Origin of the sequence: Shewanella colwelliana, assembly GCF_001735525.1 — a bacterium.
Taxonomy (GTDB): Bacteria; Pseudomonadota; Gammaproteobacteria; order Enterobacterales; family Shewanellaceae; genus Shewanella; species Shewanella colwelliana.
Map to the genome: position 1 here is coordinate 173,015 of NZ_MCBT01000013.1, position 57,671 is coordinate 230,685.

Consider the following 57,671-nt stretch of genomic DNA (forward strand, 5'->3'; position numbering starts at 1 on the left):
GTCGGGTAATAGCTGCCCTTTTCGACATCTATCAGCCCTTGAGCTTGGTGCTCTTTGGCTTCGAGTAACTTAAGTGCCGGATGATGCGACAAGGTAAGCTGATTAAGCTGACCAAGAGATGGTGTACTGTTGACAATAAACAGAGGCGAAGCGGTATTAATGTCTGACTCGTGCAGCATGCGTGCTAGCGCAATTTTACTCATCTCCAATTGACGGCGAGCACTGGCATAATCAACCTTGGCATTCTCTAACGCCACCTGCGCATTGAGTCGTTCAACCTTAGCGATCTGTCCTTGCTCTTCAAGTTTCATCGCATGCTGAGCGTGTTCTTTGAGCGCTTCAACCAACTGAGCTCGGGTGTTCATTAGTGCGTCGCTGACGGCTACCGCATAGTAGCGGTCAACGAGTTGGACAAACAGATCTCGCGTCGACAGTTGATGTTGCTGCTCCTTTTCTGCCACGTGCGCTTCATGGATCCCTTGTGCAGCGGTGATACGGCCGCCGGTATAGATAGGCCACATCGCCTGTAAACTAGAGCGAAAAATATCTTGTTCAGTAAAAGGCGTTACAAACAGCGAACCCGGAATCGCCCCAATGGCACCACCGAGTGCGGGAGGTAAAGTTGCGGGGTCCAGACTTGCCAGCGGATTAAGATCGCGCAGGTCCAGCTCAATCGGTTTCTCTAACCGCGTATAACTGCCATTAATTGAAATAGAAGGTAGGTTTAGATCGTCTCCAGCCTGCTTTTCTGCCTGCGCACGATTGACCTCTTGCATACTCGCTTGCAGCTTATCGCTAACGTTAAGTAGCTGTTGCCATGCATCGCTAAAAGCAATCTCTTTTGCTTCTGCTGTGCTGATGTTTACCGCTAATAGCGATAGCAAAATGATTTGTAAATATTTCATTAACACCTCTAGAGCGAATACTCTACTTCCTTGGCGAATGTTAACACCCATTAGTGGAGATGAGAAGTTGGACCTTCAATTGTGGGGGTTAGATCGCTGCAATGAACACTATCATCACCACAGAGATCTAGATGCTAAGTACCTGACAAAGTTAATCCTTTATCAAGTTAAGCCGTACCACCCACAGTCAACCTGTCCAACTTCAAGCTAGGCTGCCCAACACCAACAGGGACACTTTGGCCATCTTTACCACAGACACCGACACCCTTATCTAATGCCAAATCGTTACCAACCATAGAAATTTGGCCCATGGCCTCAGGCCCATTACCAATCAAAGTCGCCCCTTTGATTGCTTGGGTAACTTCACCTTTTTCAATTAGGTAGGCCTCTGACGCTGAGAATACAAACTTACCCGATGTGATATCAACCTGTCCGCCACCAAAGTTAGGCGCGTAGATCCCTTTCTCGACTGACTTAATAATCTCTGCAGGCGTCGATTCGCCAGCTTCCATATAAGTGTTGGTCATACGCGGCATCGGCAGATGTGCGTATGATTCGCGGCGGCCATTACCGGTAGAATGTGTGCCCATCAAGCCAGCATTAAGCTTGTCTTGCATGTAGCCCTTAAGAATGCCGTTTTCAATCAAGACAGTTTTTTGGGTCGCAACGCCTTCATCATCAATACTCAACGAACCACGACGATTGGTAATAGTGCCATCATCAACGACTGTGACTAAGCTCGACGCCACTTGCTGACCCACTAGGCCACTGAACGCGCTACTGCCCTTACGGTTAAAGTCGCCTTCCAGTCCATGACCTACAGCCTCATGCAGCAATACACCCGGCCAGCCAGCACCGAGTACCACTGGCATTTCACCTGCTGGGGCATCAATAGCGGTCAGATTGACCGATGCCTGACGCACCGCTTCACGGGCAAAGTCAAAGCACATAGGTAAGCCTGCATCATCCGTCTCAAAGAAAGCTTGATAGTCATGACGACCACCGCCACCACTGGCGCCGCGCTCACGTTTACCTGCTTGCTCCAAAATCACGCTGCAGTTAAACCGCACTAAAGGGCGGATATCGGCAGCTAAAGTGCCGTCACTAGCTGCCACTAAGATCTCTTCGTGTACGCCTGATAGACTAATCACAACTTGAATAATGCGGCTGTCTAAACTGCGGATATAGGCATCAGCTTGCTTAAGCAGCTCAATCTTTTTCACCTCTTCCATTGCCGCAATGGGATCGGCACTTTGATAAAGAGGATTGATTTTTTGCGTTTTCCAAGCTTGCACGCTTGCGCTGCTGCCCACAGCAGAAATTCCGCGTGCCGCTTCTACCGCGGCGCTTAAAGCCGCTGGCGTTATCTCATCGGCGTAGGCAAAACCCGTTTTCTCACCGGATATAGCCCTAACACCAACACCGCGTTCAATATGAAAGCTGCCCTCTTTAACGATGCCATCTTCCAGCACCCAGGATTCATGACGACTGCCTTGAAAATAGAGATCTGAAAATTCGACCTGGTGCTGATGGATACTCTTTAGGTAACCTTGCAGCTGATCCAATGACAAACCGTCCTGTAATAAGCTGTGCTCGACTTGCGTTAAAAATGGCATTAAAACTCTCTCTTTGGCTCGTATTATCGAGTGATTTTATTATTTATTGCTGACGCTCAATCGCACTTAGCGATTAACTGCGGCAGACTAAAGCGATTATGTTGCGCTACAGGCATTTTTGCCCTAATCGCCTCAACAGCTTTGGCATCAACCTTAGCACTCACCCACCCTACTTGTTCTGCTTTCTCGGCAATCACCTCGCCCCAAGGGCCAACAATGCAGCTATGCCCCCATGTTTCGCGACTGCCTTGGTTATGTTGGCCCCATTGTGCAGCCGCTAACACAAAACACTGATTCTCTATCGCTCTTGCTTGCAACAATGGCATCCAGTGAGCGACACCGGTTACCTTAGTAAAGGCCGCGGGTAACACAATAATTTCGGCACCTGCGGCTCGCATCGCTCTGAATAGTTCAGGAAAGCGAAGATCATAACATATCGACATACCGATACGTCCGAAAGGCGTATCGATAACTGTGATACGCTCACCGGGGCAAAAGGTATCACTTTCTCGATATTGGCCTGTACCATCGGCGACATCAACATCAAACAGGTGCAGCTTATCATAATGACCTAATGTATCGCCTTGGTCATCAAACAAGTAACTGCGACTGTAAACACGGCCGTCATCAGCCAAAATCGGAATAGTCCCTGCCACGAGGTAGACCCCATAAGTGCGCGCTAAGTTGGCCAATGCCCCCTTTAACACGCTTGATTTATCGCTGCCTGCATGGGCTAATTGCTGACTTTCATGGCCACCAAATAGTAAACAGCATTCGGGTAACACCACCAGATGGGGAGCATCGTCTGCTTTGGATAACTGTTTAAGCTGCTCGCTGATAAAACTCAGGTTTTGACTGACATCGCGACTGCTTTGACATTGTAATAAGCTTACCTGCATCAACTTGCTCCTTTTGCTCGCCTTGGTTGCCTGTCCCTTCTGGTTGTGAGGGCTCTGGCTTTTGCTCCTCAAGCTCGTTGAACACGGGGGGCGTTTCTAACTGGGGTGCAGGAATCTCAACCCCGGCATCGTTAACATTACTGCTTGGTTCCACAATGCCATCAGTTGGAATAGCTGTTCGTGGCAATACTGATTCAGGGATCTCAATCTCTTTGCTTTTACGCTCTAGCTCTTCAAGTTTGGGCTCTGACATGGTGCCAGTGAGCCTAAAGCGAATCTCTGAGATCACTTCAATGACGGGTTCTAACACCTTAGTCAAGGCAAATGCCCCTAGACCTAACGTCCACCCCCCCGTGCTGAGTAAAACCACTGTTGGTACACTTGAGGCCAGTTGTGGCACAAAGCGGATATCATAATTTAAACTCTCCGTGGTCAGATCGGTATAACCACGTACACGCATATTTCCAGCAACAGCATCCATTTCTGAGTCAGTAGTTTTCACAACACCATTGTCTAAATTAAGTGTGCCAGTAAACGAATTAAAATAAAGCCCCTTACCGAACACATCGGAGAAGTCTAAAGATAGCTTACGCAGCAATGAATCTAGACTAAACAACGAGAAGATCCGCGCCCCTTTATCGCTCACCTCAGACAGATGCCCTTTACCCAGTTTATAGCTAATTTGGCCATTGAGCGTGTCTATTGAAAACGCATAAGGCGCCCCGGTCCAAGCCACTTCAGCTTGCATATCAAGCGGCGCATTTTTAAGACCAGGATCGATACCTAAACGCTCAGAAAACTCATCAAACTTTGTCGCTTGCAGATCTAACTGAAATTCCGTGCGATTCTCCTGCTTGCTATTTAACCAGGCCCCTTTGCCACGCAACGTAATTCCCGGCGTCTTGATGGAAACGGTTTGAATTTTATAATCACCACCTATCGGAGTAGCCTGTAATACTAGGTGACCCAACTGGCGGCCATAGGCACTAAACTCATCGACATCGACCGCGAGCGGAGGCAGATTGCTCAGTATGGTATCGTGAGAAAATTCAGCCTCAGTAGGGGCTTTGACTGCTGGCGCAAAATCGAAATGCTTTGCCACCACTTTTAACCCTTGTGATGACCAGTCTGGGTAGAAATCCACACGCCCGTCGAATTGATCCGCTGCCCCTTCGAAACGCCAGCCATGTTCACTCGGCTGCGCTGTTAATGTTAGATCTGAAAAAGGCTGGCCAAATAAATTTAACTGCTTAATTGAGCCGCTGATAAAGGTCAGCGGAGGGAAAAATGCTTCAGTATCACCACTAGACATGACAGCACTATCCTGCGCTAGTGGCGTCGCTATGCCCTTGTCAGCTTCTTGGGTGTTGACGACGATATCATCAGTGAAGCCTTTAATGATTGGCAACCAAGGTGAAAACTCGGTTGCTGGAAGATCGAGCAACAGATGACCTTCTTGCCGACGCAACTCATCACCTGGTTTAAACAGTCGCCCAAGCAGTAGATCGAAATGAGCCAGTTTATCACCAGAAAGCTCATCGAACCCGCCCCAAAACTCCAACTGATCACCCAGCTTAGCGCCAAGTGAAGACTGCTTATTATCGCCAATCAACTCTATCGAAAGTCGTCTTTTGCTGTCACTCGTTTTGGCAAATGTACCGGGCAAGCTTAACTCCACCCCGTCTAAATCACTGCTGACTTGCGCTTGAATACGATAGCCAATTTGATCGAAAACCAGGGTCATTGCCCCCTGCCAAGCTAAGTTACCTTGATAATAATTCTGAAGTGGATTATCGAGTAGTGCCGGTAATTGATCTAATTGCCATAAGCCGTTCATGTCGAGGTTCAAGCCGTAATTTTTATTGATATTACCTGTGTCAAAACTAAACGAAACAGGTTGCTCAAACAGCTTGGCCGTTATCCCTTCGCCAGTCACAACCTCATTCACAAAATAGACTTGGCCGTTAACGGCATCGAGTTGTACGCCCGGTTCACTAATATAAACTGGCGTATCTTTAAATAGCACTGTGCCGCGGATCGCTTCTTGACCGCCCTCATACAGAGGGATGGCTAAGTCGAGCTTACCCTCTACATCCCCTTGCACCTGAACGACCTTTAGGGTGGCACCGACACTGTCAGCCAGTGGCGAGCGCAGCAGCACAGTCTTAGCGGCATCACCATTGGTATGAAGGTCTGCCCGTACCGTCAACAAACTGGTATCACTCATTTCTGGAATCGCAACATGGGTACCGTCGGCAGCCACATCCAATAGTTGGCCCTTATCGACCCAAATATCCATTGCCGCATTTTCAAACAGCGCGACTAGGCTTAAATCTGTCACTTCAGGCCAGTCAGGTTGAAACTCATATTGTGCTTGGCTTAACGAAAAACCAGCCTGAAAAACACCTGAATTATCTTGATAGGGAAAGTCACTTAAGGCACCGTGCCAAACCACTTTAGCGTCGTCACTCTGCCCCGCTTTAATCGCGCCCTCTAAATAACTAATTAGCGATGTGCTCATGCCATGTTTGGGGAAATAATATTTGGCATTGGCGGCATTTTTCACGTCGACATCGGCGGCGAGACTTAAAAATACCTTGTCGTTAAATTGCATCTTAAGCGCGGCATCGATATTCAAGTCTTGATTATCAAATTGTAATTTGGGCGCAACCAATTCGCCGCTATCGAGGGCGTACTTTAGCGAAAATGGTTGACCTTTTAATGCAATCGGGGCTTCGAAGCCATCGTCGAAATCAATAAGGTAATTCTGGGCATCCGCCCATAGGTAGAGATCATTGCCTTTAAAGCCCATTTTAAGGTCAATAGGTTGGCTGCCGGGAATGCCATTGAAAGGATTCCAGGTGATCTGCTGAGCCGATAGCGTAAGCTGCAACGGCGCATTTGTACCATAATCGAGACGAAGATCATTTAGCTTTCCTTGGGGGGACATTGCTTGCCAGGCATATAGCCCCTCAAGGTCGATGCCCGGCACTAAGGGTAATAACGGCAATAAGACTCGGGTATCAATCTGATTCACTAGCACACTGAAATGTTGCTCAGTATTACTGACCAGCAGCCTTGGCTCAGGCCAAGGCTTATCATTGGTGACAAACGCCAGATTTGAACTCGAAAGTTGCCAACCGTCTGTGCTCGGCAACCAGTTGATTTGACCCGCTTGGATTTCAAATCGTTGACGCTTATCTTTCAGCTTCCACTGTAGCCAGCTTGGTTCAAAGGCGATTGTGGCTGAAGCCAGTTGTCGATTAGCAAGCGTAAACCACGCCTCTAAGTTCACCACGCCCTCTAGAGGCAACTTAGTTTTTTTGTTGTAAGGGTTCACTTGACGCGATGCCCACTCGCCCAAATCGAGTGACTTTGCCGCGAGGTAAACTTGCCCCGTCAACTCATCAGGACGATATCCGCTCCCCGTAATGTCGACACTTAATGACAAGCGTTCAACTTCAGAGGCGTCTTGGTCTAAAAATAGCTGGCCTTGGGCGCGATGGGAGCTACCGAGATTTCGCCAGCGCAGGTTTTCAATATGGATAGGACGATATTCATGGCGTTTACTGAGCAGTTGTACCGTGACATCTGTGATCGCAAAACGCTCAAGTTGCTCCAGCATCAACTGATAAGCCCAATCAGTACTACTTTCTTCGTTCGCACTCACAGACTTTGCATCGCCACTGCTGAGTTTGTCGATATCCAAGGCGACATGCACCCCTTCAAAAATCACATTCTCGATTTGTGGTGACGCTGTGATTAAGGTTTCCCAAAAATCGAGCTTCACTTGCACCTTTTTCACTATCAAGGTGACTGGCAGGTTTTCTTGAGGCGGTAATACCAGATTATTGACCGTCACAGCAGGGCCAAATGCTTGCCACTCTGCTGACAGCTCAGACAATTGCACCGTTACTTGATACTGTGTCTCGACGTAGTTAATTAACTCATTTCTAACATCATCAAGCTTAGGCAGTAGCCCCCGAAACAGGCTAACAGCTAGGGCAAAGACCACCATAATAATAGCGACAACTTGCCAACAAATGCGGCCGAGGGTTCGAGGACAAAATGGGCGTGGCACTACATTATCACCACATCGAATTTGTTTTGGGCGTACATTGGCTCGTTTTGCAAACGCACTCGCTTACCGATATAGGCACCAAGCTCTGCCAATAAGTGACTCTCTTCACCCGTTAAACTGCCGTATACGGCTGGTGAACAATAGACTAAAAACTCATCGGCATCATAGCCACGGTTTAAACGAATAATCTCACGGAAAATCTCATAGGAGACAGTTTCGACCGTCTTTAAACTGCCTGTACCTAAGCAAGCAGGGCACTCACCACACAGCACATGCTCTAGACTTTCACGGGTACGCTTACGGGTCATCTCAACCAAACCTAGGCCAGAAAATCCGCTGACATTGGTCTTAACTCTGTCATTAGCTAAGGCCGCTTCCAGTGTCGCTAACACTCGCTTCTTATGGTCTTCATTGAGCATATCAATAAAGTCGATAATGATAATGCCGCCTAAATTACGTAGACGTAATTGACGAGCGATAGCATGAGTCGCTTCAAGGTTAGTATTAAAGATGGTTTCTTCAAGATTGCGGTGGCCAACAAATGCACCAGTGTTGATATCAACCGTGGTCATGGCTTCTGTTTGATCGATAATCAGATAGCCCCCCGATTTCAACTCCACCTTGCGCCCCAACGCACGCTGAACCTCGTTCTCTACATCGTAGAGATCAAAAATGGGCACGCGGCCAGAATAATGTTCAATCTTGTCGGCGATTTCAGGCATAAACTCTTGAGTAAACTGCAGCAGCTCTTCGAAAGTCTGCCCCGAGTCTACCTGAATTTGATCCAGCTCAGTGCCAACAAAATCGCGCACTATACGGACAGGCAATGCTAAGTCTTGATAGAGAATGGCCACACCTGGACGTTTCCGACGCTCACTGACCTTAGCCCAAACTCGGCGTAAAAACGCCGCATCTTGCACCAACTCTTGCTCACCCGCATTTTCTGCCGCGGTACGAATAATAAAGCCACCATCTTCATCGACAAAGGGTTGAGTCAGACCTTTAAGGCGCGCCCTCACCTCTTCAGACTCAATGCGTTGTGAAACACCGATATGGCTTGAGCCGGGCATAAAAACTAAATAACGCGACGGTAAGGTGATGTCAGTGGTTAAACGCGCCCCTTTGGTCCCCAATGGATCTTTTACCACCTGCACCATAATGTCTTGGCCTTGGCGAACTAACTCACCAATATCACGCACCACAAAATTACCTTTTTCAACATCGGCGACACATTCGGTATGCGGCACGATATCTGAGGCGTGTAGAAAAGCGGCTTTATCTAAACCAATATCCACAAATGCTGCCTGCATCCCAGGAAGTACACGACTGACCTTACCCTTATAGATATTTCCCACTAAGCCACGCTTCATCCGGCGCTCAATATGCACCTCTTGCAAGATGCCATATTCAACCAAGGCGACGCGTGCCTCAGTTGGTGTCACATTGATCAATAATTCAGATCCAATCTTGCGCTGTACTCTGTTTTTGACGGTGTGACTCATAGCTGCTCACTTAATTTGTTTGAGGGCGTTAGCTGAAAAAAAGGGTCAATGCTAATGTTAATAAATTATAGAATCTGCATCTCGCGCAGCAAAGCCTTGGTTTCAACCAATGGCAAGCCCACGACTGCTGAATAGCTACCTTCAATCCCTTGAACAAAACTACCGCCTAACCCCTGAATACCGTAAGCTCCGGCCTTATCCATCGGCTCTTTGGTGGCGATGTACGCTAATATATCGTCTTCTGTTAGGCTACAAAACTGCACTTTAGTTTCAACTAAGCAGGAAACAGTTCTGATACCATCGGTCACGGCTACAGCGGTCATCACACTATGGCAATGCCCTGATAAGGTCTGCAGCATACGCTGAGCATCGGCTTCATTTTGTGGTTTACCTAAAATTTCACCTTGGTGCACCACTATCGTATCTGAGCCTAAGGCGGTTGCGGCTTCAGTACCTGACCACAATTGTAATCCGGCGAGCGCTTTTTCCTTAGCCAAGCGCACCACAAAATCGGTGGCGGCTTCACCCGCCTGGTGAGTTTCATCAATATCCGCAGACAATATCTCAAAGCTGAAATCGCGGTTTCCCATGCCTAACTGCGCCAGTAACTCTTTACGGCGTGGCGAGCCTGATGCTAATACGAGTCTCATCTTTACCTCACTTTATAAATGCGTCGGACACGTCTGAGCATCCAAAAGACCCAAGGCCAAATGATTAAACTCGAAATGGCCGGTAAAAATAGGCTGACATCAAATGAGCCAACGTCCACGACAAACTGAATCCAGAAAATCACTAAATGATATAAACAGACCAAGCTAGCAATCATTAAGGCTTGTTGCCACATAGGAAAGTTTCTGAGGCGCTGGAAATGCAGCACCACCACATAGATAACCAGCGACATGGCGAGCGCACGAATACCTAAATGGGCACCGAGCAAAATATCCAGCAATACGCCGAGCACCCAAGCTGACAAAATATTGTATCGATGCGGTAATGCCATCGCCCAGTAGATCATCACTAACAGTAACCAATCAGGACGCCACCCCTCAACTAAGCTAGGTAGCGGCATAATTTGAAACAACATGGCGACTAAAAAACTTAGCCAGACAACCCAACGACCGTGGGGAATATGCATACTCATTGGTTCGCCTCTGCAGCCTTTTGAACTTCTGTAGATTCGGCTTCAATCGGCGCTTTAGCCTCAGTGGGCAGTTCATTTTCGTCCGGCCAAATTAACAGTAGATAACGAATGCGATCTAGTGCTGCCAGCGGCTGCGCGGTGACCTTGGCATAGCTTTGGCCATCATCTTTGTTGACACTCATAATGCGAGCAACCGGATACCCTTCGGGAAAACGCTTGCCAAGCCCTGAGGACACCAGCAAGTCACCAACACGGATGTCGGTACTTTTCGCGACATGACGTAATTCAAGCTCATCGAGCTCGCCAGTGCCTTGCGCCATTAGCCGTACATCATTACGCGTTATACGCACAGGAATGGCATGAGTGACATCAGAGAGCAACAGGACTCTGCTGGTCAGTTCACTAATTTCAACCACTTGCCCCACCACGCCGTGCGCATCGACCACAGGTTGACCCACAAACACGCCACTGCGAGCGCCATGGTTGAGCACGACGTAATGTCGATAAGGATCGCTGGCCACTTCCATCACTTCGGCCACCACTTTCTTGGCATCCATGTGCACAGGAGATCCGAGTAAGCCACGTAAGCGATCATTTTCTTGGCGAAGGTGTTCAAATCTTTGTAAGCGTTCACTCATCAACAGTTGTTGACGTAGCAACTCTTTATTCTGCTTTTTAAGCATATCGCGAGTCGCAAAGCTTTCTGCTGACCAGTCGAGTACTGCACCAGGAATGTTTGCCACATATTGCAATGGACTGAGTAGTGATGAGATAGATTGGCGTACTGGTTCTAGCCGGTCATTGGCCACCAGCAAAATCACCGACAAAATAATTGCCAATGTTAGCCTGAATTGATTAGAAATACCGCGCGCAAAAATGGGTTTCATAAAACACTTAAGGCAGCTAGATGCTTTAACTTACCACAATTTACCTCAGTAGATGTGGACAACATAGTGCAAATGTACTCGGTATATTTGCACTATGTTCAGTTAAAACAGATTGCTGCCTGTTAGTAAACCGTATTAGTTTTCGTCGGAGAACAGATCGCCGCCATGCATATCGATCATCTCTAGGGCTTTACCGCCACCACGTGCCACACAGGTTAGTGGATCGTCAGCCACCATAACCGGAATACCGGTTTCTTGCATCAGCAAGCGGTCAAGGTCACGCAATAGTGCGCCACCACCCGTTAACACCATGCCACGCTCAGAGATATCTGATGCCAGTTCTGGTGGAGACTGTTCTAATGCAACCATGACAGCGCTGACAATGCCAGATAGTGGCTCTTGTAAGGCTTCTAAAATTTCGTTGCTGTTAAGCGTAAAGCTACGAGGCACACCTTCAGCTAAGTTACGGCCACGCACTTCAATCTCAAGCACTTCATCACCAGGGTAAGCAGTACCTATTGTGTGCTTGATACGTTCAGCCGTTGCTTCACCAATCAGGCTGCCGTAGTTACGGCGTACATAGTTGATGATCGCATCATCAAACTTATCACCACCAATGCGCACAGAAGAGGAATACACTACTCCGTTCAGCGAGATAATGGCGACTTCTGTCGTACCACCACCGATATCCACCACCATAGAACCTGTTGCTTCCGATACAGGCAAACCTGCACCAATTGCCGCTGCCATTGGCTCTTCAATCAAATACACTTCACGTGCGCCAGCGCCCATGGCTGACTCGCGAATAGCACGACGCTCAACTTGTGTCGCCCCAACCGGTACACACACCAACACCCGAGGGCTTGGGCGGAACACGCTGTTGTTGTGTACTTGTTTAATAAAGTGCTGCAACATCTTCTCTGTTACATAGAAATCAGCAATCACACCATCTTTCATTGGACGAATCGCTTGAATATTGCCAGGCGTACGTCCTAGCATCTGCTTAGCTTCAGTACCAACAGCCGCAACAGATTTCTGCCCACCGCTGCCGCGTTCGCCACGAATTGCCACAACAGAAGGTTCATTTAACACAATGCCCTCTTCGCGAACGTAAATTAAGGTGTTAGCCGTACCCAAATCGATCGATAGATCGTTAGAAAAAATGCCACGCAGCTTCTTGAACATGTAACCAGCCTGTCTCAGTGGAGTCGGAAAAATAAAAATCAGGTAACTTTATCAACGACCCTCCTATTCCACAAGGACATTATGCGCTTCGCTTGATAAATATCTGTTCATCTTCGATGGTTTACGGAACAAGTGACTCAGCCGTAGTAAGTACTAGCAAAATTCTGCCTAGATATTCACCCACGGCGCTTAACCGTGAGCGAAAGATACGCTAGCGAACTTCTCGCCAGTAAATGATCTTGTCGTGACCGCGATAAGTGCCGAAATAAGCATTGGCACGCGGATCATAAAGCGTTGTCGGGGTAATACCATCAAAATTCCAGTACCACTTTAACCAAGGTTCGACATGCTGTTTTAGTGGCATCTCTCCCGCCGCATTTGGTACCGAGAAATAGCTGTAGCCGTTCCCCAAACTAAGACTACCACTCTGAAGCGTTAAACTTGGGTTGCTATAGGCATTGATGGCCGGAAAGCCTGATGGTGGCAGCATAAATAACCCAGTGGTTGGCGCTTCACTTGCATCAGCTGAAGTTTGGGTATTATAGATAGAGCAGTTATCCATAGTATTGGTTGCCCAGATAGCTTCGGCTGAGGCTGATAAACTGCTGACATACTCAGTGCGCAGCGGCAAACGTAAACTTTCTGACTCAGGCCCGTAACCATTTTCTAGTACTAAACGCCCATATCTAAGCGCAAACCCATCACCATCGGCAATATCGGTAAAAGTAAAGCTTCGGCAATTGCCAGCAGCGTCATCCTGATAACAGATCCCGTCCTCGTCACTCACATCTGCAACCGACAAGGTCAGATCAAACTTGGCATCAAATGGCACAACAGGCGTCGGAGTGCGAAGATAGTTAATCCGCGCCCCAATCAGTTCAGCCACATTCGGTGTATTCAAGTAGTTCACTGCACCTGACAAGGCTGGCGCTTGGCTATCTGCTACTACGGCCTTGGTCGAGGTGTCGAGGTACTGGCGTCCGCCCCAGCCATTACGCTGACTCGCATCTCTATGCTGATAGCGCCACCAGAGCCCTTCTTGATAGTTAGCGGTCACACCATTGCTGGCGCTATAGCCCACCACTTGCACTCTAGGCTCTACGCCCGTTTTAAAGGTAAACGGCTGGTCCATATAGGTGAAAGCGCCACAACTGTGGGTGATTTCTGGGCTATTACCCGTGACCCCTAAGTAAGCTGGAGTAAAGCGACCAAATACCTCGCTGCTCGACTTGTTGATATCTATGGTGACACCTTCATAACTCAATGCAGATGACAAGCCAACCTTCATGGTACCCACTTCGTTCCAGCTCTGATCCTCAATCGATAGCGCCGTTGCCGAGCCTGATAGCGTAAAATCAATCGATGCTTGCCCTAAACTGCCGTCACTACCCGAACTTGGCTCCACCACTTGCGAGCGCAAACCAAATCCCGGATAAACAAAATTTTGCAAGGCACCGTTATCACTAAAATCACTATCGCTGTCACTTTGCCAGCAGGCAGCTTTAACCTGCATGTTAAAGCTGCCACCTGCCGCGGCCAATACCCCACAGTTGGCATCATAGGGATCGCTCGCATCACAGCGCTGATTACCACTGCCATTAAAGAAGTGGAAACCCGCTGGCGCAGCAGTAAAGGTATCACTGTGGCTCAATGTTAAAGTGTCTGACCCACCTGTTGGTAAATCAATCCTATGCAGGTGCTCTGCCGTGAGTCTCACCACGCCAGCCTCAGGATAATTGGCACTCAATGTCGCGACCCCTAGCGCATTAAAGTGAACATCCATGCTGTTGGTGCTGCCACCATCAATCTCTGTGGTTGCTGTAGGGGCAAGTAGGCTATTTAAGGTGAGCTTAGCGGGATTGTTAACGGGTGATGGCCGCTCGTATTCGAAACTGAAATTTATCGCCTTGGTTTGGTTGGCAAATAACGGCTGACACTTCTGGGTCTGGGTGTTTTTGGTTACCGCATACAGGTTAAAACTCGCGCCGTTTTTACATGACAAGGTATTAGGCGCATCAAAGTAAAAGCCCGTGTCTTCAAAATTCAATAGACATTGTGAATTGGCCACCTCTGCACCATCTATAAAACAGCGATAAGTTGCACTTGGCGCTGTTGCACCCAGTCCTAGCAACACCGAGCCGCCATCGGCATGCCAAAGTTGAGTTTGGGTTGCACTGCTAAAAACCACGTCGCTATACTTACTGCTGTTTTTGGTGAGTTCCACCGAACTCTGCACGCTGGATTCTGTCGAGCAATCATTGTTTACGCAAGCACGCAGTGTGATCGCTTTAGCGGCACAGCTCAGGGCCCCCGAGGTAAACTCGATACGATAGTGATCAATCAATACCGGAGCTGGCTGACGCTCAAACGCAAAATAACCAATATCCTCAGCAAGATGACTGCGGTCGTTATCACGATATTGATCTTCATCTAACCCGAAGCTCATCACTCCAGTGTAACTATCTTTTAAGCAACGCCTAATCCAACCACCATCGCCCCCCTTACGGGTATTTTTATTGGCCAGCGTGATAGGTTGCCCTGGATAAGTATTGAGGTAATTATTGGTGTAGCTGCATTGTTGGGCAAGGCTACGAACACTGTTGCCATTCCCATGATTGAGCGCATAACCAAATTCATACAATACCGGCGCTCCGGATACCAATGTGCTGCCACGACCTAAACCCGCCACATAACCTAAGGTTTCGTCACTATTAATGCCCAATGAAATTTCAGAGGCTTCAATGGCGATATCAAAACCTGTCCCTGCTGAGGCTACGTTATTAATCACTGTCGTAATAAAACGATTGTTATTACGCGATAGCGCCTGACCTATCATGGCGGGCTTAGTACCAAAGTTATGATTAAAATCAACGCCGGCATAGCCTCGCCCCGAGCTCGGTAGTTGACTGCCTTGATATAGCCGAGTATCTACCTTACCCGCTTGCAACGCTGCCCCTCGGTTCAAAAAGCGATAACCAGGCTCCATGACAAAATAATCAATTTCTGTCATCGCCTTCGCTGATACTCTGTTACCTGGCGGTATCTGCTGATACACCATAGCATTTGCCGAGGTTATGCTTGAAACACTGGCTGTTGCCGGGCCATCAGAGCTTACTTCACTGCCATCAATACCATTAATCGTTGGCATCAGCATGACCACGGGCGGCGATGCATAGCTATTATTAAAAGTAATCGAGGCTTGGCCCTTGCTATCGAGCGTTGCTCGACCAAACTCAAACTGCGGGAAGGGGCAGGTTAAGTAAGCGCTGCTCGGCACTTTTACTAAATTATTTGCTGAAGGTAATTGCCAATAGAGATGATAAGCCTCTGCTCCTGTCGCTTCATGAAAGCGCATCTCAACTTTATGCGTCCCGGCCGCCAAGCCAATTTGCCCCGTTTCGCAAGGCCACCCACACTGACCATGCAAACCATAAAAGCCCACAACCACTTGGTCATCAATAAGGAGTTCGATCGCATCATCACCATCAATGCCGAAGGTATAAAGTCCTGATTCTGGTGCTGTTATATACCCCTCAAAAATGCCGACATAATTATCGCCTTGACTAGAATGTGGGTTAATACTTGAGCCATACCCCTCAACTTGTGGCTCAATCGATTCACCTAGCTGCTGAGTGGTTTTTTTCACTGTCGTGATCAAGTCATTAAAATCATCATGGTCTACTGGGCTGGTGTATTGTCCGGGTTTCCACGTGGTTGAATCGTAAGTGCGATAAGTGATCCCAGCAATACTATTTTGCTCTGCAGGACACTGGAGAGGAATAGCGGGAAGTAACGTTTCAACATCACAATCAGGAACAACGTCTATTGATCCAGCCGTATTTTCAAATATCACCCGGCTATTATTATCAATTTCAATATTGTTCGAGGTTATACCACCTTCCACCGTCGCAGTATCGAATAGTCTTATCCGACCTTCAGAGACTAGATAACCTCGCAAATAACCGGTATTTTCAAGGTCTACGTTTGAATACCCATAAAGTAGAAACCGCTCAGCACGATAAGACAATGTGCTATTTCTGTGGATATAGGAGTCTCTAACAAAAAAACTCACACTACCTGTCGTTGGGAACCTTACTGTAACATCACGAGCAATGCTTAAAGAGCCTATCCAATATTGCCCTGCAGCCAACTCCAATGTCCCGCTGATTGCGTTCAATGATTTCAACTTATAAACACCATCTACTGTGCTAAAAGTAAGTTTTTTATCTGAACCCCCACTTAATTGAACATCACCATACTCCCCTTCTGGAACAACGATTTCGGGAGTTGATGATGAAGGTGGACCAATTCTGCTATTACTCGATGACTGACATTGTGCAAAAGGAAGACGATCACTTGGCAGAACAGCCAGATAACCACCAGGCTTACAATTTTTGGGTTTATTTGTTCCGGCAGGCACACATGATTTAGTCGTTTCACGTACAGAATAAGATGGCAAATTACCATTTTGAGGTGAATTATATAGCTTGCCTTGTGCATAAAAACCTATACTACCATTGGTCGAATAAGAGTTTACCCCTTCAACAAAGGTCTGGGTCCAATCCGCGGCAAAAATGCTGTTGACTGGCAATAATAAAGCGAATAAAAAGCTAATAGAAATAAAGTTACAAAGTAGACATTTTAGCTTAATCACGGGCCTCTACCTCCACCTTGCGATTGACTCTGATACAGCTGTCACCATCACAATTGCCGACGGCACAGGTCGCTTCACTGGTGATCAAATATTGCGTAACGCCGCTAAATGTTGTCGCCTTACAGGTCATTGCTACCGTGCAACCATGAAAACCCACCAAATCTGGTGGCGTCCAACTGCTGTTAGCCGCACAGACGCGATCTGCCGGTAAGCCACTCAACGGAAACAATTGTGCTAACGCTGCATCTGCGCCGCTATTCGCCGTGGCAAATGCCCTTGTCCCCAATACTTCTAAATTAACCTGCTCATCGGCATCATTTAAAATATTCACCAGCGCTGCCGCCATCAGAAACATTACTGTGATAACAAAGATACCAATCACCAAAGCACTGCCCTGCTGCTTGGCTAAGCCTATATTCATTTGACTGGTACTTGGTCGCGAACTGGTGTTAGGGAACATTGACCACCTGCACTTGATGCTGATATTGAAAAGACTGCCCATTTACATCAAATCTGGGGGTCAGTTGCACTACTGCATTATTGATTAAGGTGCCTGGGGTGAAATGGATAGGCGATTGAGTCGATAAGTTGTTAGTCACCTTTTCCGCCATTAACGCCCCTGCACCCATCGATGCTGGGGCTGGCTGTGTCCCAACAAGACCATAACCACTGTAGCGGCGTATTTCACCATTCGCTAAGAAACAATAACTTACCGCTTTGTCGACCATGAAATAACGTCGCTGTGGGGAAGCCTCTGCAAACTGTACTGCACGGTCAAACTCAACTTGATTGCCCGTCACACTCTTGATATCAAAGATATGCCCGTTACTACCTGCCGGATTACCGCCATAGACATGACTGGGCAGTAACGGATACAGCACCATTTTGTGAGCAGTATCTATGCCCTGAGAAGGTAACATCACGGTTCCATTTGCCGCCGCGCTAGCGGGGAAAACGGGAAGGTTAACATAAGAGGCACTGGCTAATATTGGCACAAATTCGATGCACTGATAGGTCGTCGGCGAAGAAGTCACCCGCACACTATTAGGTAAGGCATTTCTCAGCTCTCGGGTCATTCGCTCCATGGCAAAGCGGCTTTGACTCAAGACTTGATCGACCGAGGTCGATTCAACAAAAATCCGTGTACCCAAAATGACAAAACTGCTGACACCAATCACTAAGATACCAAGAATAATAATGACGGTAACCATTTCGACCAAAGTGAAACCAAGCGTGTTACCCCGCTGTCCTAGAGAAGATCTCAATAGTTACTCCTCAAGGCATTATAGGTGATCACTTCGCCACTGGGAGTGGTGACATCGATAGCAACCAACTTGCTATGCTTATTCGCAAATGGATAGCTGACCTTCACCAACAGTTGATAGTTGCTGTACTCATCTGCATATTTAAGACTGGAGTTAAGGATTAAACTGTTTTGATTTAGCCCGTGGTAATCATCCACGTCACGGTATGCATTACGCGCCAAAGCACCAGGACCGAAGTCTGCCTCGTCGGTACATGCATCCCCTGCTGGCAGCCCTAAATCTGGCCGCGCTGCGGCGCCACACGCTGGGACACCGCCGTTAGGGTTACTATTTTGATCATAACGTTTGCCCCAAATCTCATTTAGTATCGAGTGTGCCAGCTCGGCCGAACGCACCCGGTGCAAGGTCTCTGCTGCGCGATCGGCTTGCGGAAATAGCAGACTCGTCAGCATCACTAAGGCAATGCCAAGCACTATCATGCCAACGACCAGCTCGATTAACGTAAACCCTTTGGCGGCGGTGTGATTAACGCCCATGGATATACCCCTGACTTTCAATCGTAAGATCTAAAGTTTCATCGGCACTGACCTTGACGACACAAGCGTTTACGCATTGTGGTGCAATGATACCGTCTTGATTAAATCGCAACGCAAAGGTGGTGTTGCCAGAAAGACTTAAACTGGTGTTACTTGGCAATGACTGTGACGTGCCGGTGATCAGTACATCAGTGCAGTTAGTCTGAAATACCATCATACGATACTGACTTGGACTCACATTGACACCATAGCAGCGATCTTGATTGTTGATCGCCATCAATTGAATCCGCCGTAACTCCGCAATAAACTCATCCCGTAAGGTAAAAGCACTGTAACTGGAGCTACCGAGAAAACGTGGCAATACCGCCACTGAAAGAATGGCAATCAGCATTATGGTAGTAACAAGCTCAACGAGCGTAAAACCTGTATCAGTACGCGTCTGCATTTTATTTAGGTCAGCAACCAAAAGCATCAATCAATAGTAGTTATGAGTATGACAAAAAATATCGGATTTTTATATATATAAAGATGTCGCGCCACAATGAAAAATTACAATTAGGGTGAAGTATGGGAGAAATACCTACGCTCGCCCCCACTAGCCGCAATCGAAAATACACTCAGTGTGAGGCGCATTACAAAGTATCGTTGGCACGGGTATTAAACCGGTCAGAACTGCCACGTAGATCTCTTTTTGACAATATCAATCACCGCCACTGCAAAAACACCAATAAAGCTGCTAACATTGCTGCCAATTTTTGAAGCTTAGTGAGAAAGAGCAAGATGGGCAGAGCATATCAAAACCGCAAAGAATCCATGGCGAAAACCGCTGGCCAAAAAACGCGACTCTATTCTAGATACGGGAAAGAGATCTACGTTTGTGCCAAAAACGGGGGGTTCGATCCAGATGGTAACCTAGCACTACGTCAAATGATCACCAAGGCCAAGAAAGATCAAGTTCCGGCCCATGTGATTGAACGAGCTATTGAAAAAGCCCGTGGTGGTGGCGGTGAAGATTATGAAACTGCACGTTATGAAGGTTTTGGCCCAGGCGGCTGTATGGTCATTGCCGATTGCTTAACCGATAACGGTAAGCGAACCTTCACCGAAGTACGTCAAGCATTTGTGAAGAACAATGCCAAACTTGGCGGTCCAGGTACTGTTGGCCACATGTTTGACCATCAAGCCGTGTTCGTCTTTGCTGGCGATGATGAAGATGCCATTCTTGAGATGCTCATGATGGCCGATGTCGATGTCACTGACGTTGAGCTAGAAGATGGCATGATCAGTGTTTATGCCCCCCATACCGAGTTCTTTAAGGTGAAAACCGCGCTTGCCGCTGAACTGCCTGAAGACACTGAATATGTCATGGAAGAGATAACGTTTGTTCCACAAACCATGACAGCGATAACTGATGCAGAAGAGATAGAGCAATTTGAAAAGTTTCTCGCTGCACTTGAAGATTGTGACGACGTGCAGAACGTTTATCACAATGCCGAGCTTGAGGCGTAGACCTTAACCATTTGCGCATACCGCAGCTACCGACTTATTGCACGATTTAGCATGTAATAAGTCGGTTTTTTCCATCTCAATCCAACTCCATTCCCTTGCAAAATTTTGACTAACGTCAAGCCGTTGTCACATCAAATCCGTCAAAACAATAAAACTGCCAAACATCACTGAAATAGCGGATTCTAGATAGACATCCACGCAAAAAAACCTATTCTTAATGCTAACAACAGTGCCCATGATGGTGCTGTAACTCGTCAAGGAATGATCTCTTCAATACGTTCAACTTAAAAATAAAAAAATTGGCCGTTTTCATTACAACAAGACAGGTAACCTATGAAATATTCTAAATCGATTATTGCTATTTCTCTCATAAGCATACTGAGTGCCTGTGGTGGTAGCGATAACACCACCACACCAGAGCCAACGATGGGCACTTTTAACTTAGGAGTCTCTGACAACCCCGCCGATGCAGAAATCGTCAACATTGCTTTCAAGCAGGTGGTACTTAAAGGCAATGGTGAGTCACTCTCATTTGATGTATCTGACAGTGGTGAGCTAAAACATGTCGATCTACTCCAGTTTCAGGGTCAAGAAGTCGAAACCTTGGTCAGTGGCCAATCCATTCCCACTGGCGAATACCAAATGTGCATCTACATGGAAAAGAGCGAAGTCGCTAATGAAGAGAGTTCTTACGTAAAAACCGCAGATGGCATCGCAGGCTTAACCACTAACAGTAACGGCAGTTGTGGCGGTGTGGGTGCCGAAGACCCGAACACTGGCCGCTTGTTCTTCAACAAAACCTTCACGATTGCGGCGGGTAGTAATGTTTTTGTCGCCGAGTTTAACCTTGCTAAAGGCTTGCAAGCGCCTCACGGAAACAAAGACTATTGGACCCTTAAACCCACCTCGATACAGCTAGTCAACAATGCCGAAGTCGGCGCGATTGAAGGCCAAATCAACGCTATCGATAGTGACACATTAGACAATGTTAAAGCAGACTGCGAAGTGGCTGCCGGCGGAACAGAGTTTGCTCAAGCCGTTTACCTGTACCCTGCAGACACCACACTGACTAACATGGTGGATTTCCGTCCTGATGCCGACATCACAACACCACAAGTCGCCCCAATTGCATCAGCCCGTGTCAACGCTATGCTAGACCAAAATGATGAAGTGACGGGCTATGAATATGAATTTGGCTTTGTAACTGCTGGCAGCTATAGCTTGGGTTATACCTGTGTTGCTCAAAATGACGATCCAGAAACTGCCAACAATCCTGATGATGCTGAGATGCCCTTCTTTATTCACATCGACGAGCAAACTGTCGAGGTCACAAACGGCACCACCACAGAACGTCACTTCCCGATGGCTTTTGTCCCTGTAAGTTAACACTCAACATATTGAGATAAAAAAGAGCGCTACTAGCGCTCTTTTTTATTGGGACGTTATGAACAGCAATCTCTGCGCCACCAGTTTTTAGGCAACTTATCTAACAGGACTTTGAGCATCAATATGGCTAACACTACTCCCGAGGTGTAGACGACAGTTGCTGGCAATAGACTATGCTGTTCGCCAATTTGTGGCATCACCACAAAACCGAAAGTATCCACCAGATAATTAACGATAATTCCTGAGACCAACGCCACGCCCAGTACCCCACCTAAGTAACCATACAGCGCGCGTTTACCTAGCTCTTTAGTGACAACGCCTAAGGTAGCAATATTGGTTGCAGGCCCCGCTAACATAAATACTAATACCGCGCCCGGCGATACACCCGCTAGTAATAAACCCGCCGCGATTGGCGTTGATGCCGTGGCACAGATATACATAGGCACAGAGATAAGTACCATGACTAACATAGCCAGAATGCCATCCCCCCACTTCGCCATAAAATCACCAGGGACATAAGTTTGCACTAAAGCAGCAAAAAACAATCCGATCAACAGCCAAATAGTCGTATCACGCACTAAATCGGTGGCGGCGTAATGCAGGCCTTTGCCCATCCTCGAAATAACCGAGGTTCCTTGCAATTCAGAAGCGATATCTTTAGTCGACTCGCAGCAGCTCTCTTCTTTATTGGCACTATTTTCGGTGCCGCAGCAACTCGCGATGGGTTTCTCTGTCGCTGGTGTCTTACTGCTGCAACAGCTAGCACTCGCTGTGGCAGGCTTTAGGTTGACGACTGGTTTAGCCGCCATCTCCATCATGCGATTGCTTTGTGCTACTGGACGCATGGCGAGTGGTTTATCCTCTGGAGTTGTATCACTACAGCTTTTTTCTGCCGTTGCTGTTTTACTGCAACAGCTCTTAACCACAGGTTCCACTTTTTTACTGCTACAACAACTACTCGCGGGGGCTTTATTTGTTGCACCTTTAGCTGCCACAACGGATATTTCATCTTCGTCATCTCTCCCCACTAATAAGCCGGCAACGATAGCACTGGTCACCGCAGCAATCGGCCTGACAATGGCCATAAATGGACCGAGTAACACATAGGAAACACTGACAGAGTCGATACCTGTTTCAGGGGTTGAGACTAAAAACGAGGTCGTTGCCGCTTTAGAGGCGCCAGAGCGACGCAACCCAACAGCGGCTGGGATCACGCCACAGGAGCACAGTGGCAGTGGCGCGCCGAGAATCGCCGCTTTGACCGTGGTTTTAAAGCCGTGACCACCGAGCTGTTTCTGCATCCAGGTCATAGGCACAAACATCTTGAGCATACCGGCCAACACAAGGCCCAATAACAGCCATGGCGCCGAATCTAAAAATAGATCAATAAAATTACTTAACAACATAATTAACCCTTCACCTTACAACTTGCTTTGTATTCTGTTTGCGTATGTTGATGTGTATGGTTCTCACACTTCACCTCGGCTGAATTGGATTCTAGCGCCTCTAGAATTGAGCAGTGCTCTGCACTTTCTGGCCCACCACAGCATGCATCAGATAAACGCTGCAATGACTCTCTAAAGTAATTGAGCTCGGCAATTTTCTCCTCGACATGTTCCAGCTTAATATCGACCATGCCTTTGACATCGGCGCAGGCCCAATTGGACTTATCTAGCTCGATTGACAACAACTCAGTGATCTCGGCCAGTGTAAAACCCACGGCTTTCGCCCGTAGGATAAAACGCAGTCGCTCAGCATCACTCTCGGTATACATGCGATACCCCGCCTCGGTTCGCATTGAGGGCGACAGCAAACCATGCTTTTCGTAGAACCTGAGCGTGTCAGCTTTGACATCACACGCTTTTGATAGCTCACCAATGCGATACATAAATCATCCAATTGGGTTTTAATGGTGGTTGAATAGGTCAAGTATAAACCTTGGAGTTAAATCTAAGGTCAAGGGTTATTATGCGGGTTTTACCAGAGGTTGCTTGTTCGCTTGCGCGTATTGTGAAATCGCGCAGAAAAAAACAGCATGGCACATCATTTTACGTTAAAATACGCGCGCCGCGATGGACAGTAACAATAATTGAGGGACTTTTGGAAAGCATAGCAAACCGTTACTAACGGTAGACTGTTCTGCTTTCCGAAAGATCCTTAAAAATAACTACTGGACCCTGTACCCAAAATGAATAATGCCAGACCTATTCGTCGCGCGCTGTTAAGCGTTTCAGATAAAACCGGAATCCTAGAGTTTGCACAAGCCTTGCATGCTCAAGGTGTTGAACTGCTCTCTACTGGCGGCACTGCTGCACTATTGGCAGACAACGGTGTGCCTGTCATTGAAGTCTCTGACTACACTGGTCACCCTGAGATCATGGATGGTCGCGTTAAGACCCTGCACCCTAAAGTACACGGCGGCATTTTAGCGCGCCGCGGTATTGATGAGATCGTCATGGAACAGAATGCCATTAAACCTATCGATCTGGTTGCCGTTAACCTTTACCCATTTGCCGATACTGTTGCGAAAGCAGGTTGTACCTTGGCCGATGCCGTTGAGAACATCGATATTGGTGGTCCAACAATGGTGCGCTCTACCGCTAAAAACCATAAAGACACGACCATCATAGTTAACGCTGCCGATTACGGTCGCGTCATTGCCGAAATGCAGGCCAATGAAGGTAGCACGACACTTGAAACCCGTTTTGACCTAGCCATTGCCGCCTTTGAACATACCGCCGCCTATGATGGCATGATTGCCAACTACTTCGGTACTATGGTCCCAGCGCATAGCAAAGATGAGTGCCATGACGATTCTAAGTTCCCGCGCACTTACAATACCCAGCTAGTGAAGAAACAAGATCTTCGCTATGGCGAAAACAGCCATCAAAGCGCAGCGTTCTATGTTGATCTTAATATTGACGAAGCTTCAGTAGCAAGCGCTGTTCAGTTACAAGGTAAGGCACTCTCTTATAACAATATTGCCGATACTGACGCCGCCCTTGAGTGCGTTAAAGAGTTTGATGAACCAGCATGCGTTATCGTTAAGCACGCTAATCCGTGTGGCGTAGCCATTGGCAGCAACCTGCTTGACGCTTATAACCGTGCCTATCAAACCGACCCAACCTCAGCCTTTGGTGGCATCATCGCCTTTAATGGCGAGCTTGACGCAGCAACCGCAAGCGCGATTGTTGAACGCCAGTTTGTTGAAGTCATTATCGCACCAAGCGTGAGCCAAGCCGCATGTGATGTGGTTGCAGCTAAAGCCAATGTGCGCCTACTCGAATGTGGTCAGTGGAACAGCAAGACCACCAGCCTAGACTACAAGCGTGTCAACGGTGGCCTGCTACTGCAAGACCGTGACCAAGGTATGGTGAATCAAGCCGATGTCACTGTGGTATCAAAACGCCAACCGACCGAAGCCGAAATGAAAGATCTGATGTTCTGCTGGAAAGTGGCCAAGTTTGTCAAATCAAACGCCATTGTCTATGCAAAAAACAGCATGACCATTGGTGTCGGCGCAGGTCAAATGAGCCGTGTATACAGCGCCAAAGTCGCAGGCATTAAAGCTGCTGACGAAAACCTCGAAGTGGTTGGTTCAGTCATGGCATCCGATGCCTTCTTCCCATTCCGCGATGGCATCGATGCCGCAGCGGCTGCGGGTATCAGCTGCATCATCCAACCAGGTGGGTCGATTCGTGATGAAGAGATCATTGCCGCTGCAGATGAGCACGGTATGGCCATGGTATTTACTGGCATGCGTCACTTCCGTCATTAATTTACCCGTAAGCGCCTAGGTCTCAAGACTCGGGCGCCGATTTAAGGATACTGAATGAATATCTTAGTTATTGGTGGTGGCGGTCGCGAACATGCGTTAGCGTGGAAAGCAGCCCAATCAGCACAAGTCGAAAAAGTCTTCGTTGCACCGGGCAACGCGGGGACGTCTCTAGAGCCAAAACTAGAAAATGTTGCCATTGATGTTGAAGCCATCACCGACTTAGTGGCGTTTGCCCAAGCAAACAAGATTGAACTGACCATAGTCGGACCAGAAGTGCCATTGTCACTTGGGGTTGTCAATGCGTTCAATGAAGCGGGTTTGCCTATTTTTGGCCCAACTCAAGGCGCAGCACAGCTAGAGTCCTCTAAAGCCTTCACTAAAGATTTCTTAGCTCGTCACAACATCCCAACCGCAGCTTACTCAAACTTTACCGAGATTGAACCAGCAAAAGCTTACGTTGTTGACGTCACCGCGAGTACTGGCTACCCAATTGTCATCAAGGCCGATGGCTTAGCGGCGGGTAAAGGGGTGATTATCGCCCAAGACCAAAGCGAAGCAGACGCGGCAATTGAAGATATGCTAGCGGGTAATCTGTTTGGTGAAGCAGGCTCACGAGTCGTTATCGAAGAGTTTTTAAAAGGCGAAGAAGCCAGTTTCATTGTGATGGTTGATGGGCAGAACATTCTTGCCATGGCTACCAGCCAAGATCATAAGGCACGCGACAATGGCGATCATGGCCCTAACACGGGCGGTATGGGTGCGTACTCTCCAGCACCCGTTGTCACCCAAGCGGTGCACGATTGGACCATCGCTAACGTTATCCGTCCAACCGTTGATGGCATGGCAGCTGAAGGCAATGTCTATACAGGCTTTCTCTACGCAGGCTTGATGATTTCACCTGATGGCAGCGCTAAGGTACTTGAGTACAACTGCCGCTTTGGCGACCCAGAAACTCAACCTATCATGATGCGCCTTAAATCTGATTTAGTTGAGCTTTGCCTAGCCGCCACCCGTGGTGAGCTAGACCAAGTGACTGCCGAATTTGACACTCGTGCTGCCGTTGGTGTGGTATTAGCCGCTGGCGGATACCCAGATGCGTATCGTAAACACGATGTCATTGATGGGCTAACACTGGGCAACAATGACGCCAAAGTGTTTCATGCGGGCACCAGTATGAAAGAGGGTCATGTAGTCACTAACGGCGGCCGCGTGTTATGCGCAACGGCATTAGGCAACACTGTGACCGAAGCACAACAATCGGCATACGCCTTAGTTGATCAAATTCACTGGGATGATGTGTATTTCCGCACCGATATCGCCTACCGCGCTATCGCTCGCGAAAGTTAACCTAATGTCCAACAAAAAAACCGGTCTTTGACCGGTTTTTTTATGCCGCTTTCCCTGCACCGTCTCCGTTGATTAAAAATAGTTCACCGCCAACAAAATGTGACATGCATCACACAAAACTGCTTATTGGAGGAGCAATATAAAGCCTCAACAACATATAACTATTAGGGGTTAACATGAAACATTCACTTGGAGACCTTGTTTATCAAGGCGAAAGAGCTGGAGTCCACAACTGGAATACCTTAGCTGGCACCTCATTTTATTGGCATCCAGATTGGCTGCATATCGCCGAAGACATGACTGGTATGCGCCCAGCGGTCACCATTAACACTGATAATCCAAAGCCGACTCAGCAGGACGCCGAACAGACAATTCTTAAGCATTTAGACGAACAGTCTTAATCTCATCATTCAATTTCTATAATCGCTATCAATGGCCCGAAGCTATCGCCTTGCGGGCTATTTTATCAATCAACCCTGGCGCAATTAAACGTACAAATCGTCCTAGCCGACCTCGCAATGAAGTGATCATTAACCGTTTACGGCCTGCAATGGCGGGGAGCATCATTTGCGCACACTGCGCGGCGGTAATAATTTTATTTTCTTGCATTGGGCTTTTCCCCAGCGGGTTGCCCTGCCCATCGAGTGCCCGTTTATGGATTTCAGACACCACAAAATCTGGACATAAAATAGTTACCGCCACATTATCATCGCTAAGTTCAATCCGTAGCGAATCAAAGAACCCCATCACAGCGTGCTTCGATGCACTATAACCACTGCGTGTAGGGACGCCCGTTAGCCCTGCCACCGAGGCCACCACGACTATCTGCCCTTGTGTCACCTTTAAATGCGGCAGTGCGCTATGGGTTAAATAGGCGGGGGCGAGATAATTAACTTGCATCACTTTATTAAGAATAGAGAGATCATACAGCTCATCAAAGCGTGACCACATGGTCATGCCCGCATTATTAATTAGAATATCTAGCTGACCAAAGTGCTCGACCGTGGCACTGATTAATGCTTGGCAAGCAAGCGGATCGGTAATGTCTGCTGCAAAAACTAACGGTTGATGAGAGCTATTGCTAGAGATCGCCTGCGCCAGTGAGTCGAGTCGCTGCTGATTACGGGCGGTAAGCACTAATTTACACCCAATTGGCGCTAAGGCTTTAACCAAGGCACGGCCAATGCCTTCTGAGGCCCCGGTTACAATCACAACCTTATCCTTTAACTCTTGCATGAACGCCCTTAGTGATAACAATTATAAAGTTATCACTCAAATTCACACACAAAGGCGTAAAGCGCAAGTCTCAAGCCAAAAGGCGCTCAGGCTGCTGAATGTTGCGTTGAGTATAAGTATCTAGGCTTTGAGGACGACCGATGGCATAACCTTGAGCATAATTGATACCAATAGATTCGAGCCTGTCGATAATGTCTTGGTTTTCAACAAACTCAGCGACAGTTTCAATTCCCATGACACGACAAACATCATGTATCGACTTAACAATGGCGTAATCTTTAGCATTACTGGCTAAGGTCTTGACGAAACAGCCATCTATTTTAACGTAGTTAACGGGTAGCTCACGTAAATAGCCATAGGAGGCAAAACCACTACCAAAATCATCTAGCGCAAAGGAGAAGCCCTGTTGACGCAGTAAATTCAACATCTCCATAGCACGATTGCGGTTTTGAATTGCACTGGTTTCAGTAATTTCAAAACAGATACACTTGCTCGGGATAGCAAAACGTCGCAATTGCGCCTCAATATAATCGACCATACCTTCGGCCCCAAGACTGTTACCTGAAAGATTGATAGATAAACAGTGGTCATGCCAAAGTTCTTCATGCATAGAGAGCCACAAAAATGCTTTTCGAATCACCTCTTTGTCCACTTCAGGCATTAGCTTAAAGCGTTCAGCAGCCGCGATAAATTGTGCTGGTGACAAGATACGCCCACACGGCTCTTGGATCCGCAATAAAATCTCCATGCGCTTTTTATGCGCGTTACCACTGATCCCTTTAATCGGCTGATAATAGAGGAGTAACTCATTATGTTCGATAGCTTGCGCGATCCGTACCGCCCACTTAGGCGCGTTACGTTGGTCGATCAGCTCCTTATCTTTATCATCATAGAAGTGCAGTTGATTACTGCCCTTACGTTTTGCCGCTATACAGGCGATATCAGCATCTTTAAGTAGTTCTGTGGCAGTGATATAAGGTGCGCGCGCTATGGCAATGCCAGCACTGATCCCGACTCGATAGTGACAACCTTGATGCTCCAATACCTGCAACGCAACGCTATCAATAATCTGCTTCACTTGTTGTGCAACTTGAAGAACTTCACTGTTTTTTATCGCCAAACCAAACTCATCGCCGCCGAGCCTTGCCAGCAGCACTTGATCGTCAAGGCTAGATTGAATCGCTTTGGCTACCATTTTAAGCATAAGATCGCCTGCGCTATGGCCGCAGGAGTCATTGATTAACTTAAATTGCTCTAAATCGAAATAGCAGATCGCTAGCGTCTGGCCCCCTTTAGAAAACTCAGGCAAGCGCTCCTCAAATGCACTTCGATTAAGCAATGAGGTCACACTGTCATAATTGGCTCGCCTTCTTAGCTGATGCTTGAGCACTTCCTCTTGGGTAATATCACGCAATACGATAACAGTACCAATTACCTCGTTTTGCGGATTGCGTAAATTACTAATACTACGCTCCATCAACTGCACTTGCTGACTTTGGAACTTAATTTTACTCAGTAGCGGCTCTAGCGAAGCCGTTTGCATGAACTGTAATAGCTTAGTGTTAAAACTAGAGTCGGACTTAAACAGATCGCTCACCGGCATACCAATAGCTTGCTCTGAACTGATGTTAAGTAAACGCTCGGCTTGTGGATTAAGGTAGACAACCTTAGCGCTGGCATCGGTAAGAATAACAACTTCAACAATCGCCTCTAAGGTGATTTTGGAACGCTCTTTTTGTTGAAAAATTCGCGCTAACAATTCGTTCACCCGATCGGCCACCACCACCAATTCTGAACAACCATTTCCCGTTAATGGTGTATAGCTTTTAGCCGCGGGATCGATGCGCGATAGCTGAGCAAGTAATTGCCTAAAAGGTTTAACTAAACCTATTCTCAGCCACAAATAGCCGATAAAAAGCAGTAGCAGGCTTAACCCTAATACAAGGTAAGTTGCACTTGAAGTTTGCGGTTCTATATCAGCGAAAATACCATCAGAAAATAACACTGAAAGGTGTAACGCTTCACCATATACGAGCGTGGGAACAGCAATCTCAATAAGTTGACCAGACTCTTTATTGATGGTGTCTGAGGCCGCGATGCCAGCCTCCAAGGTGATTGACCGTAACATATCATGTACTTGGTAATGGCTTAGCAGCTTACTATCAACTTGCCTCACTAGGGCTACAGCACTGCTTTGTGATGTCGGCACCACGCTCACCATATATCCTTGACCCTCAAGGATGATAAAACCCGTTTTACTCTGTTTAAAAGCAAATAATGACGCAGGTAATAATAATGACTCAAATGGATGAATGGTGCCAATATGCGGAGAGAATGGAATAACCTGACCGCGATCAAAATAGAAAAAACTCAGGTGATCTGCAACCCCAGTTTGTTGCCATGCAAGGCTAAAATTCTTGCGTGCGCCATCCTCTAAACTGGACATGGGCGCACCATAACCCCGCGCAAGTAATTCCAACTGACGGAGATCAGTGTTTATCTGACGACGTATATTGACTAACTCTGCATTGATTGAGGCCTGTTTCAGCTCGCTAACACGATTTTCAAACCAGAGACTTAATGAAGATGAGACGGCAAATACCGCAGGTAAGCAAAAACCCACAACGAACACGACTAATTTCTTGCTAATGCGCATCTTGTGCTGAAGCCACCCTATTTTTAATCAATCTGACATACGAAACGATGTCGCGAGCAAAATACAGTATTTATACCAATGGTGAAACACCTAAGGATTCGCTCGACGTAAAAGTAGCCAGTAGGTTGCATGAGCAATCAATACCGCACATTGACTTAGCGCAGCAATTACCGATAAAAGCCCATAAATCCACGTTTTTTGCGATCTCAAACAGGCGAAAAAACCAAATGTGAAACTTTTGTGATAATTCGGAGATACTTAGGTGATCTCCTTCCGCCATGATGAATATCAACAATCAGTAATAAAACACTCAATGGAGCGAGATCATGAACCTTAATATCCTTACCCGTAGCCTATTGCTTGGTAGCCTTATTAGTACATCGGCAATGGCAGCTGAACTCGAAATTCGTATCAATAATCTCACCCACGGCAATCATTTCACCCCAGTGTTACTTGCCGCTCACGATGGAGACACTCATCTATTTAACGTAGGAGAGATGGCAAGCAGCTCACTACAAAAGATGGCCGAAGGAGGTGATATTGCCGATCTTGTCACGCTTGTTGAAAGTGCCAATGGTGTCACGGTAAGTAATCCTGCAGCGGGTTTAATGGCACCAGGGCAAACTGTTGAAGGCATCATGCTCAATAGCCAAACCCTGACTCATCTATCAATCGTTGCAATGATTTTGCCCACCAATGACGCTTTCATTGGTTTAGATGCATGGGAGATCCCTACCACCCCAGGGACTTATACCATCAATCTCAATGGCTACGACGCCGGCACCGAAACCAACGATGAAGTGATTAATGGCGGTGGTATGCCGGGAGCACCTGGAATACCAGCAGCCCCAGGGGGAGATGGTGGTGCCAATGCAACTGGCGTTAGCGACATGAGTAGCAATGATAAAGTCCATATCCACCCTGGTGTGCTGGGTGATACTGACGTCAACGGCGGAATGAGTGATTTAGACAGCCGCGTACATCGTTGGTTAAACCCTGTTGCCCGCGTTGTGGTCACTGTAAAGTAGGAGAGTGATGATGAATAATCTAACTAGATCGGCAGGTAAGATTCTGCCACTGCTTTTGGTGAGTACCAGTTTAGTGCTCGCAGGCTGCTCGGATAACGATCATGATGCCTCTGTGCCTCCCACGCCAACGCCAGCACCTGATAGAGTATTTTCAGTAACCGTTACCAATCTTACGGCTAATCAACCTATGTCACCTATTGCGTTATTAGCCGTGGATAAGGATTACCATCCATGGCAGACAGGTGCTAGCGCTAGCAGCGCATTGGAGCAACTTGCAGAATCGGGTGATAGCGCAGGTTTTCAAGTTGAAGCGGGAAGTATTTCATCAATCACCGCTGGGGCTGGCATACTTGCCCCAGGGGCCAGTGAAACCTTAACCATGACCTTAGCTGATGACTCTGTGGCCTCGATGAGTTTGCTTACCATGTTGGTCAACACCAATGATGCATTTAGCGGCCTTAATAATGTCAACCTTGATGGGATAAATGTTGGCGAAACCCAGCGAATCATGACCGCTGTTTATGATGCCGGAACCGAAGCAAACAGCGAGCTAAAAGGCACGATTCCGGGACCTGCAGATGGCGGAGAAGGCTTCAATGCAGCCCGAGATGATGTGAACAGAGTGCATCTGCATCCAGGTGTGATCAGTCATGATGATGGGCTTACAGACTCAGTTCTTAATGCCTCGCATCGCTTTGATAATCCCGCACTGCGTATCACGCTAACACGATCTCAATAAGCAAACTCTTACAACAAGGTTCTAAGTACGAAATAAAACCCCTCAATGGTTGGTCTACTCATGGTAGGACAACCTTGGGAGGTTACAATGGTAGTGATGAAACAGGGAGATCATCAACGGATTTTATTGGTTGAAGATGAGATAGATCTGGCCAATCTTATCAGTCTCAATCTTAAATCCCTCAATTTTGAGGTGATCCATGCCACCACATTGCAGCATGCAAAACAGGTGTTATCGACCCAGAGAATCGACTTATTGCTGCTCGATAGAATGCTGACAGATGGAGATGGGCTGATGCTATGTGAACAACTAAGACAGAATGGGGAACTACTGCCCTGCATGATGCTCACGGCCAGAGACAGCGAAGCCGATATCGTATTGGGATTAGAGTCAGGTGCCGATGACTATTTAGTTAAGCCATTTAGTGTGTTGGAGCTTAGAGCCCGAGTAAAAGCGCTGCTCAGACGCGGCAAACAACTTACACCAGCGACAGATACCCTCACGTTTGATGACCTCGTCATTGATAGTAACACTCGTGAAGTCACCGCCTTCAATCAAGCCTTGCTGCTAACAGCGCGGGAGTTCGATCTGTTACTGTTTCTCGCCCAACATCCCAAACAGGTATTTAGCCGCATGCAGCTACTCGAAGCAGTATGGGGTTACTCCTATTCAGGCTATGAGCACACGGTAAATAGCCATATCAACCGACTACGCGCCAAGCTAGCACAAACGCCATCCACCAGCGACCTTGTCAAAACCGTTTGGGGCGTCGGTTACAAATTTTCACCACCAAGCCATTGAGGCGATGATGAATAGTCTATTTAACCGGATTGTCCTATCGGCGAGTATCGCCGTATTCGTGCTGTTTATGGGGCTATGGCAATGGTTTAGTGCCAACCATCAATATAACCAAAACCAGATCCAACAATCTCTTCATCGCGAACTTGCGACCCACATGGGCCACATTAATCCGTTACTTTCCCAAGGGGTCACATCGGATGCAGCGCTCAAAGAGGCGTTTCACGACTTCATGCTGTTAGGGCCCAGTTTTGAGATCTACACATTAGACCTTCAGGGCAAACTGATCGCTTTTGATGCCCCTAAATCGGTAATCAAACGCCAACAAGTCGACATCGCTCCCTTGCAGCAGTTTATAAACGGGGCCAAGCTACCTGTACTAGGGCAAGACCCACGCTCACCCACCACGGAGAAAATCTTTTCCGCGGCAAACCTTGTTGACCCACGAGGCGTTAAAACAGGTTACTTGTATGTCATTATTGGCGGCCAAGAGTTTGATGCCTGGCAAGCCGTAGTTGCCCAGCATCAACACCTCAATCAATGGGGAGCGGGATTAAGTGTGACAATCTTGTTTGCGCTAGCACTCTTTGTAGTGCTGCTAAAATACTTTACCGCACCAATTTCCCAGCTCGCCCACGATATGAACCAACTAAGCGGCCATTCCCTCACCCAAGATTCATTACTGAAAACTCGCCCTCAAGCCAGCAAAGAGATCCTTGGCTTAACCACCAATATCAATCAACTGCTGTCTCAAGTGCATCAACAGCACCTCGCTATCGCTAAACAGCAGGCTGAACGCCACGACTTTATGCTGCACCTTTCTCATGATCTCAAAACACCATTGACAACTTTGCAGGGTTACATCGATACCTGGCTGTTACTTGCTGAACATGAGCGAGATGCTAGCCTTATCGAAGTCGCTGCGAGAGCTGGGCTCCAGTTACAGCAACTCCTTAATCAAATGTTGCAACTAGAAGCCCTAGAGAATGGCCAGGTTACAGCCACAATGCAGCACTTTGCGCTGGCCCCTATACTCGATGAGTTGCGACAGTATTTCTTACCTCGCGCCAAAGCCCAAGTTGTAGAACTGGCCTTTGAGGTAGATGAAAACGTAGCGATCTACAGCGATCCCTTACTGTTGTTTCGCGTATTGAGCAACCTCGTCGACAATGCAATCAGGTATACCCCGAATGGCGGTAAAATTAGCATCAATGTCGAATACAGTGGTGACCGAGTTGGGCTGCTAGTGTCAGATAATGGTTCGGGTATTCATAAGCATGAACTGCAAGCACTAAAGCAACACACCCAAGTGAGTACCAACACGCAACAATATCAACAGTTACCTCAGCTCGGCGTTGGGCTGTCGATCGTTAGACAATTACTCGGCTTGCTCAACTGTAACTTACAGGTGCAGAGCACCCCAGGTAAAGGCAGCCATTTTAAAATTGAACTGGCCAGCCCAGCGCTTAACGAATCTATTTCTTTATAAATTCCATGCTCTTTATATAAAAAAAGCCCGCTAAGCGGGCTTTTTTATTATCAGGCAATCAACTGATTACTTGTGGTATTGCGCTGACAACTCATGAACAGAGTTGATAAATGAACCAGCATGCTCAGGATCAACATGTTGATGAATACCATGACCTAGGTTAAATACGTGGCCCGTGCCTTCCCCGTAAGAAGCTAAAATTTGATCTACTTCTTGGTGGATACGCGCAGGAGAAGCGTAAAGTACCGATGGGTCCATGTTGCCTTGCAGCGCAACTTTATGACCTACACGGCGACGTGCATCACCAATATCAACAGTCCAATCGAGACCTAAGGCATCACAACCTGTTTCAGCCATAGATTCTAACCACAACCCGCCACCTTTAGTGAACAGAGTCACAGGTACTTGGCGACCATCAGCATGACGTGTTAGGCCATCGACAATCTTCTGCATATAGCGCAGTGAGAACTCGCGATAAGCATGGTGAGACAATGCGCCACCCCATGAGTCAAAGATCATAAGAGATTGTGCACCGTTTGCCACTTGAGCATTTAGGTACAGGGTCACTGAATCAGCAAGTTTGTCTAATAGCATGTGCAGCGTTGCAGGCTCTTCGTAAGCCATCTTCTTGATCTTTTCAAATGCTTTGCTTGAACCGCCTTCGACCATGTAAGTCGCCAGGGTCCATGGTGAACCAGAGAAACCAATCAGTGGCACTTCGCCTTTTAGTTCACGACGAATGGTGCTCACTGCACGCATGACATAGCCAAGCTCATCTTCTGGATCTGGGATGCAGAGCTTTTTAATTGAATCAATAGTATCGGTAGGGCGTTCGAAACGTGGACCTTCGCCAGTTTCAAAGTACAAACCTAGACCCATAGCATCGGGTACAGTCAAAATATCAGAAAACAAGATTGCCGCATCTAAGTCATAACGACGTAGAGGCTGCAATGTCACTTCACAAGCCAAATCTTGGTTCTTACAAAGAGACATAAAGTCACCCGCTTCAGCGCGAGTCGCTTTGTATTCTGGAAGATAACGACCAGCTTGACGCATCATCCAGACAGGAGTTCTATCAACAGGTTGTTTTAGTAAGGCACGTAAATAACGATCATTTTTTAGTTCTGCCATTTGGCTCTATTCCTACGCTTATTGATTTCTGCTGGGTCAGTAGTTTAGCATTTACGCGAGTAAAGTAACCTGCAACTGCACATTTATGTGACAAACCCCGCTCGATTATATTTTTATCATCTTATTGCACACTATTCGCTCGAAATAACCAGACAATAAATAGGGCGACTGGTTCCCAAAACGTCAGAAAAAAGTTGCATGCTATCGAAGCCTTTGGTATAAAAAGTCTGCGCTAGCAAGAACAATCAAGAAGCTCGTCGCATCGAGCCTGCAAAACCTTTACTCGCCCAGCGATAGAATTCTATCGCTGGGCATTTTATTTTATACAAGACAGTCACTTCCAGCCTCCCAGCATTTTGTATGCAAAACAAGCCGCTTATTAACAAATAATGTTCTGTCATTGACGTAAAAAAGAGTTGATCTAAGCAGCATTTCTCACCTACATTAGAAGTCATAGAACAACTTTTGATGAGGAATGTCATGCTAAAGCAATTGGAAAGAGCCGAACAAAAATGGGGCGGCGCCAATACACTTATTGATCAGTGGCTGAATCATCGTCGCAAACTGCTAGTCAATTACTGCCAGATAGCTGGTCTGCCTCCCTACGAGTCATTAGACAAATCGCTTCCTGAATTTAAATCTGTTAAGGAGTTTTGCGATCTATTGGTCGACTATGTATCCGAAGGGCACTTTGAGGTCTATGACCGTGTGGTCACTGCCTGTGAAAAAAATGGCGAATCAACTCAAAACCTCGCACAGACTATCGTCCCAAAAATCAGCGAGACCACAGATCTTGCCTTAGATTTTAACGATAAATATACCGAGGCTGATGACGATAAAATTCTTTATCAACTAGACAAAGATCTCTCATCGCTGGCTCATGCCATGGAAACACGCTTTGAGCTTGAGGATAAATTGCTAGAAGTGCTTCACGCTAACGCTTCTTAAGTCTTAAGCATCATTAGATTATTTAGAGTAATAGTTACTTACACGCTAAAAATAGATCTCAATAAAAAGGCCAGCTAACTTAGCTGGCCTTTTTGTTACTGTGTTATATCGCTTAAACCGCCGATTGGAAAATCACTTCACCCGCTTTCTGGGTGTATGAATCAATCTGGTCAAAGTTCAGATAACGATAGGTATCTGCCGCCGTCGCATCAAGCTCCTTAGCATAATTTTGATACTCATCAACGCTAGGGAGACGACCCAATAGCGCTGCAACAGCAGCAAGCTCAGCAGAGGCCAAGTATACGTTTGCACCAGTACCAAGACGGTTAGGGAAGTTACGCGTAGACGTTGAAACCACTGTCGCACCTTCAGCAACACGTGCCTGATTACCCATACATAGCGAACAACCTGGGATCTCTATACGTGCACCAACACGACCAAAGATAGCGTAGTAACCCTCTTCGGTTAGTTGATCTCTGTCCATCTTAGTTGGCGGCGCAATCCACAAACGTGTAGGTAGAGTCGTCGCAAACTTATCTAGCATCTTACCGGTTGCACGGAAGTGACCGATGTTAGTCATACATGAACCAACGAACACTTCGTCAATTTTAGTGTCAACAACAGATGAAAGTAGCACGGCGTCATCTGGATCGTTCGGCGCACAAAGAATTGGTTCTTTGATCGCATTTAAATCGATTTCGATAATTTCTGCGTATTCAGCATCGCTATCGGCTTCCATCAACTCTGGGTTAGCTAACCACTCTTGCATCGCAGTGATACGACGCTCAATCGTACGACGGTCGCCATAACCTTCAGCAATCATCCACTTCAACATGACGATGTTAGAGTTTAGGTATTCAATGATTGGCTCTTTATCTAGCTTGATGGTACAACCTGCCGCACTGCGCTCAGCCGATGCATCAGAAAGTTCAAACGCTTGCTCAACCTTCAGCTTTTCAAGACCTTCAATCTCAAGCACACGGCCAGAGAAAGCGTTAATCTTACCTTTCTTCTCAACAGTCAAAAGACCCATTTCAATCGCTTTTAACGGAATTGCATGGACCAAGTCACGCAATGTGATACCTGGCTGCATTTCACCTTTAAAGCGAACCAAAATTGATTCAGGCATATCCAGAGGCATCACACCAGTCGCCGCAGCGAAAGCGACAAGACCTGAACCGGCTGGAAATGAGATACCAATAGGGAAACGCGTATGTGAGTCACCACCCGTACCAACGGTATCAGGCAGTAGCATACGGTTTAACCAAGAGTGAATAACCCCGTCACCCGGACGCAATGAAACACCGCCACGATTCATAATAAAATCAGGTAGTGTGTGGTGAGTGTTCACGTCCACTGGCTTTGGATAAGCCGCAGTATGACAGAATGACTGCATGGTTAAATCAGCACTAAAGCCTAGACATGCTAGATCTTTCAGCTCATCACGGGTCATTGGACCGGTCGTATCTTGTGAACCCACAGAGGTCATCTTAGGCTCACAGTATTGACCTGGACGCACACCCGCTACGCCACATGCTTTACCAACCATCTTCTGTGCAAGGGTGTAACCTTTGCCTGAATCAGCCACATCTTGTGGACGTACAAATACTTCAGAAGCTGGCAGGCCTAGAGTTTCACGAGCACGGTCAGTTAGACCACGACCGATGATCAATGGGATACGACCACCCGCACGCACTTCGTCTAACAGCACTTCAGTTTTTAGGCTGAACTCTGAAATCACTTCGTCAGTGCCATGCAACTTAACAACGCCTTCATATGGGTAAATATCAATCACATCACCCATGTTCATCTTGCTAACATCTAGCTCAATAGGCAGTGCGCCCGCATCTTCCATAGTGTTGAAGAAGATAGGTGCGATCTTTCCACCTAGGCAGAAACCACCAGCACGTTTGTTCGGCACATTAGGGATATCATCGCCCATGAACCAAAGTACTGAGTTAGTTGCAGACTTACGTGAAGACCCCGTGCCCACAACGTCACCCACATAAACAAGTGGATGACCTTTCTCTTTTAGGCTGGCGATCTCTTTGATTGGACCCACAACACCCGCTTCATCAGGCACAATGCCATCACGTGCATTTTTCAGCATAGCTAGCGCATGCAATGGGATATCTGGACGAGACCATGCATCTGGCGCCGGTGACAAATCATCGGTATTGGTTTCACCAGTCACTTTAAATACGGTCAGCGTGATCTTGTCTGCAAGCTTAGGGCGGTTTAAATACCAATCCGCATTCGCCCAAGACTCAACGACTTGCTTAGCATGAGCGTTACCCGCTTGCATCTTCTCAACCACATCGTGGTACGCATCAAACATCAGCAAGGTGTGAGATAACGCTTTGGCAGCTAATGGGGCTTGCGCTTCATTGTCTAATTGAGCAATAAGCGGCTCAATATTATACCCACCTTGCATGGTGCCAAGCAGTTCAACCGCACGCTCAGAAGATAGGATTGAAGAGGTGACTTCGCCTTTAGCTAAAGCGTCTAAAAAGCCAGCTTTAACGTATGCCGCTTCATCAACACCTGGGGGAATTCTGTTTTCTAGCAGGTCAAGAATGAACTCTTGCTCACCCGCTGGCGGATTTTTTACTAATTCGATTAACTCGGCCACTTGATGGGCATCTAGTGGCTTAGGGACTACGCCCTCTGCAGCACGTTCTGCGACGTGTTTACGATATGCTTCTAGCACGGCAACATTCCTCTTTGTTTGGCGTTCTAACAGCGAAACTGCACGCCTTCAATTCTGAAGCTAACAGTCAAGCAGGCTCAACCCGTATTTCCGGTCCGCATTATACTACAGCTTTGTAAAAGTATGAATCAGATCACACTCTTAGATGTGAGAAATTACGGGGATTCTCTAGGGCATTAAGTAAATTATCTTAAGGATAAAACAAATGAAATTAGACAATAGTTTGAAACACCTACCAATGCATTGATTTAAAACAGAATAAACACTTAATCATAATTTATTGTAAACGAGCTAAAAGCCACCCATTCTTAAGTAAAATAATCTAAAAAATTTACAATATTTTGTCGTAATTACCCAATGATTGCGCATAATATTCCACTTTAATTGCGCTAACAGCCACTAGGACGCCCAAAATGAGCCACAATAATTTATCCGCCGTGATCTTCGATATGGATGGCGTACTTATCGATTCTGAACCCAGTTGGCAAGTTGCCGAACTTAATGTGCTTAGCCAACTAGGTATCCCCATTACGCTTGAAGATACCTTACAAACTACCGGCCTTCGTATCGACCAAGTCGTGAGTTATTGGTACCAGCGTCATCCTTGGGACAACTATGACAACACTGCAACGGCAACGGCTATTGTTGAACAAGTATCGATAGAGATACTGCGCAGTGGCGAAGCCATGTTAGGCGTTTTCGAAGCACTTAACGCCTGTAAAGATAAGGGACTCAAAATAGGCTTGGCCACCTCATCCTCATCACAGCTTATTGATGCAGTCATGCAGAAACTGGCGATTCGTCCATATTTTGATGCTATCTGCAGCGCCGAATCTTTAGCGCTTGGAAAACCGCACCCAGAGGTTTATCTCAACTGCGCGGTCGCACTGGGAGTGTCACCACCAAAGTGCCTTGCTATCGAAGACTCATTCAATGGCCTCATTGCAGCGAGAGCGGCCAATATGCTCACCATAGCGATTCCAGCGCCCCATGAAGCCAACCAAGCGAGATGGGCTGCAGCCCACCAACAACTGGCAGATCTTAGCCAACTCCCTGATTACTTATATCGAATAGACAACTAATTTCAGAAACAAAAAAGCCCATCTAACGATGGGCTTTTTGTAACTTAAGCGTCAACTTACCAGATCTTAACTCGCTCCTCGTCGCTTAAGTACATCTTATCGCCCTCTTTGACATCAAATGCTTCATAGAAAGCAGGGATGTTTCTCGGAGTGCCCATCGCGCGGAAATGGCTAGGAGAATGAGAGTCGGTAAGTAAACGGCGGCCTAACTCTTCATCGCGGTAATTACGACGCCAGACTTGTGACCAGCCAACGAAGAGACGTTGCTCTGCCGTTAATCCATCGATAACTGGCCCTTCCGCTCCATTAAGACTTAATTTATAAGAGCGAGCGGCGACAGTAAGCCCACCAAGATCACCAATGTTTTCACCTAAGGTTAAGTCACCATTAACAAATTTACCCGGCATTGCCTCATAAGCTGAATACTGAGCAGAGAGCTGTGCACCACGTTTGTTAAACTCTTCTCTATCTTTATCTGACCACCAATCGCGTAAGTTGCCATCACCATCATACTTGGCACCTTGATCATCAAAACCATGACTGATCTCATGGCCAATTACCGCGCCAATTCCACCATAGTTAATCGCATCATCTGCATCCATATTGAAAAATGGCGGTTGTAAGATCGCAGCGGGAAAAACAATCTCGTTCATCACAGGGCTATAGTAGGCGTTAACCGTTTGTGGCGTCATATGCCATTCGGTGCGATCAATAGGCTTGCCTAACTTATCGAGCATGCCTTTATATTCAAACTTAGCATAACGCAGATAGTTACCGACTAAATCATCTGGCTTAATGGCGAGATCAGTATAATCTTTCCACTTGTCTGGATAACCAATTTTATAAGTAAACTTAGAGAGTTTCTCTTGCGCCGCCACCTTGGTTTCGGGTGTCATCCACTCGAGTTCGTTAATGCTTACCTCAAATCCTTTGATCAGATTTTGAATAAGCTGTTCCATTCTCGCTTTAGCTTCTGGCTTAAAGTGAGCCTTAACATACTCTTTGCCCACCAGCTCACCAATCACCTGATCGGCGGCATCAACCGCTTTCTTCCAGCGGGGCTTCTGTTCTTCGATACCCATTAAGGTTTTACCATGGAAGGCGAAATGCAGATCAACCATCTCTTTGCTGAGCAGTTCAGCATAGGCATCCACAGCATGAAAAGCTAAGTAATCTTGCCATTGCTCGACACTAAATTGGGTAAATTGCTGACCAAACTTCTCAAAATAAGATGGCTGACGGACAATGACCTCGTTAACTTTTTCAATATCAGCACCCACCGCAAACTGTACAAAATCGAAATGACTCACGGCTTGTTGCAACGCCATCTTGTCCATCTTGTTATAGCTCTTATTCGCGTCACGAGATTCAGTGCGCGTCCATTGGCTCTGGGCGATAAAATGCTCAATTTCGGCCACATTACTTGCAGCCCGAGCGGCATGGCTGTAGCCAGCTTTAGTCAACAAGTCTTGGACATAGCTTTTCATCGCCGCTCGATTGGCGACAAACTTTGCCTCATCTTTTAAATAGTAATCACGATCGGGTAGCGTTAAACCAGATTGGTACAGATAAACCGCATATTCTGTGGAGTTTTTCGCATCATTATTGACATAAAAACCAAATGGGACCGCGACACCACTGACCAGTAATTTGCCCATTAACGTGGCAACATCATTGTGATCTTTAGCCAATCCAATCTCAGCTAAAGGCTCCTTTAGTGGCGTCACACCAAGTTGTTCAACCAGCTCTGTATTCATATAGCTAGCATAGAAGTCACCCACCTTTTGCTCGCTAGAACCAGCGACTTTATTAGGCTTAGCGGCGGCTTCATCTATGATAACTTTAAGGGCATTTTGGCTCTGCTCATACAGCACAGAAAAGGCACCATAATTAGATTTGTCTGCCGGAATAGGCGTATTTGCTAACCAGTGGCCATTAACACTGTAATAGAAATCATCTTGATGACGAACCTGAGTATCAAAGTTGGCTTTTTCAACCCCGGAAACTTTAGCGGGCTGCACATTTTCACTCGTTGTGGGTTCATTGCTGCTACAAGCCGTAACACCTAAACCCAGCGCTACAGCGAACGCGATTACACTGACTTTTTTCATTGCTTATCCCCGATATCCTTTGTGATCTTTTAGCCTCAATAAGGCTCTGCCGGTCAAACATTACCACCGTCAACTCACTCGATGTAGGCTGTTTTTGTAACCATCTGTAATAGTGTGCTACCAGTTTTTCCCTAAGAATAGAAAGACAGATCTCTCACCATCATCCGTCCAACCAAAACCCAGTGCAGCGGGTCCAACAGATGTATCGGTACCGAAGTAGACACTGCCACCGTAAATCAAATCATCGAGACTAACACTTTGTCTTAGCGTCCAAACGTTACCCGCTTCGAGGCTCGCGCCTAAATAGAGTGGATAGTCTGTCATCCCAAGCACATCTCGACCTAAATCATATTGATACACAAAAGCACCAAACACTTTATGTGGGCCCACCAAGGCATTTTTATGGTAACCAGAAAGGTTAAGGAAACCACCTAACTCAGATACATGCACACTAAAACCAGCGTCTTTATCTACGGTCGCCACTGACGCCATTCCCACAAAGGCATGATTGTTAACACTCAAGGCCCCTCGCCATTCAGCTTCAAGTTGTACTGATGTATCTGATGGCTCAATGCTGGAAATTTGCGGGCTCTCATCTCTACGATAATAGAGGTCAACAGTAAAACGATTACCAGACGTGGGAAAGTTGATACTGTCTAAATCATCATAAGCAAACTTAAAGTAACCGCCATAAGATGAGTAATCGAGATCACCGAAAAACGCTGCATTTTCCAAATTGCCCCGTTCACCTGTCACCCCCAACTCTATAGCCCCCGCTTTTGTATAGTTATAACCAATACCTAAGTCAGCGCGATAATTGATCTGTTCAAGCTGCACGACACGGTTATTATCTTCATAAAAATCCCAGTCTTTACGCTCCATGGAGAGTTGACTGCGGGCAAAGTAGGTTTGGTCAGTATCCAAGGGTTGATAAAATTCACTCGACAACAACTTTTCAAACCCTAAACGCAACTCATTACGCCACTCCCCGCCATTAACGGTCAGATCCTTCATGGTATAAGCCACATCGAGTGCCACGGCCGAGTCGAGAGAGAAATCATCTTCCCAACTAAAACCAAGCTGGAAATAATTGGGCCCCCACGATTTAGCCGTGGTTTTAAGCACTAAAATACGCCCTTCATCGGTATCAATAAACTCTGCGTTAACTCTTTCAAATTTGTCCAACGCATAGACTTGATTAATACCGGCTTCGAGAGTTTGCTTGTCCACCACTTGACCAATTTCAATGCCCAAGGTCTCCCGCAATAGGCTTTCGCTAACTTTAGAATTATTGTCAACTTGAATCGCGACCACTGGCTTTTGTAGGTTGTCCTCCCACGCTAAGCTAACGGTGGCTTTGTGACCTTGATAAGCCGTGTAGGACGTTTCACTGATCGACAAGGCTCGCAACTGCTCTAGCTTAGCTAAGGCAGCTTCCTCACCGAGACGGTAGGCTAGCGGCATAATGCTAAAGTCTGTTGTGCTGAGTTCACCTACGTCGGGTCGGATCAAAATATCATTATCTGATAGCAGCTGTTTTTGACGCTCAGTACTGGCGTTGGTCAACATTGTCGATAACTGATTAAGCACGGCAACCGTGCTCTGCAATTGGTCGCGTTTGACTAATGACGAACCAATATCAACGGCAATAATAATATCGGCACCCATGCTTTTCACTACATCAACGGGCATGTTATTGGCGATACCACCGTCAACCACCATTTTACCTTGGTATTCTGACGCTTGAAGCGCCCCAGGCACTGAAGCAGAAGCTTGCATCGCATCAACTAAACTGCCCCGACTCATCACAACCGGTTGACTGGTTTCCAGATCCGTCGCCACAGCGCGGTAGGGAATAGCAAGTTGATCGAAATGCTCAAACTTATGCACTAAGTCGGTCGAACGTTGCAAGAGTATTGACATTGTTTGCCCACGAAGCAAGCCATTAGGAACCTTTACCTCTTGATCGCTAAAGCCCACGTTAATGGGGATGTTAAATCTATCTCTGTGTTGTTTATCTCGATAGCTAAGAGCTGCTCGTGGAATCGTATCTGAGAATCCATCATTCCAGTTCTCCCCCATCATAATCGCTTCTATTTCAGCGGCACTGTACCCCAAGGCATACATGCCACCGACATAGGCTCCAATACTGGTGCCCGCGATATAATCCACCGGAATGCGGTTCGCTTCTAACGTCTTTAATACAGCGATATGTGCCGCCCCTTTCGCGCCGCCACCGCTCAGCACCAAACCTACCTTAGGACGAACTTCCGCCGATACAACAGCTGAACTCATGCAAAACAGCAGGGCAAAAAACAGAACACGTATCATATTATTTTTCAAACTGATAGACACAAAGATGACACATTCTAGCAAACATGTGGCAAAACGAGAAAGTGTGCTGCACGTCAACAAATTTAAATACGATCAACGGCCAGCCAATTGAAAGTGCGAGTGCAAATGCTTTATCGCAGTATCTCCATATAAAGGGTTCATGAGCCTCTATAGCCTTGATTAAAGGCAATAGTAAAATCACTATAATATCAGTTAGATAAAGTACGCTAATCGAGTGCCAACAGCTTCCCCGATATACCTCAACCACCATCTTGCTTGTTTTCAAAATAAAAATGGCCACGCTTTGTGGCCAAATCATCAAAAGGTATGCCGACTAATCTCAATGCTTTTTAACGAGAAACGCTTCAAACTCCTCAACCGCCATAGGTTTAGCAAAATAGTAACCTTGAATAACATAACAACCACGGCTAAATACTTGCTCAAGCTGCGCCTTGGTTTCAATGCCTTCGGCTACCACCTTCAGCTTTAAGTTTCGTGCTAATTCAATGATACTACTGGCGATAGCCTGATCCGCTTCGTTATTGGCGATATCAATCAAAAAAGAGCGATCAATTTTTAAAGTACTAACATCGAAACTGCGCAAATACGCGAGTGATGAGTAACCAGTACCAAAATCATCGATGGCCACATCAATACCTAACCTTCGCAGCGCTTTGAGGTGATCTTTAGCGATGTGTAACTCTTTCATTAACACACCTTCTGTGATCTCAAGTCCAAGCATACTCGCTGGCATCCCCGAATCAGAGAGTGCCTTTTCTATTCCCTGAATAAAATCAGGCTGTCTGAAATGCACCGCTGAGATATTGATGGAAAGCTTATATCTTTTATCATAAGTCTTTGCCCACAAAGCGCCCTGCCGACAGGCTTGATTTAAAACCCAACGATCAATATCGATAATCAAGCCACAAGACTCTGCAATCTTGATGAAAATATCAGGCCTGACATAGCCCTCTTTAGGATGGTGCCAACGCAACAATGCCTCCATCCCCACCACACTATCATCATGCAAAATATCGATCTGTGGTTGATAATGCAGTTCAAACTCCTGGCGCTCTATTGCCTTCCTTAATTCCGCCTCTAACTTAAGGTGGTACAGCGCCTCTGTGTTACGCTCGGCAGAAAAGTACTGGAAGTTACCGCGACCCTCTTCTTTGGCGTGGTACATCGCCTGATCGGCGTTTTTAATCAGCGTCTCAGGCTGCTGTGCATCATCGGGCCATAAACTCACACCAATACTGGTCGAGATGAAAAACTCTCGTCCATAAAGCTCAAAGGGTCTCTCTATCTGCCTAATTAACTCCTCACAAAGATGATTGATCTCATCAATATCATCCATATCGCGCAGTAAAATAACAAACTCATCACCACCAAAACGGCACAGCGTATGATTGTCGGTCACACATTGCTGTAAACGGTTAGCCGCCTCCACTAGCAATGCATCCCCCATACTATGACCGTAGGAGTCATTGACATTTTTAAATCTATCTAAGTCGAGAAAAATAAGTGCAAGTTTTTCCTCTGTGACGAGAGCTCTATGGATACAGCTTGCTAAGCGCGATGAAAACAGCGACCGATTGGGTAGACCAGTTAACACATCGTAATTGGCTAGACGCCTGAGATCCGCTTCGGTTTGCTTACGCTCAGTAATATCAGAAAAAACAGCAACGTAGTGTGTTATCACACCGCGACTGTTTTCCATGGTGGATAGATTCAACCAAACAGGACTAGTATGCCCAGCCCCCCCCCTAAACTCATGCTCGCCGGTCCAGGTGATCCCTTGCTCCAACAAAATATTGATTTCATCACTACGCTCATCACTCGAATGCACTAGCTGCGAGAAATAACGACCATTTAGCTCCGAGGCTGGCATACCAAGTATGTTCTGGGCCGCCTTATTGGACACTTTGACACACTCTTGCGAATCTAAAATTAACACCCCTTCAGATGTGTTACCAAACGCCTGCGCTAACAGTTTGACATCATCTTCTAACTGCCGTTGAGCGGTTATATCAGTATAGATACCCGCCACCTTTTTCACTTTGCCTGTCACTGGTTCAAACTCGAGTGGACGGCCTCTCACTCGTGTCCATCCCCAAGAGTCGTCTGGACGAAGGTAACGATACTCTACATCGAGCCTATCATCCTCTTTTGCCAGTAACCTTCCCCATGCTTCCCGCACATCTTGGCGGTCCTCATCATGAACGGGGAACTCCTCAATCTTTAGCTGCACCGTCTCAGGTTGACCAATAAAGCTGCCACCACGATTCTCTAAATTGAACAGTTGCGTGTTGCTACGCCACTCCCAAAGTTCAGCGTCACTGCCTTTTAAGGATTGGCGCAAACGCTCTTCACTCTCTTTTAGCGCCTTATTTACTCGCCTAAAAGCACTCAACTGGAGATGGCGAATGTACAGTACATAGAGAGCAGAAAAGACCAGCGCCATAATAATACTGGCTTTGAACCAAGTATTATTCCACCAGTAATCCCTAACGCTAAATGAGTAACTATAGGGCTTATCTAACCATATTCCATTATTTCGACTCAATATCTCTAAGGTATAGTTGCCTTGACTCAAACCGGAAAGGTTAATTAATGACTGTCCAGAGAGCTGTAAATAATTCGCTTGTTCATCGTCACTGTCTCGACGTAAACGGTATTTGAGCTCCAGCGGTTTATCAGTTAGATAATCTAAACTGGTCAGTTGAAAACTGATCATTTTAGAACCTGGCGCTATTAATTTGTTCGGCTTAGGAATAAGGTCAATATCGGTCGATTGCTCATAAAACACCGACACCGACTCCAACTGGATACCATCTTGCAATAGACGATTACTTAACTTAGACACATCGATTAATGCTGCACCATCAGGGCTACCCACAAACAGACCCATCCCTGGTGCAAAATAGGATGCGCCATCATTGAGCTCATGACTCACTAGCCCATCTTGCTTTTCAATAACAAGAATCTCCCCAGTTTGCAGATCTTGTCGAATAATCGAATTAGTGCATCCGATGACCTTATACCTTGGTATCTGCTCAATGAAGAAAACCGAAGGACACTGCACCGACCACGTCTTAGATAAAAGGTAGGTTAATCCTGTTTTCGGATGATACTCAACAATCCCTTTTGGTGAGGTACCTAGCCATAACACGCCTGAGTCAACCTCTTTGATATAACTCACATCGATTGCGAGATTACTGTCGGCAAAAATATCGATCCTTGAATAGAAAATGCCTCGATTATCGATATAACCAAAATAGTTATCGCCACCAACCCATAACTTGCCATCAGCCGTACGATGGGCACTTCGCAGGGCCGCTTGGTGCAAGGTGCCATCAACGCCTTTTATCGCGTAAGTTTTGGGTTCTAAAGTGCCTTCATCCCAATAAAATAGTCCTGTCGCGGTGGGAAACCACCAACGCCCTTGAATCAGTGAGTCTTTATAACTGGCATAAACATACTTATTTTCTAAAGAGGAGCGCCCCCCAGTTAATTTGGCAAATCGCTGTGCGACTCGAGCCTCCTGATCATAAAGAAACAAGCCATTTGTGGTCGCCATCAGCAGGTGGCGTTTATCAAATTTTTGAATATGAAAAACACTGTCATTAACGTCAAAGCCGTCAGGTATATAAGTAAAACTCTGCTGAGTAACTCTGTTGACCTCAATTAAGCCTAAATCCGTCCCCAGCCAGACCCAATTTTCTTCGGCAAAAATCGACCAAACCATCTCATTATCTAAGTGGTAAGGGGCTTTAGTGCTAAAATCATCGAGGACAAAATCCGGTGTATCGGCAACGATCGCAAGTCCATCACCAGAACCGCCGACCCAAATAAGATTGTTACTATCTACAGCGATGTCATACACATAATCAATATCTGCCGCCAGTTTCAACTCATCGGCAAACACTTTAAGCTCACCGGTATCAGGGTGCCATTTAACTAGTCCATCTCGACCCGCCAACCATAAGGCCCCTCCGGATTCTTGGGTCATGGTAGTAATGTAAAAAGGGACTTGGTCAACTTTACTGACACTCACCTTATCGACATCAACACGATATAACCCATTATTTGAACTGAGCCAGATTCGGCCAACCTCATCTTTGAATAGCGCTTTGATCAATCCCTGTTCCTCTGTCCAAGGAAAGATTGCTCTTAACATCCCTAGGCTATCCCTCAGCTGCAATTCAGATGCCTTAGCCACCAATAAATTACCATCTGTGTGTTGCGCTAAAAAAAACCAAGGCGTATCGGGATCATTAGCCAAAGTGGTGACAAGTTCCAGTGACATGGAGTCATAGTCTAAACGGTACAACTCACCGACATAATTGAGCAAGATGAGAGAGCCATCATCTCGTCGCGTTAACGTATTTAGACCACCCTGATTAAATGCGGGAAACAGCTGTGAGGTGCCAAATTGAGCGAATTCATCTTCAACGATGTCATAAAGGTAAGTGTTAGTGTAACTACTGATCAGCAGATGCTTGTCGCTGAGAGGCTCGACTAGGTATATGTATTCATCAGCAATGCGTAGCTCATCATTGAGACTGTCGATGCGGCGGGCAGTGGTATCGCTAATGCGATAGAGCCCTTGTTCTGTTGCAAGCCAAGTAAAGCCGTGGGCATCGAAAGCTATATCGTTAATAGTTGCGTTATTCAGCCCATCTCGAGCCGTAAAGACTCGCTGTACCAAATCCCCAGCATAGACAGGCGACAGGATACTGGATAGCAGCAGTCCAAACACAATAATACGAAAATAGCTCAGGCTCATAGGCTACGTAACTCAGTCTGGTAGAGTAGAAGAAATTGACGATGCGATTTCGTTACAAATTTATAATATAAGTAAGACTAGCAAAAAAAAAGCGCTCAATGAGCGCTTTTTTATTAATAACTTAAGTTATTTTTTCTTCTTTGCCTTAGGGTTTGGCAAATCAGTGATTGAACCTTCGTAAATCTCAGCCGCTAGGCCAACAGACTCATGTAAAGTTGGGTGTGCATGAACGGTGAGTGCTAGATCTTCTGCATCACAACCCATCTCAATCGCAAGACCGATTTCACCTAGTAGTTCACCACCGTTAACCCCCACGATAGCACCACCAATCACACGGTGAGTCTCTTTATCGAAAATCAACTTAGTCATACCATCAGCGCAATCAGATGCTATCGCACGACCGCTTGCAGCCCATGGGAAAGTCGCTGTTTCATAAGCAATACCTTGCTCTTTAGCTTCTTTCTCTGTTAGACCAACCCAAGCGACTTCTGGGTCAGTGTAGGCAATTGATGGAATCACTTTTGGATCGAAGTAATGCTTCATACCAGCAATGACTTCTGCAGCAACGTGGCCTTCATGCACACCTTTGTGTGCAAGCATTGGCTGACCAACAATATCGCCAATCGCGAAAATGTGCGGAACGTTAGTGCGCATCTGCTTATCTACATTGATGAAACCACGCTCATCAATATTAACGCCAGCTTTGTCGGCATCAATCAACTTACCATTTGGTGTACGACCGATAGCAACTAATACTGCGTCATAGCGTACAGGCTCAGCTGGGGCTTTTTTGCCTTCCATTGAAACGTAGATACCATCTTCTTTTGCTTCAACGGCTGTCACTTTAGTTTCAAGGATAAGATTGAACTTCTTCTTGATTTTCTTAGTGTAAACGCGAACGATATCTTTATCAGCAGCAGGAATAACTTGGTCGAACATCTCAACCACATCAATATCACTACCTAGTGAAGAGTAAACTGTCCCCATCTCTAGACCAATGATACCGCCACCCATAACCAGCAGCTTACCTGGTACTTCTTTAAGCTCTAGCGCATCGGTAGAATCCCAAATGCGTGGATCTTCATGAGGAATAAATGGCAATTGAATTGGACGTGAGCCCGCAGCGATAATGGCTTTTTCAAAGTGAACCACTTTAACGCCATCTTCACCAGCCACTTCAATCGTGTTAGGGCCAGTAAACTTACCAAAGCCATTAACTACGTTAACTTTGCGCATTTTTGACATGCCGCCTAGCCCACCAGTCAGCTGACTGATCACGCCTTGTTTAAAGTCACGTAGCTTATCTAGGTCAATCTGTGGCTCGCCAAAAACCACACCGTGGCTTGCAACCGCTTTAGCTTCTTCAATTACTTTCGCAACGTGAAGCAGTGCTTTAGACGGAATACAACCGACGTTAAGACAAACACCACCTAAGGTGCTAAAACGCTCAACGATCACAGTTTCTAGACCTAAATCAGCAGCACGAAATGCCGCTGAATAACCCGCAGGACCTGCACCCAATACTAATACCTGAGTTTTGATTTCGTTACTCATGTTTTCCTCTATTCTTTCTCATTCCGTTGGGAGGAGCTCCGGCCCAACGCTGTATGACGCCAGCTTTTTGAACGTGTGTTCTTGTAAGGTGGCCGCATTTTAACCTGTCATCGAGTTAAACAAAAGGCTACTCAACATGAGTAGCCTTCATCATTACAAAATAAGTGTACGTATGTCGGACAGCATACTTGACAGTGTCACGCTAAAGCGTGCCGCCATGGCGCCGTCGATCACACGGTGGTCATAAGATAAAGACAGCGGCAACATTAGCTTAGGCTCGAAATCTTTACCATTCCACTTAGGTTTAATCTCAGACTTAGATACACCAAGAATTGCCACGTCAGGGTAATTAACGATAGGCGTAAACGCCGTACCACCAATACCGCCAAGACTAGAGATAGTAAAGCAACTGCCCTGCATATCCGCTGACTTAAGCTTGCCGTCACGCGCTTTAATAGAGATCTCCATCAGCTCAGCTGACAGCTCAATAATGCCTTTCTTATCGACATCGCGAACCACTGGCACGACCAAACCATTTGGCGTATCAACTGCAACACCAATGTGATAGTACTTCTTCTTTATCAACGATTCGCCATCGGCACTCAGGCTCGCGTTAAAGACAGGGAACTGCTGTAGCGCCTTAGCAACTGCTTTCATCATAAAGACAAGCGGCGTGATTTTTACACCACTCTTCTGCTTAGCAGCTAACTCATTTTGCTGCTTACGGAAGGCTTCAAGCTCAGTAATATCTGCTTCATCAAATTGCGTCACATGGGGAATAGTGACCCAGTTACGATGTAGGTTCGGCCCAGAGATCTTCTGAATACGAGTTAGCGGTACCTCTTCAACTTCACCAAATTTAGCAAAATCGACTTTAGGCGCAGCAATCACGTTTAGTCCACCAGCACCGCCAGCAACCGCAGTCGCTGCAGTCGCTTTAGGACGGCTTAGCTCATACTTAATGAATGCCTGAACATCCTCTTTAAGAATACGTCCCTTGCGACCCGTACCGGTAACCAGCGTCAAGTCTGCACCAAACTCACGCGCTAAACGGCGCACAGCTGGTGAGGCATGCACAGCACCTGTCTTAGGTGTGCTGCCTGCACTTGGATGATGTGGCACGGGTGGCTTGCTCGCAGCAGGTGCTGCCGCAACAGGAGCCGGCGCAGCCGCTTGTACTGGAGCCGCTACAGGTGTAGGGGCACTTGATTGGGTCTCAACCGTTGCGATAACGCTACCCTGAGAAACCTTATCACCCACCTTGATGGTTAACGAAACAAGTTTACCCGCAAACGGCGCAGGCACTTCCATGGTTGCCTTGTCGGTTTCAAGCGTGATGAGGCCTTGATCAGCTTCAATCATATCGCCCACAGCCACAAGCACTTCGATAACATCGACATCAGCAGCATCACCAATATCAGGCACTGCAATCTCTTTCACTTCAACCGTGGTTGCAACAGGTGCTGCAACAGGAGCCGTCTCTGCAACTGGCGCTGGAGCCGCTGCTTCGCCACCACTCACTTGTAGCATCAATACTAGCGAGCCTTGAGAAACCTTATCGCCCACAGAGACTTTCATCTCGGTGATAACACCCGCCGCAGGGGCTGGCACTTCCATGGTCGCTTTATCGGTTTCAAGGGTAATAAGACCCGTATCCACATCAATGCTGTCGCCAACGGCCACTAGCACTTCAATCACATCGACATCGGCGGCATCGCCAATATCAGGCACGGCCACTTCAATAATTTGTGACGTTGCAGCAGGCGCTGGCGCTGCTACAGGAGCAGACTCAGAGGCAGCTGGCGCTGCTGGTGCACTAGGTGCTTCAGCAACAGGGACCTCAGCGGCAGCGGTAGCACCTGCACTCATCATAGCAATCAGTGAACCTTCAGATACCGTATCACCCACAGCGACTTTTAGCTCTGTAAGTGTACCTGCGAACGGCGCAGGAATATCCATGGTCGCCTTGTCGCTTTCAACGGTGATAATCGACTCTTCAGCTTCAATGCTGTCGCCAACCGCTACACAGATCTCAATAACCTGTACTTCATCCCCACCGATATCAGGGACTAAAACTTCTTTTAATTCAGCCATTATCTGTCCCCTTTACGCGTACTGTGGGTTGATCTTGTCAGCGTCAATGCCATATTCGGCAATGGCTTTCGTCAACACATCTACTGGTAACTCGTTACGGTCAACGAGCGATTTCAGCGCGGCGATAACGATAAACTTAGCATCCACTTCAAAGTGATGACGTAGGTTTTCGCGGCTATCACTACGACCGAAACCATCGGTACCCAATACTTTGTAGTCCGTTGGGATATAAGCACGCAGTTGCTCGCCATATATCTTCATGTAATCAGTGGCTACAATTGCTGGTGCCTCGCTTGAAATCACTTGGCTGATATAGGCTTGTTTAGGTGTTTCAGTTGGGTGCAGCATGTTGTAACGCTCAGCGGCTTGACCATCACGGGTCAACTCGTTGAAGCTGGTTACACTGAATACATCTGACGAGATGCCGAAATCTTTGGCAAGGGCTTGCGCCGCTTTACGTACTTGCTCAAGGATGGTGCCACAACCCATAAGCTGGACCTTACCTTTACCGCTGCCAGATACAGATTCAAGCTTATAGATACCTTTAACGATACCCTCTTCAGCGCCTTCTGGCATTTCTGGCTGCACGTAGTTTTCGTTCATGGTGGTCAAGTAGTAGAAGATATCTTCTTGGTTTTCGCCATACATACGACGAATACCATCTTGAACCACTACCGCAATCTCGTAACCGTAAGTTGGGTCATAAGAGATGCAGTTTGGAATCGTGTTGGCTAATACATGGCTGTGGCCATCTTGGTGCTGTAGACCCTCACCATTTAGCGTTGTACGGCCAGAAGTACCACCTACCATAAAGCCACGGGCACGCATATCACCAGCAGCCCACGCCATATCGCCAATACGTTGGAAACCAAACATAGAGTAGTAGATATAGAAAGGAATCGTTGGTGTGTCGTTAACCGAGTAACTGGTAGCTGCTGCGACCCAAGATGACATTGCACCTAGCTCGTTAATACCTTCTTGCAATACTTGACCAGACTTATCTTCACGATAGTAAGCAACCTGATCAGAATCTTGTGGCTCATACTTTTGGCCTTCGTGAGCGTAAATACCCACTTGACGGAATAGGCCTTCCATACCAAAGGTACGCGCTTCATCAGGAATGATTGGTACAATACGCTTACCAATCTTCTTATCTTTTAATAGCGCTGTGAGAATACGTACAAACGCCATGGTGCTTGAAATTTCACGACCGTTAGAGCCTTTTAGCACTGAGTCAAAAATTTTCAAAGAAGGCACTTCAAGATCTTCAGAGAACTGTTCACGACGAGCAGGCATGGCACCATGCAACGCTTCACGACGCGCTTTAAGGTACTTAACCTCTTCAGAATCTGGACCAGGGTGGTAGAACGGAATATCTTCTAACTGATCATCACTAATCGGGATATTGAAACGATCGCGGAAGTACTTGAGTGAATCAACACCCATCTTCTTCACGTTATGCGCGATGTTTTTACCTTCACCCGCATCACCCATACCATAACCTTTAACGGTTTTGGCTAGAATAACGGTAGGACGGCCTTTAGTGTTTTTGGCATGCTGAAGCGCTGCAAAAATCTTAACGGGATCATGACCGCCACGGTTTAGACGCCAAATGTCATCGTCTGACATGTTAGCCACCATCTCGGCCGTTTCAGGGTACTTACCAAAGAAGTGCTCACGGGTATACGCGCCGCCTTTGGCCTTACAGTTTTGATATTCACCGTCAACGGTTTCTTCCATCAACTGCAGTAACTTACCGCTGGTGTCACGGGCCAATAGTGGATCCCAGTAACGACCCCAAATAACCTTAACGGCTTCCCAGCCTGCGCCGCGGAATTCGCCTTCAAGCTCTTGAATAATCTTACCGTTACCACGCACAGGACCATCAAGACGCTGCAGGTTACAGTTAACGATAAACACCAAGTTATCGAGTTCTTCACGCGCAGCTAAACCAATCGCACCTAAAGCTTCTGGCTCGTCACACTCACCATCACCTAAGAAACAGTAAACCGTCTGCTCAGAGCAGTCTTTCAGACCGCGGTCAGTCAGGTACTTAAGGTAACGTGCTTGGTAAATGGCTTGAATCGGACCAAGACCCATAGATACCGTAGGGAACTGCCAGTAGTCAGGCATCAACTTAGGATGCGGATAAGATGAAAGACCCTTGCCATCAACTTCTTGACGGAAATTGTTCATCTGATCTTCAGTGATACGACCTTCTAGGAACGAACGCGAGTAAATGCCTGGTGCGATATGACCTTGGAAATAGACTAAGTCGCCACCGTCTTTCTCGTTTGGCGCACGGAAGAAGTGGTTAAAACAGACGTCATAAATGGTCGCACTAGAAGCAAAACTTGAAATATGGCCACCCAGCTCAAGGTCTTTTTTCGATCCGCGCAGTACCATTGCCAATGCGTTCCAACGGACGATAGCGCGAATACGGCGCTCCATCTCTTGGTTACCAGGCATGTGCGGCTCTTGACCCGCTGGAATTGTGTTTAAATACGCAGTCGTTGCTTTGTATGGCAGATGAGTACCGTTACGACGTGCCTTATCAATCAGCTTTTCTAACAGATAATGTGCACGCTCTGGGCCTTCCTGCTCTAATACAGCTTGCAGTGAATCAACCCACTCTTGAGTCTCTAACGGATCTAAATCTTGTAGCATATGTTCAGACATTTCGCAGTCCTTCCCTATATACATTAATAGTATGAATTAATTGATAAAAAATAATGGCAGGACGTTTCCCTAACCACCACTCTTCAAACGGCGCAGACTACGCTGCAACCGGCTATCTTCTTCCCGCACAGACAACATCACTTCCTCGATATAACTCAAATGTTCGTTCGAGGCTTCTCTTGCTGCATCGGGATCACGGCGCACGATGGCGGCGAGTAGGTCTCGCCGATGGTCATTTGCCATTGTAGAGGCGTCAGCTCGGCGCTTTAGCAACTCTAAGTTTTGCGCCACGTTTTTATGTAGCACTGGAGATAAACTTAATACTAGGTGCAGCATGGCCACATTGTGTGAGGCTTCAGCAACGGCACGATAAAAGCACACAATGGCTTCCGCCTGTGCCTCAATCTCTGACGCGGCTTCTACTGCTTGGATTTTCTGTTTGATGTTTTGCATATCCGCATCGGTTCCCCGAAGCGCTGCAAAATAGGCCATCATGCCTTCAGTGGCGTGACGAAACTCGAGTAGGTCATATTGACTCTCTGAATCGCTATGCATCAGCTCCACAATAGGATCAGCAAGACTCTGCCAAAGCTGCTCTTTGACATAGGTACCACCGCCTTGACGACGCAGTAACAAGCCTTTTGCTTCTAACTTTTGAATTGCTTCACGAAGAGATGGACGAGAGACTTCAAATTGCAGTGCCAATTCACGCTCTGGTGGTAACTTCTGACCGGGTTGCAAACTCCCTTCAAGGATCATCTGCTCTAACTGACCCATGATCACATCAGAAATTTTTGGCTGGTTGATTTTGCTATAAGCCATATGGCCCTCAGCTCCTATTGTAAATTGGTCTTACCAATTTAATTGACTGAGCGCACTTTATCAAATCACATTTCAGATGTCTAGTTCGTGATCTGCTTCATGGTTACTCACGATTTGTGAGAATAGCTTAAAAAAATAGAAAAGGGGTCTGACCATTGCAACATTTTGTCAGTCCCCAATAAATAATGATTTAAACCACCACACCAAAAATGGTCAGCAGCGATAATCCCGTCACTAATAATATGAAGTTTCGTTTACTCAATTGCAGTAAAGAGATGGTTGATTGCACACAAATAGGCGCATTAGAATCCGACTCTATCGTCTCGGCTGCCAAGGCGACCTCTGAAATAATTTCACGTGCTGGCCGCTTTAACTGAAACGCCTGCTTACGCCAGCAGCTAAACGCCTTTGAGAAGTGGCCACTCAGCACATAACCAAAGGCAATTAAGCGACTAGGCAGCCAATCTAATAGCATCAACGCTGTATCGACAAGCGGTAAGGATGCCTCGCGCGCCTTAGCATCGTCAGAAAAATAACGCACGGTACAATATAACACCGCGCCAGCGGGGCCGAAGAAAATCAAATACAGCGCCACTGCACCATAAAAACGATAGTTGAGCCATGCAACCGATTGACCAACCTTAGCCCCTAAATCTCGCTCCGATACCGCATCAATCGAAACGTAAGGGTCAAGCGAATCGGCAAAATGATAACAAGCTTGCGAGTCACCACGACAAGCGGCTTGGATATATTGCTTAAACAGCTGGCGTTGCTTTAAAT

At 46.8% G+C, this 57,671-nt stretch carries 39 protein-coding genes (2 of these 39 running past the window's edge); 11 read left to right on the top strand and 28 right to left on the bottom strand.

What is annotated here, in order from left to right; genetic code table 11:
- From BEL05_RS05415 to BEL05_RS05480, 14 genes are all read right to left on the bottom strand, one after another.
- Positions 1-905, bottom strand: partial view of a TolC family protein gene (locus BEL05_RS05415; protein ID WP_069670529.1) — the 5' portion only. The gene continues 487 nt to the left of window position 1, outside the view; only the first 905 of its 1,392 coding nucleotides appear in the window; its start codon is at positions 903-905; its stop codon lies off the left edge, out of view.
- A 167-nt stretch (positions 906-1,072) separates the two neighbouring features.
- Positions 1,073-2,521, bottom strand: a complete 1,449-nt coding sequence (gene tldD, locus BEL05_RS05420) for a metalloprotease TldD (protein WP_069670530.1) — start codon at positions 2,519-2,521, stop codon at positions 1,073-1,075.
- A gap of 56 nt (positions 2,522-2,577) precedes the next feature.
- Positions 2,578-3,420: a carbon-nitrogen hydrolase family protein gene (locus BEL05_RS05425; protein ID WP_069670531.1), complete on the bottom strand. Its 843-nt coding sequence runs from the start codon at positions 3,418-3,420 to the stop codon at positions 2,578-2,580.
- The gene (locus tag BEL05_RS05430) at positions 3,344-7,501 is read right to left on the bottom strand and encodes a YhdP family protein (RefSeq protein ID WP_069670532.1); all 4,158 of its coding nucleotides are present in this window, start codon (positions 7,499-7,501) and stop codon (positions 3,344-3,346) included. Before BEL05_RS05430 ends, BEL05_RS05425 begins: the two co-directional genes overlap by 77 nt.
- Entirely contained in the window at positions 7,501-9,003 is a 1,503-nt protein-coding gene (gene rng / locus BEL05_RS05435) for a ribonuclease G (protein WP_037428633.1), read from the bottom strand. The genes BEL05_RS05430 and rng overlap by 1 nt, the downstream gene beginning before the upstream one ends.
- 65 nt (positions 9,004-9,068) lie before the next feature.
- A complete protein-coding gene (locus tag BEL05_RS05440) occupies positions 9,069-9,653 on the bottom strand; it encodes a Maf family protein (RefSeq protein WP_069670533.1) in 585 nt (194 codons plus the stop codon).
- Between the two features lie 2 nt (positions 9,654-9,655).
- Positions 9,656-10,144: a rod shape-determining protein MreD gene (gene mreD / locus BEL05_RS05445; RefSeq protein WP_028764120.1), complete on the bottom strand. Its 489-nt coding sequence runs from the start codon at positions 10,142-10,144 to the stop codon at positions 9,656-9,658.
- Positions 10,141-11,031 carry a rod shape-determining protein MreC gene (gene mreC, locus BEL05_RS05450; RefSeq protein ID WP_069670534.1) on the bottom strand — a complete coding sequence of 297 codons (891 nt, stop codon included), beginning with the start codon at positions 11,029-11,031 and terminating at the stop codon, positions 10,141-10,143. The genes mreD and mreC overlap by 4 nt, the downstream gene beginning before the upstream one ends.
- 135 nt (positions 11,032-11,166) lie before the next feature.
- The gene (locus BEL05_RS05455) at positions 11,167-12,216 is read right to left on the bottom strand and encodes a rod shape-determining protein (RefSeq protein ID WP_011864209.1); all 1,050 of its coding nucleotides are present in this window, start codon (positions 12,214-12,216) and stop codon (positions 11,167-11,169) included.
- A gap of 211 nt (positions 12,217-12,427) precedes the next feature.
- Complete coding sequence (locus tag BEL05_RS05460) at positions 12,428-16,870, bottom strand: DUF6701 domain-containing protein (RefSeq protein WP_245686942.1); 4,443 nt, start codon at positions 16,868-16,870, stop codon at positions 12,428-12,430.
- Positions 16,863-17,291, bottom strand: a complete 429-nt coding sequence (locus BEL05_RS05465; RefSeq protein WP_245686943.1) for an MSHA biogenesis protein MshP — start codon at positions 17,289-17,291, stop codon at positions 16,863-16,865. The genes BEL05_RS05460 and BEL05_RS05465 overlap by 8 nt, the downstream gene beginning before the upstream one ends.
- Before the next feature lie 28 nt (positions 17,292-17,319).
- Positions 17,320-18,135: a prepilin-type N-terminal cleavage/methylation domain-containing protein gene (locus BEL05_RS05470; RefSeq protein WP_139151825.1), complete on the bottom strand. Its 816-nt coding sequence runs from the start codon at positions 18,133-18,135 to the stop codon at positions 17,320-17,322.
- Positions 18,132-18,671, bottom strand: coding sequence for a type IV pilus modification PilV family protein (locus tag BEL05_RS05475; protein WP_037428629.1), 540 nt, complete (start codon positions 18,669-18,671; stop codon positions 18,132-18,134). The genes BEL05_RS05470 and BEL05_RS05475 overlap by 4 nt, the downstream gene beginning before the upstream one ends.
- Positions 18,661-19,116, bottom strand: a complete 456-nt coding sequence (locus BEL05_RS05480) for a pilus assembly FimT family protein (RefSeq protein WP_028764114.1) — start codon at positions 19,114-19,116, stop codon at positions 18,661-18,663. Before BEL05_RS05480 ends, BEL05_RS05475 begins: the two co-directional genes overlap by 11 nt.
- A 335-nt stretch (positions 19,117-19,451) precedes the next feature.
- On the opposite strand from BEL05_RS05480, the gene BEL05_RS05485 reads away from it, so the two are divergent.
- Positions 19,452-20,180: a YebC/PmpR family DNA-binding transcriptional regulator gene (locus tag BEL05_RS05485; protein WP_069670536.1), complete on the top strand. Its 729-nt coding sequence runs from the start codon at positions 19,452-19,454 to the stop codon at positions 20,178-20,180.
- A 333-nt stretch (positions 20,181-20,513) separates the two neighbouring features.
- Complete coding sequence (locus BEL05_RS05490; protein WP_069670537.1) at positions 20,514-21,566, top strand: DUF4382 domain-containing protein; 1,053 nt, start codon at positions 20,514-20,516, stop codon at positions 21,564-21,566.
- A gap of 56 nt (positions 21,567-21,622) precedes the next feature.
- Here the strand turns inward: BEL05_RS05490 and BEL05_RS05495 are convergent, their stop codons facing one another.
- Both BEL05_RS05495 and zntR read right to left on the bottom strand, forming a co-directional pair.
- A complete protein-coding gene (locus BEL05_RS05495) occupies positions 21,623-22,972 on the bottom strand; it encodes an SO_0444 family Cu/Zn efflux transporter (RefSeq protein ID WP_069670538.1) in 1,350 nt (449 codons plus the stop codon).
- Positions 22,973-22,974: 2 nt separating this feature from the next.
- Positions 22,975-23,454 carry a Zn(2+)-responsive transcriptional regulator gene (zntR, locus tag BEL05_RS05500; RefSeq protein ID WP_028764111.1) on the bottom strand — a complete coding sequence of 160 codons (480 nt, stop codon included), beginning with the start codon at positions 23,452-23,454 and terminating at the stop codon, positions 22,975-22,977.
- Positions 23,455-23,754: 300 nt separating this feature from the next.
- On the opposite strand from zntR, the gene purH reads away from it, so the two are divergent.
- The 3 genes from purH (at position 23,755) to BEL05_RS05515 (ending at position 27,092) form a co-directional block, all read left to right on the top strand.
- Positions 23,755-25,344: a bifunctional phosphoribosylaminoimidazolecarboxamide formyltransferase/IMP cyclohydrolase gene (gene purH / locus BEL05_RS05505; RefSeq protein WP_069670539.1), complete on the top strand. Its 1,590-nt coding sequence runs from the start codon at positions 23,755-23,757 to the stop codon at positions 25,342-25,344.
- A 54-nt stretch (positions 25,345-25,398) separates the two neighbouring features.
- Positions 25,399-26,691 (top strand): phosphoribosylamine--glycine ligase, encoded by a 1,293-nt coding sequence (gene purD, locus BEL05_RS05510; RefSeq protein ID WP_069670540.1) that lies wholly within the window; start codon positions 25,399-25,401, stop codon positions 26,689-26,691.
- A gap of 176 nt (positions 26,692-26,867) precedes the next feature.
- Positions 26,868-27,092, top strand: a complete 225-nt coding sequence (locus tag BEL05_RS05515) for a hypothetical protein (protein ID WP_028764108.1) — start codon at positions 26,868-26,870, stop codon at positions 27,090-27,092.
- Between the two features lie 28 nt (positions 27,093-27,120).
- Here BEL05_RS05515 and BEL05_RS05520 read toward each other — a convergent pair whose 3' ends face one another.
- Entirely contained in the window at positions 27,121-27,927 is an 807-nt protein-coding gene (locus BEL05_RS05520; protein WP_069670541.1) for an SDR family oxidoreductase, read from the bottom strand.
- Between the two features lie 70 nt (positions 27,928-27,997).
- The gene (locus BEL05_RS05525; protein ID WP_069670542.1) at positions 27,998-30,583 is read right to left on the bottom strand and encodes a putative bifunctional diguanylate cyclase/phosphodiesterase; all 2,586 of its coding nucleotides are present in this window, start codon (positions 30,581-30,583) and stop codon (positions 27,998-28,000) included.
- Positions 30,584-30,909: 326 nt separating this feature from the next.
- On the opposite strand from BEL05_RS05525, the gene BEL05_RS05530 reads away from it, so the two are divergent.
- From BEL05_RS05530 to BEL05_RS05545, 4 genes are all read left to right on the top strand, one after another.
- On the top strand, positions 30,910-31,611 hold the full coding sequence (locus tag BEL05_RS05530) for a spondin domain-containing protein (RefSeq protein ID WP_069670543.1): 702 nt from the start codon (positions 30,910-30,912) through the stop codon (positions 31,609-31,611).
- Positions 31,612-31,621: 10 nt separating this feature from the next.
- Positions 31,622-32,350, top strand: a complete 729-nt coding sequence (locus tag BEL05_RS05535) for a spondin domain-containing protein (RefSeq protein WP_028764104.1) — start codon at positions 31,622-31,624, stop codon at positions 32,348-32,350.
- Positions 32,351-32,437: 87 nt separating this feature from the next.
- Positions 32,438-33,151: a response regulator transcription factor gene (locus BEL05_RS05540; protein WP_083250305.1), complete on the top strand. Its 714-nt coding sequence runs from the start codon at positions 32,438-32,440 to the stop codon at positions 33,149-33,151.
- 7 nt (positions 33,152-33,158) lie between these two features.
- Positions 33,159-34,637 carry a sensor histidine kinase gene (locus BEL05_RS05545; RefSeq protein ID WP_069670544.1) on the top strand — a complete coding sequence of 493 codons (1,479 nt, stop codon included), beginning with the start codon at positions 33,159-33,161 and terminating at the stop codon, positions 34,635-34,637.
- A gap of 66 nt (positions 34,638-34,703) precedes the next feature.
- On the opposite strand, the gene hemE is transcribed toward BEL05_RS05545, so the two are convergent.
- Positions 34,704-35,768 (bottom strand): uroporphyrinogen decarboxylase, encoded by a 1,065-nt coding sequence (hemE, locus tag BEL05_RS05550; RefSeq protein WP_028764101.1) that lies wholly within the window; start codon positions 35,766-35,768, stop codon positions 34,704-34,706.
- A gap of 480 nt (positions 35,769-36,248) precedes the next feature.
- Between hemE and BEL05_RS05555 the strand changes: the two genes are divergently transcribed.
- Positions 36,249-36,716, top strand: coding sequence for an Rsd/AlgQ family anti-sigma factor (locus BEL05_RS05555; protein ID WP_028764100.1), 468 nt, complete (start codon positions 36,249-36,251; stop codon positions 36,714-36,716).
- 112 nt (positions 36,717-36,828) lie between these two features.
- Here the strand turns inward: BEL05_RS05555 and acnB are convergent, their stop codons facing one another.
- Positions 36,829-39,426 carry a bifunctional aconitate hydratase 2/2-methylisocitrate dehydratase gene (gene acnB, locus BEL05_RS05560; protein WP_069670545.1) on the bottom strand — a complete coding sequence of 866 codons (2,598 nt, stop codon included), beginning with the start codon at positions 39,424-39,426 and terminating at the stop codon, positions 36,829-36,831.
- Positions 39,427-39,839: 413 nt separating this feature from the next.
- Here acnB and hxpB point away from each other — a divergent pair, with 413 nt between their 5' ends.
- On the top strand, positions 39,840-40,508 hold the full coding sequence (hxpB, locus tag BEL05_RS05565; protein ID WP_069670546.1) for a hexitol phosphatase HxpB: 669 nt from the start codon (positions 39,840-39,842) through the stop codon (positions 40,506-40,508).
- 56 nt (positions 40,509-40,564) lie between these two features.
- Here the strand turns inward: hxpB and BEL05_RS05570 are convergent, their stop codons facing one another.
- The 8 genes from BEL05_RS05570 to ampE all read right to left on the bottom strand — a co-directional run.
- A complete protein-coding gene (locus BEL05_RS05570; RefSeq protein ID WP_069670547.1) occupies positions 40,565-42,619 on the bottom strand; it encodes a M13 family metallopeptidase in 2,055 nt (684 codons plus the stop codon).
- Between the two features lie 117 nt (positions 42,620-42,736).
- Entirely contained in the window at positions 42,737-44,950 is a 2,214-nt protein-coding gene (locus tag BEL05_RS05575) for a patatin-like phospholipase family protein (RefSeq protein ID WP_069670548.1), read from the bottom strand.
- A 343-nt stretch (positions 44,951-45,293) separates the two neighbouring features.
- Entirely contained in the window at positions 45,294-49,742 is a 4,449-nt protein-coding gene (locus tag BEL05_RS05585; RefSeq protein ID WP_069670550.1) for an EAL domain-containing protein, read from the bottom strand.
- A gap of 126 nt (positions 49,743-49,868) precedes the next feature.
- Positions 49,869-51,296 carry a dihydrolipoyl dehydrogenase gene (gene lpdA / locus BEL05_RS05590; protein WP_028764095.1) on the bottom strand — a complete coding sequence of 476 codons (1,428 nt, stop codon included), beginning with the start codon at positions 51,294-51,296 and terminating at the stop codon, positions 49,869-49,871.
- Between the two features lie 153 nt (positions 51,297-51,449).
- Positions 51,450-53,390, bottom strand: a complete 1,941-nt coding sequence (gene aceF, locus BEL05_RS05595) for a pyruvate dehydrogenase complex dihydrolipoyllysine-residue acetyltransferase (protein ID WP_069670551.1) — start codon at positions 53,388-53,390, stop codon at positions 51,450-51,452.
- Between the two features lie 12 nt (positions 53,391-53,402).
- Positions 53,403-56,069, bottom strand: a complete 2,667-nt coding sequence (gene aceE / locus BEL05_RS05600; RefSeq protein ID WP_028764093.1) for a pyruvate dehydrogenase (acetyl-transferring), homodimeric type — start codon at positions 56,067-56,069, stop codon at positions 53,403-53,405.
- 69 nt (positions 56,070-56,138) lie between these two features.
- Positions 56,139-56,891 (bottom strand): pyruvate dehydrogenase complex transcriptional repressor PdhR, encoded by a 753-nt coding sequence (gene pdhR / locus BEL05_RS05605; protein ID WP_028764092.1) that lies wholly within the window; start codon positions 56,889-56,891, stop codon positions 56,139-56,141.
- 190 nt (positions 56,892-57,081) lie between these two features.
- Positions 57,082-57,671, bottom strand: the 3' portion of a protein-coding gene (ampE, locus tag BEL05_RS05610; RefSeq protein ID WP_069670552.1) for a beta-lactamase regulator AmpE. The gene runs 262 nt beyond the window's last position; the window shows 590 of its 852 coding nt (coding positions 263-852); its start codon lies beyond the right edge, outside the window — the gene reads right to left on this strand; it ends in the stop codon at positions 57,082-57,084.

What these genes read in the sequence shown, in the direction of transcription:
- BEL05_RS05555 (WP_028764100.1), top strand. Translation starts at nt 36,249, where the DNA reads ATGCTAAAGCAATTGGAAAGAGCCGAACAAAAATGGGGCGGCGCCAAT.
- BEL05_RS05440 (WP_069670533.1), bottom strand. Translation starts at nt 9,653, where the DNA reads ATGAGACTCGTATTAGCATCAGGCTCGCCACGCCGTAAAGAGTTACTG.
- BEL05_RS05540 (WP_083250305.1), top strand. Translation starts at nt 32,438, where the DNA reads ATGGTAGTGATGAAACAGGGAGATCATCAACGGATTTTATTGGTTGAA.
- BEL05_RS05495 (WP_069670538.1), bottom strand. Translation starts at nt 22,972, where the DNA reads ATGTTGTTAAGTAATTTTATTGATCTATTTTTAGATTCGGCGCCATGG.
- aceF (WP_069670551.1), bottom strand. Translation starts at nt 53,390, where the DNA reads ATGGCTGAATTAAAAGAAGTTTTAGTCCCTGATATCGGTGGGGATGAA.
- hxpB (WP_069670546.1), top strand. Translation starts at nt 39,840, where the DNA reads ATGAGCCACAATAATTTATCCGCCGTGATCTTCGATATGGATGGCGTA.
- purD (WP_069670540.1), top strand. Translation starts at nt 25,399, where the DNA reads ATGAATATCTTAGTTATTGGTGGTGGCGGTCGCGAACATGCGTTAGCG.
- aceE (WP_028764093.1), bottom strand. Translation starts at nt 56,069, where the DNA reads ATGTCTGAACATATGCTACAAGATTTAGATCCGTTAGAGACTCAAGAG.
- zntR (WP_028764111.1), bottom strand. Translation starts at nt 23,454, where the DNA reads ATGTATCGCATTGGTGAGCTATCAAAAGCGTGTGATGTCAAAGCTGAC.
- mreC (WP_069670534.1), bottom strand. Translation starts at nt 11,031, where the DNA reads ATGAAACCCATTTTTGCGCGCGGTATTTCTAATCAATTCAGGCTAACA.
- BEL05_RS05490 (WP_069670537.1), top strand. Translation starts at nt 20,514, where the DNA reads ATGAAATATTCTAAATCGATTATTGCTATTTCTCTCATAAGCATACTG.
- BEL05_RS05480 (WP_028764114.1), bottom strand. Translation starts at nt 19,116, where the DNA reads ATGCAGACGCGTACTGATACAGGTTTTACGCTCGTTGAGCTTGTTACT.
- BEL05_RS05535 (WP_028764104.1), top strand. Translation starts at nt 31,622, where the DNA reads ATGAATAATCTAACTAGATCGGCAGGTAAGATTCTGCCACTGCTTTTG.
- BEL05_RS05465 (WP_245686943.1), bottom strand. Translation starts at nt 17,291, where the DNA reads ATGAATATAGGCTTAGCCAAGCAGCAGGGCAGTGCTTTGGTGATTGGT.
- BEL05_RS05585 (WP_069670550.1), bottom strand. Translation starts at nt 49,742, where the DNA reads ATGAGCCTGAGCTATTTTCGTATTATTGTGTTTGGACTGCTGCTATCC.
- BEL05_RS05575 (WP_069670548.1), bottom strand. Translation starts at nt 44,950, where the DNA reads ATGATACGTGTTCTGTTTTTTGCCCTGCTGTTTTGCATGAGTTCAGCT.
- BEL05_RS05570 (WP_069670547.1), bottom strand. Translation starts at nt 42,619, where the DNA reads ATGAAAAAAGTCAGTGTAATCGCGTTCGCTGTAGCGCTGGGTTTAGGT.
- mreD (WP_028764120.1), bottom strand. Translation starts at nt 10,144, where the DNA reads ATGAGTATGCATATTCCCCACGGTCGTTGGGTTGTCTGGCTAAGTTTT.
- BEL05_RS05520 (WP_069670541.1), bottom strand. Translation starts at nt 27,927, where the DNA reads ATGCAAGAGTTAAAGGATAAGGTTGTGATTGTAACCGGGGCCTCAGAA.
- pdhR (WP_028764092.1), bottom strand. Translation starts at nt 56,891, where the DNA reads ATGGCTTATAGCAAAATCAACCAGCCAAAAATTTCTGATGTGATCATG.
- BEL05_RS05475 (WP_037428629.1), bottom strand. Translation starts at nt 18,671, where the DNA reads ATGGGCGTTAATCACACCGCCGCCAAAGGGTTTACGTTAATCGAGCTG.
- lpdA (WP_028764095.1), bottom strand. Translation starts at nt 51,296, where the DNA reads ATGAGTAACGAAATCAAAACTCAGGTATTAGTATTGGGTGCAGGTCCT.
- rng (WP_037428633.1), bottom strand. Translation starts at nt 9,003, where the DNA reads ATGAGTCACACCGTCAAAAACAGAGTACAGCGCAAGATTGGATCTGAA.
- BEL05_RS05545 (WP_069670544.1), top strand. Translation starts at nt 33,159, where the DNA reads ATGAATAGTCTATTTAACCGGATTGTCCTATCGGCGAGTATCGCCGTA.
- BEL05_RS05515 (WP_028764108.1), top strand. Translation starts at nt 26,868, where the DNA reads ATGAAACATTCACTTGGAGACCTTGTTTATCAAGGCGAAAGAGCTGGA.
- BEL05_RS05425 (WP_069670531.1), bottom strand. Translation starts at nt 3,420, where the DNA reads ATGCAGGTAAGCTTATTACAATGTCAAAGCAGTCGCGATGTCAGTCAA.
- BEL05_RS05455 (WP_011864209.1), bottom strand. Translation starts at nt 12,216, where the DNA reads ATGTTCAAGAAGCTGCGTGGCATTTTTTCTAACGATCTATCGATCGAT.
- BEL05_RS05525 (WP_069670542.1), bottom strand. Translation starts at nt 30,583, where the DNA reads ATGCGCATTAGCAAGAAATTAGTCGTGTTCGTTGTGGGTTTTTGCTTA.
- tldD (WP_069670530.1), bottom strand. Translation starts at nt 2,521, where the DNA reads ATGCCATTTTTAACGCAAGTCGAGCACAGCTTATTACAGGACGGTTTG.
- purH (WP_069670539.1), top strand. Translation starts at nt 23,755, where the DNA reads ATGAATAATGCCAGACCTATTCGTCGCGCGCTGTTAAGCGTTTCAGAT.
- BEL05_RS05530 (WP_069670543.1), top strand. Translation starts at nt 30,910, where the DNA reads ATGAACCTTAATATCCTTACCCGTAGCCTATTGCTTGGTAGCCTTATT.
- hemE (WP_028764101.1), bottom strand. Translation starts at nt 35,768, where the DNA reads ATGGCAGAACTAAAAAATGATCGTTATTTACGTGCCTTACTAAAACAA.
- BEL05_RS05485 (WP_069670536.1), top strand. Translation starts at nt 19,452, where the DNA reads ATGGGCAGAGCATATCAAAACCGCAAAGAATCCATGGCGAAAACCGCT.